42 protein-coding genes and 1 tRNA gene (2 of these 43 only partly in view) are annotated in these 57,671 nt (G+C 41.8%); 19 read left to right on the top strand and 24 right to left on the bottom strand.

Features of this window, described 5'->3' with window-relative positions; genetic code table 11:
- On the bottom strand, positions 1-2,176 hold the 5' portion of the coding sequence (locus AC570I_RS00725) for a SusC/RagA family TonB-linked outer membrane protein (RefSeq protein ID WP_497403461.1). It extends 950 nt beyond the left edge of the window; the window shows 2,176 of its 3,126 coding nt (coding positions 1-2,176); it begins with the start codon at positions 2,174-2,176; its stop codon lies beyond the left edge, outside the window.
- 491 nt (positions 2,177-2,667) lie between these two features.
- Between AC570I_RS00725 and AC570I_RS00720 the strand changes: the two genes are divergently transcribed.
- A complete protein-coding gene (locus tag AC570I_RS00720; protein WP_497403459.1) occupies positions 2,668-3,552 on the top strand; it encodes a helix-turn-helix domain-containing protein in 885 nt (294 codons plus the stop codon).
- 73 nt (positions 3,553-3,625) lie between these two features.
- Here AC570I_RS00720 and AC570I_RS00715 read toward each other — a convergent pair whose 3' ends face one another.
- On the bottom strand, positions 3,626-5,173 hold the full coding sequence (locus AC570I_RS00715) for a glycoside hydrolase (protein WP_497403456.1): 1,548 nt from the start codon (positions 5,171-5,173) through the stop codon (positions 3,626-3,628).
- 253 nt (positions 5,174-5,426) lie between these two features.
- On the opposite strand from AC570I_RS00715, the gene AC570I_RS00710 reads away from it, so the two are divergent.
- Positions 5,427-5,861, top strand: a complete 435-nt coding sequence (locus tag AC570I_RS00710; protein ID WP_316797776.1) for a DoxX family protein — start codon at positions 5,427-5,429, stop codon at positions 5,859-5,861.
- 133 nt (positions 5,862-5,994) lie between these two features.
- Positions 5,995-6,079 (top strand) — tRNA-Ser (locus AC570I_RS00705).
- Positions 6,080-6,234: 155 nt separating this feature from the next.
- Here AC570I_RS00705 and AC570I_RS00700 read toward each other — a convergent pair.
- Positions 6,235-8,718, bottom strand: coding sequence for a mechanosensitive ion channel domain-containing protein (locus tag AC570I_RS00700; RefSeq protein ID WP_497403453.1), 2,484 nt, complete (start codon positions 8,716-8,718; stop codon positions 6,235-6,237).
- Positions 8,719-8,980: 262 nt separating this feature from the next.
- On the opposite strand from AC570I_RS00700, the gene AC570I_RS00695 reads away from it, so the two are divergent.
- Positions 8,981-9,484, top strand: coding sequence for an RNA polymerase sigma factor (locus tag AC570I_RS00695; RefSeq protein ID WP_047798322.1), 504 nt, complete (start codon positions 8,981-8,983; stop codon positions 9,482-9,484).
- Positions 9,485-9,613: 129 nt separating this feature from the next.
- On the opposite strand, the gene AC570I_RS00690 is transcribed toward AC570I_RS00695, so the two are convergent.
- The 4 genes from AC570I_RS00690 to AC570I_RS00675 form a co-directional block, all read right to left on the bottom strand.
- Entirely contained in the window at positions 9,614-10,687 is a 1,074-nt protein-coding gene (locus AC570I_RS00690) for a PAS domain-containing sensor histidine kinase (RefSeq protein ID WP_497403451.1), read from the bottom strand.
- A 27-nt stretch (positions 10,688-10,714) separates the two neighbouring features.
- Entirely contained in the window at positions 10,715-11,362 is a 648-nt protein-coding gene (locus tag AC570I_RS00685; RefSeq protein WP_497403448.1) for a response regulator, read from the bottom strand.
- 181 nt (positions 11,363-11,543) lie between these two features.
- Entirely contained in the window at positions 11,544-12,485 is a 942-nt protein-coding gene (locus AC570I_RS00680; protein ID WP_497403446.1) for a manganese catalase family protein, read from the bottom strand.
- A gap of 156 nt (positions 12,486-12,641) precedes the next feature.
- On the bottom strand, positions 12,642-13,247 hold the full coding sequence (locus tag AC570I_RS00675; protein WP_497403444.1) for a hypothetical protein: 606 nt from the start codon (positions 13,245-13,247) through the stop codon (positions 12,642-12,644).
- A gap of 189 nt (positions 13,248-13,436) precedes the next feature.
- Between AC570I_RS00675 and AC570I_RS00670 the strand changes: the two genes are divergently transcribed.
- From AC570I_RS00670 to AC570I_RS00655, 4 genes are all read left to right on the top strand, one after another.
- On the top strand, positions 13,437-14,015 hold the full coding sequence (locus tag AC570I_RS00670) for a YciE/YciF ferroxidase family protein (protein ID WP_497403441.1): 579 nt from the start codon (positions 13,437-13,439) through the stop codon (positions 14,013-14,015).
- Between the two features lie 121 nt (positions 14,016-14,136).
- On the top strand, positions 14,137-15,288 hold the full coding sequence (gene glf, locus AC570I_RS00665; protein WP_497403439.1) for a UDP-galactopyranose mutase: 1,152 nt from the start codon (positions 14,137-14,139) through the stop codon (positions 15,286-15,288).
- Between the two features lie 5 nt (positions 15,289-15,293).
- Positions 15,294-16,439: a glycosyltransferase gene (locus AC570I_RS00660; RefSeq protein WP_497403437.1), complete on the top strand. Its 1,146-nt coding sequence runs from the start codon at positions 15,294-15,296 to the stop codon at positions 16,437-16,439.
- Positions 16,439-17,596, top strand: a complete 1,158-nt coding sequence (locus AC570I_RS00655; RefSeq protein WP_497403435.1) for an amine oxidase — start codon at positions 16,439-16,441, stop codon at positions 17,594-17,596. The genes AC570I_RS00660 and AC570I_RS00655 overlap by 1 nt, the downstream gene beginning before the upstream one ends.
- Before the next feature lie 20 nt (positions 17,597-17,616).
- Here the strand turns inward: AC570I_RS00655 and AC570I_RS00650 are convergent, their stop codons facing one another.
- Positions 17,617-18,249, bottom strand: coding sequence for a hypothetical protein (locus tag AC570I_RS00650; RefSeq protein WP_497403433.1), 633 nt, complete (start codon positions 18,247-18,249; stop codon positions 17,617-17,619).
- Positions 18,250-18,713: 464 nt separating this feature from the next.
- Between AC570I_RS00650 and AC570I_RS00645 the strand changes: the two genes are divergently transcribed.
- On the top strand, positions 18,714-21,998 hold the full coding sequence (locus AC570I_RS00645; RefSeq protein ID WP_497403431.1) for a SusC/RagA family TonB-linked outer membrane protein: 3,285 nt from the start codon (positions 18,714-18,716) through the stop codon (positions 21,996-21,998).
- 11 nt (positions 21,999-22,009) lie between these two features.
- Complete coding sequence (locus AC570I_RS00640; protein WP_497403428.1) at positions 22,010-24,013, top strand: RagB/SusD family nutrient uptake outer membrane protein; 2,004 nt, start codon at positions 22,010-22,012, stop codon at positions 24,011-24,013.
- A 135-nt stretch (positions 24,014-24,148) separates the two neighbouring features.
- Here the strand turns inward: AC570I_RS00640 and AC570I_RS00635 are convergent, their stop codons facing one another.
- The 4 genes from AC570I_RS00635 to AC570I_RS00620 form a co-directional block, all read right to left on the bottom strand.
- Positions 24,149-24,598 carry a hypothetical protein gene (locus tag AC570I_RS00635; RefSeq protein ID WP_497403426.1) on the bottom strand — a complete coding sequence of 150 codons (450 nt, stop codon included), beginning with the start codon at positions 24,596-24,598 and terminating at the stop codon, positions 24,149-24,151.
- Entirely contained in the window at positions 24,591-25,157 is a 567-nt protein-coding gene (locus AC570I_RS00630) for a hypothetical protein (RefSeq protein WP_497403423.1), read from the bottom strand. The genes AC570I_RS00635 and AC570I_RS00630 overlap by 8 nt, the downstream gene beginning before the upstream one ends.
- Positions 25,158-25,552: 395 nt before the next feature.
- Complete coding sequence (gene lacZ, locus AC570I_RS00625) at positions 25,553-28,684, bottom strand: beta-galactosidase, LacZ type (protein WP_497403421.1); 3,132 nt, start codon at positions 28,682-28,684, stop codon at positions 25,553-25,555.
- A gap of 217 nt (positions 28,685-28,901) precedes the next feature.
- The gene (locus AC570I_RS00620) at positions 28,902-29,543 is read right to left on the bottom strand and encodes an arylesterase (RefSeq protein WP_497403419.1); all 642 of its coding nucleotides are present in this window, start codon (positions 29,541-29,543) and stop codon (positions 28,902-28,904) included.
- A gap of 139 nt (positions 29,544-29,682) precedes the next feature.
- On the opposite strand from AC570I_RS00620, the gene AC570I_RS00615 reads away from it, so the two are divergent.
- The 4 genes from AC570I_RS00615 to AC570I_RS00600 all read left to right on the top strand — a co-directional run bounded on the left by AC570I_RS00615 (position 29,683) and on the right by AC570I_RS00600 (position 34,675).
- A complete protein-coding gene (locus AC570I_RS00615) occupies positions 29,683-30,372 on the top strand; it encodes an ABC transporter ATP-binding protein (protein WP_047798342.1) in 690 nt (229 codons plus the stop codon).
- A complete protein-coding gene (locus tag AC570I_RS00610; protein WP_497403416.1) occupies positions 30,350-32,899 on the top strand; it encodes an ABC transporter permease in 2,550 nt (849 codons plus the stop codon). Before AC570I_RS00615 ends, AC570I_RS00610 begins: the two co-directional genes overlap by 23 nt.
- Before the next feature lie 276 nt (positions 32,900-33,175).
- Positions 33,176-33,358 carry a hypothetical protein gene (locus tag AC570I_RS00605; protein WP_497403414.1) on the top strand — a complete coding sequence of 61 codons (183 nt, stop codon included), beginning with the start codon at positions 33,176-33,178 and terminating at the stop codon, positions 33,356-33,358.
- Positions 33,359-33,382: 24 nt separating this feature from the next.
- Entirely contained in the window at positions 33,383-34,675 is a 1,293-nt protein-coding gene (locus AC570I_RS00600; protein ID WP_497403410.1) for a gluconate:H+ symporter, read from the top strand.
- 104 nt (positions 34,676-34,779) lie between these two features.
- Here the strand turns inward: AC570I_RS00600 and AC570I_RS00595 are convergent, their stop codons facing one another.
- Together AC570I_RS00595 and AC570I_RS00590 are read right to left on the bottom strand one after the other, a co-directional pair.
- A complete protein-coding gene (locus tag AC570I_RS00595) occupies positions 34,780-36,636 on the bottom strand; it encodes a M56 family metallopeptidase (protein WP_497403408.1) in 1,857 nt (618 codons plus the stop codon).
- Between the two features lie 26 nt (positions 36,637-36,662).
- Positions 36,663-37,052, bottom strand: coding sequence for a BlaI/MecI/CopY family transcriptional regulator (locus tag AC570I_RS00590; RefSeq protein ID WP_047798346.1), 390 nt, complete (start codon positions 37,050-37,052; stop codon positions 36,663-36,665).
- Between the two features lie 190 nt (positions 37,053-37,242).
- On the opposite strand from AC570I_RS00590, the gene AC570I_RS00585 reads away from it, so the two are divergent.
- Positions 37,243-38,601: a TonB-dependent receptor gene (locus AC570I_RS00585; protein WP_497403405.1), complete on the top strand. Its 1,359-nt coding sequence runs from the start codon at positions 37,243-37,245 to the stop codon at positions 38,599-38,601.
- Between the two features lie 91 nt (positions 38,602-38,692).
- Here AC570I_RS00585 and AC570I_RS00580 read toward each other — a convergent pair whose 3' ends face one another.
- Positions 38,693-39,604, bottom strand: coding sequence for an NAD(P)-dependent oxidoreductase (locus tag AC570I_RS00580; RefSeq protein WP_497403403.1), 912 nt, complete (start codon positions 39,602-39,604; stop codon positions 38,693-38,695).
- Between the two features lie 113 nt (positions 39,605-39,717).
- Here AC570I_RS00580 and AC570I_RS00575 point away from each other — a divergent pair, with 113 nt between their 5' ends.
- Positions 39,718-40,821: a DNA alkylation repair protein gene (locus tag AC570I_RS00575; RefSeq protein ID WP_497403401.1), complete on the top strand. Its 1,104-nt coding sequence runs from the start codon at positions 39,718-39,720 to the stop codon at positions 40,819-40,821.
- On the opposite strand, the gene AC570I_RS00570 is transcribed toward AC570I_RS00575, so the two are convergent.
- The 7 genes from AC570I_RS00570 to AC570I_RS00540 form a co-directional block, all read right to left on the bottom strand.
- Positions 40,811-41,272: an NUDIX hydrolase gene (locus AC570I_RS00570; RefSeq protein WP_497403399.1), complete on the bottom strand. Its 462-nt coding sequence runs from the start codon at positions 41,270-41,272 to the stop codon at positions 40,811-40,813. The two genes, AC570I_RS00575 and AC570I_RS00570, sit on opposite strands and share 11 nt — an antisense overlap.
- A gap of 74 nt (positions 41,273-41,346) precedes the next feature.
- Positions 41,347-43,299 (bottom strand): OmpA family protein, encoded by a 1,953-nt coding sequence (locus AC570I_RS00565; RefSeq protein WP_497403397.1) that lies wholly within the window; start codon positions 43,297-43,299, stop codon positions 41,347-41,349.
- A gap of 289 nt (positions 43,300-43,588) precedes the next feature.
- On the bottom strand, positions 43,589-43,780 hold the full coding sequence (locus tag AC570I_RS00560) for a hypothetical protein (protein WP_047798351.1): 192 nt from the start codon (positions 43,778-43,780) through the stop codon (positions 43,589-43,591).
- A 116-nt stretch (positions 43,781-43,896) separates the two neighbouring features.
- The gene (locus tag AC570I_RS00555; RefSeq protein ID WP_497403394.1) at positions 43,897-45,978 is read right to left on the bottom strand and encodes a glycoside hydrolase domain-containing protein; all 2,082 of its coding nucleotides are present in this window, start codon (positions 45,976-45,978) and stop codon (positions 43,897-43,899) included.
- Positions 45,979-46,163: 185 nt separating this feature from the next.
- The gene (locus AC570I_RS00550) at positions 46,164-46,682 is read right to left on the bottom strand and encodes a DUF2911 domain-containing protein (protein WP_497403391.1); all 519 of its coding nucleotides are present in this window, start codon (positions 46,680-46,682) and stop codon (positions 46,164-46,166) included.
- A 31-nt stretch (positions 46,683-46,713) separates the two neighbouring features.
- On the bottom strand, positions 46,714-48,405 hold the full coding sequence (locus tag AC570I_RS00545) for a sodium:solute symporter family protein (protein ID WP_497403388.1): 1,692 nt from the start codon (positions 48,403-48,405) through the stop codon (positions 46,714-46,716).
- 101 nt (positions 48,406-48,506) lie between these two features.
- Positions 48,507-50,951 (bottom strand): PIG-L family deacetylase, encoded by a 2,445-nt coding sequence (locus AC570I_RS00540; RefSeq protein WP_497403386.1) that lies wholly within the window; start codon positions 50,949-50,951, stop codon positions 48,507-48,509.
- A gap of 143 nt (positions 50,952-51,094) precedes the next feature.
- Here AC570I_RS00540 and AC570I_RS00535 point away from each other — a divergent pair, with 143 nt between their 5' ends.
- Together AC570I_RS00535 and AC570I_RS00530 are read left to right on the top strand one after the other, a co-directional pair.
- A complete protein-coding gene (locus tag AC570I_RS00535) occupies positions 51,095-52,432 on the top strand; it encodes a sigma-54-dependent transcriptional regulator (protein WP_497403383.1) in 1,338 nt (445 codons plus the stop codon).
- Positions 52,433-52,503: 71 nt separating this feature from the next.
- On the top strand, positions 52,504-54,081 hold the full coding sequence (locus AC570I_RS00530) for a M1 family metallopeptidase (RefSeq protein ID WP_497403381.1): 1,578 nt from the start codon (positions 52,504-52,506) through the stop codon (positions 54,079-54,081).
- A gap of 41 nt (positions 54,082-54,122) precedes the next feature.
- Here AC570I_RS00530 and AC570I_RS00525 read toward each other — a convergent pair whose 3' ends face one another.
- Complete coding sequence (locus tag AC570I_RS00525) at positions 54,123-54,575, bottom strand: hypothetical protein (protein WP_497403378.1); 453 nt, start codon at positions 54,573-54,575, stop codon at positions 54,123-54,125.
- A gap of 46 nt (positions 54,576-54,621) precedes the next feature.
- On the opposite strand from AC570I_RS00525, the gene AC570I_RS00520 reads away from it, so the two are divergent.
- On the top strand, positions 54,622-56,256 hold the full coding sequence (locus tag AC570I_RS00520; RefSeq protein WP_497403376.1) for an ABC transporter substrate-binding protein: 1,635 nt from the start codon (positions 54,622-54,624) through the stop codon (positions 56,254-56,256).
- Here the strand turns inward: AC570I_RS00520 and AC570I_RS00515 are convergent.
- On the bottom strand, positions 56,253-57,671 hold the 3' portion of the coding sequence (locus AC570I_RS00515; RefSeq protein WP_497403372.1) for a S9 family peptidase. The gene runs 666 nt beyond the window's last position; the window shows 1,419 of its 2,085 coding nt (coding positions 667-2,085); the start codon falls outside the window, past its right edge — the gene reads right to left on this strand; the stop codon is at positions 56,253-56,255. The two genes, AC570I_RS00520 and AC570I_RS00515, sit on opposite strands and share 4 nt — an antisense overlap.

Genomic DNA, 57,671 nt, shown 5'->3' with positions numbered 1-57,671 from the left:
CGATCTCGTTACTGATAATTTTCTCCGGAACTAAATTAGTAAATGGTGTTTGTGTATTATAATCAACACCGCCAATTCCTTCGTTGGTTCCAGCCCCACCAATGGTGTTTCCAGGTTTTACAAGATTATATGGTACTTCATTACCTACCTGAGAGGTTGATGCCCTTAATTTCAAGAAGCGAATGGCTTCAGGCATCGTGATCATCTGGCTGATGATAGCAGACAAACCTGCTGAATAGTAAAAATAAGAATCATTACCTGTTGAAGCCAGTGTAGAGGCGTAATCGTTACGTCCGGAAAGATCCAGATAGATCATGTCTTTGTAGCCAAGGGATGCGTTGGCAAAGAGACCCTGCTTTTGAACCCTGCTGTATGTTTGATTTACGATTACGTTATAAGGCAGGTTGGCAAAACTGAAAAAATTAGGGTACTGCAGTGCTACCGTACCATTATTAAAAGTCATACCATCATTAAAGGTATAATCCTGAATACTTGCTCCTACTACACTGCTTAAACTGAACTTACCAAAGTTATTGTCGTAACTTACGATAGCATCACCATATAATGCTTTATCATTATATTTGGTATAGTTCCAGGTACCATTTGAACTCACACTAACCGGATTTCCACCTGCGGCATAACGGTAGTCTAACAGTCTGTCGTTGTAATCAATATTACCACGCACATCGAATTTGAAATGTGGGGCAAAGGCATAAGAGGCTTTTGCAGTTGCAATTACCCGGCTACTGGTGGTTAGTTTTGGGTCTTTATTTAATTCCCAATAAGGATTGTTTTGTTTCTCTTCGGTAGAGTACCAGTTTTGCTTATATAGATTTCGGGGTTTATCAAAAATCTCGTAATTGTTTTTGTAATAGTCGAAATCTCTTTCACGTGCGAACAGATACAAGCCTGTTAAAGGGTTATTGTAGTAACCTGCCCCAGGGCGGTTTTTAGATTTTTCGTAAGAAAAACGAACGTTTCCACTCAGTGTAAGTTTATCATCAAATAATTTAGTCTCCTGACTTAAGGTTACATTGTGTTTGTTGTAAGTACTGGTTGGCACAACCCCTGTTGCGTTGTTGTTTCCGTAAGAAAAGTAAGTGGTAGTTCTTTCATTTCCGCCAGATACTGAGAGTGAATTAATCGTGTTTACACCGGTTTGAAAAAAATCTTCGATGTAATTGCGCTGATAGGTTCCTTTCACTTTTGACCAGCTATAGTCGCTGCCGCCTGTAGCGCCATAATCATATTGAAACTCAGGTAGCGTTGCTACATTGCTGAAGTTAAGGGTAGAGTTTAAGGCTATCGTTACTTTTCCAGCCTGCCCTTTTTTGGTATTGATGAGGATTACACCGTTAGCACCCTGACTACCGTATAAAATAGCACCATTGGCGCCTCTTAAAACCGTTACGGATTCGAAATCATCCTGATTTAAAGCAGAAAGACCATCACCACCATCCGTGCCACCGTATGAGCCTGGTTGTCCGCCTTTATTATTTACTACAGGAACACCATCAATTACGAATAAAGCTTCACTGCTTCCGGCAATTGATTTAGATCCCCTAAGTACGGTTTTGGTTGAACCACCCACACCAGAGTTACTGATGCCAATATCGACACCGGCAGCTTTACCGCTCAATGCTTCCATGAAGTTTGGCGCTCCGGCTTTGGTTAGCTCGGTACCTGCCAGTTGCTGTGCTGCGTAAGTTAATGCGCGCTTTTCGCGTTTCACACCTAAGGCAGTTACCACTACCTCGTTCAGGTTACCTTCGCCAGAAGGCAATAGTTTGACGGTTATATTCGTTTGCGTACTGATATTAATTTCCTGAGAGGCCATTCCGATATAAGATATGACTAGTACGGTGGCGTTATCGGGCACATTCAGTGAAAACTTACCCTCGGAATTGGTTAAGGTTTTTGCACTGGTGCCTTTGGCCACTACTGTAGCTCCTGGAAGCGGATTTCCAACCTCATCGGTAACCAGACCAGTGATGGGTTTGAAGACTGACCGAAGCCTTGTACCCGGGGTGTTTACTAACCCGGATGGGTTTGGAATAATGCTTATATTTCTGCCAATACCCCCTGCCCGGGCATTATTTTGTAAACTTAGCGCAGCGGCACTGAGAAGTGCGAGCTTGATTACGCTTTTGGTGGTGCTGGAAAATGCTTTTTTCATGGCACACCTTGTGGAATAGAGTTTCCTCATTTTCATACCTGTATTAGTTTAGTTGTAGTTAAGATATTTGTTAGTTTGTTCAGGAACCTGGACTAAATAAGTGCCATACAAACTGGTCATTCATTTATTGTACGCCTTTAGCGCCGATGATATTCACATATTGCTGACGGATAGCGGTTTGTAGTTAAACGATTTATGATTGTTTGGCGGATATACTCCATTAATTGCACTTAAATACAAGTATAACAACTTATTTTACTATTTATAAAATAGGGCTAGACACTCACCGATCAACACACAATTTGCTATTATTGCCAATCTAACTTCCTTTAAATTTTGAAAAACTTGAGAGAGACGAAATTTATAACTGTTTAGTCAAACATATATGAAAATACGCAACAATGTTTGTAAGAAAAAGATTTTTTATTGTAAAAATCCGACTTGTTATTTTTTTAGTAATTTAAAGTCTTCAATATCCCTATTTATCGCGAATGCAAAACCGTTTAATCAGACATACTTATTCTTTGCTTAACGCTGATCAGGTTCAACTCACCTCAACCTGGCGATACAAGGGCATTATCAGCCCATACGCCCGTTTTTATTATATAGAATCGGGCGAGGGACAACTGCATGATGCGCAGGGAACAGTGAAACTGGAAAAAGGTTATTTATATCTTATACCAAGTTATACCATGTGTGATATGGTATGTACGGATACCATGTCGCAGTATTTTGTTCAGTTTTTTGAAGATTCGGAAATCGGATTTTCCATGTTTGAAGAGATTAAAGCGATTGTCAAAGTTCCGGCATCGGAACTGGATGTGCAGTTGTTCCGTCGTTTGATTGAGATTAATCCGAACCGTGGGATTAATAACTCCTACGACCCGAAAACTTACGAAAATGAGGCCTTTTACCAGTATTGCCAGAAGTTAAATTTAAATCAGGGCCTGGCGGAATTTTATGAAACGCAGGGGATATTGAAGCAATTAAGCTCAAGATTTTTGGCAAGTAAGGAAGCCTTTGCTCACGAATACAATCAGCACTCGAAAATGATTTTTGAGGCTAAATCTTATATATTGAAAAATCTTGACAGCGAGTTATCGGTTGCTGATCTGGCCGGCCGCGCCAATCAAAATACCGATTATTTTTCAAGGCAATTTAAGCTTCAGGTTGGTACACGCCCTTTGCACTACATTAACCATAAACGAATTGAACGGGCGCAGTACCTGATGGCTACCAGCTCCATGAACTATACGCAGATAGCCTGTTCTCTTGGTTTTGATAACTTATCTTATTTTTCGAAAAGCTTTAAAAAAATCACCGGCTTATCGCCGGGAGCTTATAAGAAACAGGTTTACCGGGAGGCCATCCGCTGATTTTTGTACAAGATTGCAGATGGGAGATTCGCTAAAGCGGGTTGATAATGGATGCCCGATTGTGAGATACAGCTTACTCCATGAGGATGGTGGTGATAGACCTTGCTGGTAATGCGATCCCGTGATCTATCCCTTTAAAAGCCTGCAATTTCATGTCATCGCCCTCGGCACCTGTAGTGCGGTAACTTTTTATCGTTTTGTATTTACGTTTGTTATTGAGCAATTTCATGTTGATTTCAGCTCCCTGATCATGCTGATTAATCGCCACGATAACCACTTTACCTTTTTGATCTGTATAGGCTGAAATCAGTAACTTTTCATCTTCCGTTTGGCCGGCATTAATGTCCAGTCGCACCATCCCAGGGCGAATGAAACGGCTAAAATGCCCCAATGCCCAAAGGTTTTTGGTTTGGGTAAAACTGCCATCTTTAAAATCAGGATTACCTTTTAAGGCAATGAGGTAATAGCGGGTGTTTTTTTCGGCGCTGCCCGGCTCATAGGCATTCCAGAATTGCCATGCGGTGGCATTACCTGTGGTGAGGTCGGCATGAATGACTTTGGCAAGAAAAAGGGCACAATCTATCGCTGAGCGATCAGCTTTTATTCCTTCACGAAAACCATCGCCCAGCATAGAATATTCTGTTTGCCAATATTTAAGTTTGTAAGCTGAAGCGGTATCAGCCAGATGTTTTCGGGTAGCATACAAGGTGCTGTCGCCATCTTCGGTAAAATAGCTGTGGCCACCGATCAGTTTCGGCACTTGAGATAAATTCCCCATGTAAACTGCGCTCGTGGGATTAAAGAAAGACTGAATTTGCTGCGCCGCTTTTCCTTTTGAGCCATACAGGTAATTTAGCATGCCTGCTTCGGTAACGAGAATCCGTGTGTTTAACTTTGCTTCGACTAATTCGTTATTTAGCTGCTTAGTGATGTTGAAGATCTGCTTGTTAGTCCACGGGCTTCCCTCCTGGTCTGCTTCCTTAAAATTATGCGACCAATCCCATTGGGGCTCATTTACCGGACTGATATAGTCGAAATGGATTTTTTCTTTTTCAAAATGCCTGATCACTTCAGTTAGAAAACGGGCATAATCGCCATAGGCATCATCGCGAAGGTTGGATTGGTAATCTTTTTCTGTTTTGAAACTAAGGCGGTTTTTGGTAAATTGGACCGGAGGTGAGTTGGAAAAAGCAATGAGCGTTTCTACGCCATAATCTTTAGCTTTTTGAAGGAAGAACCGGTAACCAGCCTGCTTGTCCCAGTTATAAGTTCCATCGTTATTGAGAAAGCCATCGGTTCTTTTTCTGAAATCTTTTATGCCACTGCTATCGGCCTGCTCAAAAGATCCAGCACCAATATTAAAGCGCCATGAAGATAATCCGATGCCCTTTAATTTTCCAGTTCGATCTACCTCCTTACTGAATAATAATTCGGCAATCCGCTGTTTCTTTTCTTCTGGCCAGTATTTGCCTATTCCTTCAGAAAACCAGCATCCGGAGGCACCAATATTTTCGATGGTTTGTGCAGTTCTGGTAAAATCGATTTGAACTGGGATCGGGGATTGAGCGACTGCAGAGTATGAAATGGCTGCGAAAAGCAAAACGAACAGGATCTTTTTCATGTGCTGCAAGTAACAGAATTAAAATGATTTTTTTGTTTAGTGTTTTCACTGACTTTGTTAGGATTTTAACCGAAAGTTAAGCGGAGATAACAGATTTGAAATTGATACTGGAGGCGGGAGACTAGAGATTAGAGTGATAACACTCGAGCGTTGAAACACGAGCGTGGGTGAATGTAACAAATGTTAAAAATGACTGAACTTTAGTTATTTACAATTTTGTTTTCGTAAATTGAATTAACCAAAATATAAAGTTATGAAACTGCTTAGGAAAATTCAGGACTGGGGCGATCGCCATCATCCACAATGGTTAGATTATTTTAGGATGTTACTTGGAGTTGTGTTAATCTGGAAGGGAATCGACTTCTACCGGCACATGGATGTTTTCAGTCAGCTGATGCATGGGAGCATGCTCGGCACGGCAGTAAGCATCAGTGCCCTGGCACATATGATTATACTGGCACACCTGATCGGGGGGCTTGCCATTGCGATTGGTACACACACCAGATTCTTTTGTATTTTGAACTTACCGATTTTGATTGGTGCGGTATTTTTCATCAATATGTCGGCCGGAATTTTCAATCCATACTCAGAGTTCTGGTTGTCATCCCTGGTACTTGCAGCACTTTTATGCTTTGTTGTTGAAGGAAATGGTGTAATTGCTGTTGACCGGGAGGCCATAGTATCGTAAAAGAGGCCAATTATAGGGTATTATTTATTTTTTTTGAAGGCTAACTAAATGGTTAGCAGCAGGTAATCTCTGGCATTAAATAATAAGTAAAAAATGATTTGCAGAATGCCGCCAAATTATTACTTTTGCCCTCGGAGAGCTGGCAGAGTGGTCGAATGCGGCAGTCTTGAAAACTGTTGACTGTAACAGGTCCGGGGGTTCGAATCCCTCGCTCTCCGCTGGAAACAAAAAAGCCTGAAATAGAATATTTCAGGCTTTTTTGTTTATTTCCGCTATTGATGGTTTAGATTATCTGAATATCATCAGGCAGTCGTTTTTCCTCCAAACAAGTACGCCGTCTTTTTTAAAAAAGCTGGCTTTCGTGATACCGGCATCAGATAAAATCTCCTTCGTTTTTCTCTTTGGGCTGGTGCAGGTAAACATCCTGCTGCGGAAATGGAATCTGAATTTCATTGATTTTAAAAGCATTCGTAATGGCTATCACCAAATCACTTCTGGTAGAATTGTTTTCCGACATGTGTTTAGTCCAGAAATAAATTTTGAGATCGATTGTGCTGGAACCAAACTGTTCGAATTGAACTACTGGTGGCGGGGATTTAAGTACGCGTGTTTCCGCCTCGAGCGTTTCCATTAGAATTTGCCTACATTTTTGCAGATCGGTGTGATAAGCCACGCCAATGACAACTGCTACACGTTTCCGATTTCCGGCAAGTGTCCAGTTCATCAGATGAGAATTGAGCAGGTCGCCATTTGGCATGACCAGGTCTCCCCCGTCCCAGGTAGTGATAACGCTGCTACGGAACCCGATGGATTTCATCGTTCCACCTTGTCCGTCAACATCAACGATATCACCAACGTTAACGGGTTTTTCAAACGCGATAATTAAGCCGCTAACCAGATTGTTGACCAAAGTTTGCAAACCAAAACCAATACCAACTCCGAGTGCCCCAATAATAATGGTAATCCGATCCATAGGAATACCAGCGGCGGCAATGGCCAGGAAAAGCCCTGTGGAGAGAATAAATATTCTTACCAGCAATACCCAACTCCCCAAACCTTGTTTTTTTGTGTCCTTATTGCGGCTGGATACCAGATGCTCATCAGATGTAAAAAAAGATACAATTTTAGAAACAATGACCGATAGGGACATAATAGCGAAGAAAAGGAAAAGGGAATTGATACTGAATGTATAATCTCCAATAGTTCGGTCTTTACCTAAGAACGTAACAAGGGGTTGAGACAGGTACTCAAAAAGTGGAAAATTGTGTCCCAATAGAATTATCCAACCCAATACCAGCAAAACATAGAGCAAAAACGGGGCCCTGGATCCCACCCGCCCAAAATTGAGGTAGAACAGTTTTTTATCCTGCACGGTATAAACGTCGAAAGCCAGAACCAATCCCTCGTTAATGAACCGAACTACCCAAAGAAATAATATCGCAATAACAACATTCAAAAAGCCACCAATAAACAGGGTTTTGGCCACATTATATCTACCAATAACATTCAAAACTATTGAAGAAAACTCAAGGATTATCATGAAACCAATTGAGTAGGCAATCCATTTTTCCTTCAATTCGTGCTGACGTTTTTGAAAAAGAATGATTGAACCAGCGATAACCCCTGCCATAGCAACAGCAACTATAAACCAACGCTCTACCCTTGAGGCCTGCAGTACCATATTATCAACTGCAGCCATAAGAAATAAAAATACCATTAACAGCCAAACCCTCATCCAGTATGTGGTAATATATCCTCGAAAAATCAAGCTAAGGCAGATACAGGAGATGACCCAGAAAATAACGTTTAGAATAAAAGGGGGAGAGATGAAAATAAACTGAAAAATACTGATGACCAGCAGCAGTGCCGACAGTAAGGGATACCTAATTACCAGTTGGCCTTCGTAATCCTTATTCAATAACCTTTTTGCTGTATAGATCTGTTTAAGTGACCGCAAATAAATAAACGACAATGCGGTAAGACCAAGCAATATGAATAACTTTATACTGTTATTAATCGTATAAAACTTTAAGGTTAGCATGCCCTTCACCTTTGAAAAGGTTAACACTTCCGAAAAGGGCCTTGAGTATATAGGGCTATCACCCAGGTTTGAAAAATCGCGCTTGAAAGGTGACATTGCCATTCCGCGTTCAATCTGCTCGATTTCATCAACACTTATTTTTAAGCCGTTAATTTCCATATTGTAAGCATTAAGCAGGAGCTGAACGTTACGTCCGGCAAGCTTAAGGGTTGAATCAATGGGATGAATTTCCTTTGCAATGGTAACGAGGCTGCCAAGATATTTTACTAATTCTGCAGAGTCTTTAGGAAAATTAAAAAGTTCTGATGTAGTAAGTAATGAGTCGAGCCTGAAACGATAACCATTTAGCACGGCCTGCCGGGAGTCTAGTCTCGACTTCCGCTCTCCGGCCTCTTTAATTAGTTCACTGATCACTTTTTTAGTGGCAGTTAGATTTCTAAACGTTTGGGCAGTTCCTTTATGTTTAAAAACGCCATCCGCGGCAATTTCATAGTCAGCTTTGATATCACTTAATGTCATTTTAAATTCCAGCGTATCCAGACCGGACTTAATATAACTTTTAGCATTCTGCATGGTCAACCTGGTTTCTTCAAAGATTCTCACCTGCACGGCAAGTGCTTTATCTGCCTCAAATTCCTGCCGGCTATCTAATGCTGATTTCCTGGCGAAATCCTGCATTCTGTCGACAAAGCCTTTTGCTCCATTACCATTAATCTTTGAGGTTTTCGTGGTATCTGCTTGCTGTGCCAGTGAACTGAGTGAACAAAGACATAAACACAGCAGTAAAATAACTTTGGAATTATTAAAGAGGTTCATAATATCAGGACTTAGTTCAATAATACGAAAAAAGGAATTCGGAAACTATAATTAGCGCAAAAAGCGATGCCATGATTCAACGGTTTGGGTGTGATACAGAGCAGCAAGGGCTTTCAAAAGACCGTGGTGCAGCATTATCATCGGGTAAGTAGAAATACGGGGTCAGCTTGCCATCTACCTGTTTTGGAAAATTGTGCTTTTACGGAGTTGATGAGGTGGTATAAGTTTTGTTTTACCTGGCTCACAACCTAAAACAAAACATATGACACAGCAAGAATTCAGCGAGACCATTAGTCTGCATGCGCCATCTCTTAGGTCGCATGCCCTTAATTTCACAAAAAATTCTGAAGATGCAAATGATCTGATGCAGGAAACCCTGCTAAAGGCCACAAGGTTTGCATCCAAGTTTGAGGACGGAACAAATATGAAGGGATGGCTGTTTGTGATTATGAAGAACACCTTTATTAACAATTACAAGAAAAACCAAAAAACCAGGGACAATACAGTGCAGGAAGATGAGATCACTTCAGCAAACCTGCATTACAGCGCTACTACGAATGATTCAGTTGGGAGTTTTGCCATGCAGGATATTAATGTTGCGCTGGCGCAGCTGCCACAGAAATATGCTGTTCCATTTATCCGTTATTTTGAAGGATATAAGTATCATGAAATTGCCGATGAAATGAAGATTCCATTAGGTACAGTAAAAACTTATATTCATGAAGCCCGGATCTTGTTGAAAAAGAATCTGAAACAATATCAATAAGAAAATGAGCTGGAAAGCATTGTTTGAAATGCTTTCCAGTTTTACAGACAAAATGATAGATTAATGCTACAATGCCAAATGTGGCTTATGCGAAAAATACCTCTTTTAATAGGTAAACTACTTAAAATGCTATTGCTCCGGAAGTTCGATAAAAAAGCTTGTCCCCAAGCCCTCCTCACTTAGCACCCATATCCTACCCCCGTGGAGGTCGACGATATCCTTGATGATATTCATGCCCAAACCCCCTGATTCCTCACCTTTTAAACCTTTCCTTAAAACTTCCTTGCTGTGATTAAACAAGTTGTTGCGCATCTCTTTTGGTATACCAATCCCATCATCGCTTACCGAAACAATAACTTTGTCTCCGCGTTGCTCTGCTTGCACCATGATGTTTCCACCTACTCTGGTAAATTTGATGGCATTTGACACCAGGTTATTAATTACCTGCATGAATTTCATACTATCTAAGAAAAGAAAGATTTTATCCTGTGGACTGGAGAAACTGAAATTTCTAACCTTGCTGAGGTGTGAGCGACTGTAGAACCGTACCACGTCTTTAAGTTCCCAGACGAGGTCTGCTCTCTCCTTTTTGATGGCGACAACAGCTGATTTGATAAATTCATGATTAACCATGCTTCTTACCAGTTTCAGGTTACGTTCGCACATTTCGCTAATGAACTGAAGGGAGTTTCTCAGGTCTTTTTCTTCCATTTGCCTGATGTTGCTTTGTATTGAGGAGGCCGTCATACGGATCATGGCAAGCGGTTCCTTCAAATCATGCGATAACACCTCGAGGGTGATATTTTTACGGGCATTAATCTGTTCGATATGGATTTTATTTTCCTGTTCAACTGTAATATCTTCAACAATACCATAAATATGTCCTGCACCATCAGCACAGGAGAGGTTACTTTTGAGGTACCTAACGCCATCGGCCAAACTGATCCTGAACACATACTTTTTAGCGCCTCCGTCGTCAAGCAGCTCCTGATAGCAGTTCGCCACGTGTACTAAATCTTCAACGTGTATTTTCTCTTTGAGCTGATCGACGGTAAGCGTCCCCTCTTCTGTAAGTCCAAAAATCCTGGATAGGGCAGTATTGAAATAATTAAATACCTGTTGTTTGAGATCGTATATAAAATAACCATCTGAAGAAACATTTCCCATCTGGCAGAAAATCTGTTCGTTCTCTTTCGGCATCATATTAATGGAGATTTGTGAATAATTAAACTAATTGAGGATCCCTTTGGTGAACGCAAAGCGCATGAGTACGGCGGTATTTTTAGCGCCAGTTTTATCAATCAGGCTTTGGCGATGTCCTTCAACCGTACGGCGTGAGATAAACAACTTATCGGCCATTTCTGCATTGGTAAGTCCTTCGCCAATAAGCCTGAGGATTTCGATTTCCCTTGAAGAAAATTCGGATGTGCTGATGCCACTTTGCGCGATAAAGGTATTGTCTACCATTCTGTCTACAATTTTGATGGATAAAGCAGCACAAATGTAACGCTCACCAGAGATGATTTTAGAAAGAGCAAAGAATAATTCGTCGGGATCCACGGATTTAGTCAAAAAACCTTGTGCTCCTATTCTGATGGCTGAAAAAATATGGGAGTCGTCTTCAAGCATGGACATAATCAATACCGGAATTTGATAATGTTTTTCTTTGATCATCCTCACCATTGAAATTCCATCCAATACCGGCATTCCGATATCCGAGACAATCAGATCGGCTGTGAGTCCGCGATCAAGTGCTTCTACCACTTCCAAACCGTTACCCGCATCAAATACAACTTTGTATTGATTAGTGGACTCAAGAAGCATCTTCAGTCCTTTTCTCATGACCTTATGATCTTCTGCTAAAATGATGTTTTTCATTATGTTTGGGCGTGATCAGGACAAGACTGTCTTGGATTGTCAAAGTAGTCAGGCACCTTAACAACACTCACTATTCCAGAAAGTTTTAATAAACCATACCATACAACCGGAATCTGGTTGTATTTTGACGATATGATAGAACCCCGGGTATTAATCCCCCGGGGTTAACCTGTAAATACAATTAGAGTTGTTCGTCGTAGTCGCTCCACTGCGCTATTCCATCGGGTTCTGCAGATTTTACCTCAGCACTTTTTTCTTCACTCATCTTTATATTTAGGGCTTCAGTTTCTTCAAGCTCTTCGGCTTTCCGGTCTGGAAGATCTGTCAGCCCTGCAGTTTCGCTAACGAACGTTGCCGGGTCGTCGATAAATTCCCATTCTTTACCCATTCCCGGCATCTCGCCTGTATTCCATGGCCCGGAGAATGAATTTTCGGGTGAGAGGTTGAAATACTGTTGGGTATACCTTGGGTCGGCCTGTAACACACCGGGAGGGAAGTTTGGCTGAATGGTATCCAAAGCGGCTTCGAACATTTTATAATGGGCAACTTCGCGGGTCATCAAAAATGAAAGGGTTTCTTTAACATAAGGGTCGTCGGTGAATTTCATCAGGTGTTCATATACAAGCTTGGCACGAGATTCAGATGCGAGGTTAGACCTTAAATCAACAGTTAAATCACCATTTGAATGGATATATGATGCACACCATGGAATACCCTGGCTGTTTGCCAGCCTTGGCCCGCCACTGCTCAGCATCACAAAATGTGGATTAGCGCTTAATGCTGCATGAATGATATTTTCCTTAGCTGCTTTTCCATCGAGTACCTGCATGATTTCAGAAGAATCTGCTGCGTCTTTTAGTTCGCCATTTACCCCTTTTAACAACATCTGGATGGTTGCGCCGACAATTTCCAAATGAGAAAACTCTTCAGTTGCGATATCCATCAGCATATCATACTTATCGGGATGCGGCTGCTTGGCGCCGAAAGCCTGGGTGAAGTATTGCATGGCGGCCGCAAGCTCGCCATTTTCTCCGCCAAATTGTTCTAATAAAATATTTGCAAAAACTGGGTCCGGCCTGGAAACCCTGGCATTAAACTGCAGGTCTTTTGAATGATGAAACATAAGCTCTTGTTTTGTTAGTTGAATCTTTCTATATTGAGATTTCAGTTATTAACACACTCAAAAAGCCCTGCCGGTTTGCATAATAATTAAAACGGGTATTTACACACGGGGCAAGTATTTTCCAACATCGAAACGCGGCAAGCTGTTGACGTACTACTATTTTAAAATACCTGACGCCAACAGGTGCCATTGTATATATGACATGCCAATTGCGCTTCCTCCATTCACTACCAGATTTCTTGTTTTATCAAGAAAGGCCTGATTTTCGGTATTTGGCACTTCATTACGTCCGTGAACTTCGGCACTCAGCACATTACCGCGCCGAAAAACCATAAACGTAGAAGTGGCCTGATTGGTAAAGAAATGAGCAATTTTAGCACTCACCACACCAGGGGTTTTGCTTGGCCGGGCAACAATAAGTGTAAACTCCACATCTGATTCCGGGCCGGAGAACTCTTCCATGTGTTCGATACATACCCAATCGTATCCTTTACCCGCACTCGTGCCTGGTCCGGGGATGTCGATGCGGATATAATCGCTCTCTTTCGCATTTCTGGCAACCTGGATTCCATTTTTATCGAAGAGCACAAAACAACTCGCTTCAATCCTGGATATGGTATGCCACTGGTTAACATTCTTTAGTCGCAATACTGCTTGTTTGTAGGCCAAAGAAGCCTCAGCTGGCGAATCAAATATCTTTTCCTCTTCTGCATCAGTCTGCTGACCGACTTGCTGACTAGGGATAAGCTCTTCTTTTTCCATGATGGTATTTTAGAGAAAAATCCTGATACCGTAACAATTGTTTTCTCTTTTTAGGAATAAGGTAAAAACAGGTAACCGACATTCGGCGTATAAATACTTACACGTTTCGGCGCCAAATACCTGTTTAACCGTTTGTTTAAACCATTCCATACGGGAAGGGTTTTTAGTGGAAACAAAAATATAAAGCATATGGCAACGACATCAAAAGCAGCCCCTGCAAAGGCCGCAGCAAAAACCACTGTTAAAAAAGCGACAAAAAGTGCTGGAAACATTACACCTTCAGAATTCCATGAATTTTTTATGGATGAATTGAAGGACATTTACTGGGCAGAGAAGCATTTGGTCAAGGCGCTTCCAAAAATGAAGAAAGCAGCAACCAGTCCGGAGCTAGCAGCTGCGTTTGAAAAACATACACAGGAAACTCAAACACATATTGATACCCTAGAGCAGGTATTTGCTTTGCTTGATGAAAAAGCTGCAGCAAAAAAATGCGATGCGATGGCAGGGTTACTGGAAGAAGCGACCGGCATTATAGAAGATACTGATTCAGGTACAATGATTCGTGATGCAGGTCTTATCCTTGCAGCTCAAAAAGTGGAACACTATGAAATTGCAACTTATGGAACCCTTAAGGTATTCGCAGAAAACCTGGATCGTGCTGATGTAGCAGAACTATTGGGACAAACACTTGAAAATGAAAAAGCAACTGACGTTGCCCTTACTGAAATTGCCGTAAATGCGATAAATGCAGAGGCAGCGGCTGAGTAGGAATAAATAAAAATACCAGATGAAGGAAAAGCCCTAATCTGGTATTTAAAGTTACCGGTAGCTTATTTGCCTGCTAAATGAGCAGCAACAAAATCTAATCAAATTATCCCCAACATGAGCTATGCCAACTGAACCAGATAAAGGAAAGAAAATATATGATTACCTGATTGTGGGGAGCGGTTTATTTGGTTCGGTGTTTGCCCATGAGGCCACTAAACGCGGAAAAAAGTGCCTGATTATTGATAAAAGAAATCATGTTGGCGGCAATGTGTTTTGCGAAAATATGGAGGGCATCAACGTGCACAAGTATGGTGCCCACATATTCCACACCAACGATAAGACTGTTTGGGACTACGTAAATTCTTTTGTTGAGTTTAACAGGTATACCAACAGTCCGCTAGCAAACTACAAAGGCAAACTTTATAACCTGCCTTTCAACATGAATACCTTTTATCAGTTATGGGGTGTCAAAACACCCACTGAAGCACAGGAAAAAATAAACAATCAAATTCAGTTAAGTTCGACTGCCTCACCTGCAAACCTGGAAGAACAAGCGCTGTCGCTGGTTGGAACGGATATTTATGAAAAGCTGATTAAGGGCTACACTGAAAAGCAATGGGGCAGGCCAGCAACTGAACTCCCTGCTTTTATCATTAAAAGATTGCCGGTACGTTTCACGTATGACAATAACTATTTCAACGACAAATATCAGGGGATACCAATAGGAGGTTTTAATAAATTAATTGATGGCCTGACTAAAGGGATTGAGGTAAAAACCGAAACAGACTATTTTGCTAACCGCGACCACTGGGACGACATTGCCGAACACACCGTATTTACTGGCAATATTGATCAGTTTTATGGTTATGCATTTGGCCAGCTTGAATATCGGTCGCTACGCTTTGAACATGAAGTTGTTAACATGCCCAATTACCAGGGTAACGCTGTGATAAATTATACAGAAAGGGAAATACCCTATACCAGAATAATAGAACACAAACATTTTGAGTTTGGAACCCAGGCAAAAACTGTGGTGACCAAAGAGTACCCTGAAGACTGGACACCAGAAAAAGAGGCCTATTACCCTATAAACGATGCCCATAACAATGGCATTTTTGCTAGTTACAAAGCGCTCGCAGAAATGGAATCGAATGTAATATTTGGCGGGCGGTTAGCTACCTACCAGTACTATGATATGCACCAGATTGTAGCCTCTGCACTTAAAACTGTATCAGTACATTTTACTACTGATAAAGACCTGATAACCATGTAAAGAATATGAATATAAAACAGTCGTCCCTCCCGCAGAATTTATTATGCTTTTCTCATCTCAGATGGGATTTCGTATTTCAGCGCCCGCAGCACCTGATGAGCCGCTTTGCCAAAGAAACAAACGTTTATGTAATGGAAGAGCCGGTATTCGATGCTACGGAAAGCGCTTACATGGCTTACGATCACCGTGAGCCCAGGCTTACTATTTTGATACCACATTTGGTTTCGGGGCATGATCCGCAGCAGGTAAAAGAAGAAATGAGACTTTTATTGACTGAATTTTTGGGCCGGGTAAACCTGGCGGAATGGACTTTTTGGTATTACACTCCAATGGCGCTTCAGTTTTCTGATCATTTTAAGGCATCTCTTACGGTATTTGACTGTATGGATGAGTTATCTGCTTTTGACTTTGCGCCAAAAGAACTCCTTGAGCTTGAAAAGTCGTTATTAAAAATTGCTGACATTGTTTTTACTGGTGGTTATTCGCTGCATAAAGCAAAGAAAGATCAGCATGAGAACATTCATGTATTTCCGAGCAGTATTGATAAAGCACATTTCCATCTGGCAAGAGCAGTACAAAAAGAGCCGGAAGATCAGGCGGCTATTAATGGCGTTAAACTCGGATTTATCGGCGTGATAGATGAACGCTTCGATGCCACACTTATACATGAAGTAGCGGTTAAACGGCCTGACTGGCAAATTGTTTTACTTGGCCCCGTGGTGAAGGTGTCGATGGATAATTTGCCCAAGGGGCCAAACGTACATTATCTGGGTCAGAAGGCATACGGAGATTTACCTGCTTATCTTTCTGGATGGGACATTGCGCTTATTCCATTCGCGATCAATAATTCCACCCGCTTTATCAGTCCGACTAAAACCCCTGAATACCTGGCAGCCGGACTACGTGTTGTATCTACCCCTATTCGTGATGTGGTTCGCCCATATGGCGTGGAAGGGTTGGTAAGCATTGCTTCGGATGCAGATGAATTTATAGCAGCAGTTGAATATTGCCTCGATGACCGGACAAACGGGAAATGGCTGAAAAAGGCGGATAAGTTTTTGGAGGATAAATCATGGGGAGATACCTTTGAGCAAATGAAGGAAAAAATGATCCTTGCCCGTTTTGAAGCTGATAAATTACTAGCAAGTTAATGACCAGTGAAACACCATTTCGCTCTTTCTGGATGGCAGGTTTTGAGTGTTCTGACCAGTTAAATCATTACGGAAACCGCGTTGACTTACTCATTGAAACCGGCCATATATTACATATTGAACGCGATTATGAGCTGGTTGTCGCCAAAGGACTACGCACGGTTAGGGAGGGGATAAGATGGAGTAAAGTTGAGCAAAGCCCTTATCAATATGACTTTACAACCGTCGGCGTGATGATTGATGCGGCCAGGAAAACGGGGATTCAACAAATATGGGATATTTGTCATTTCGGATTTCCGGATGACCTTACCCCATTACACCCGCACTTCAAAGCCCGGTTTGTTGGGATTTGTGAAGCTTTTGTGCAATTTCACCAGAAATACTTCCCAGGAGAACCATTGATTGTTACCCCTATCAATGAAGTGGGATTTCTCTCCTGGCTTGGCGGCGACCATGCCAGCACAAGCCCCTACGCAAGGGGAATGGGATGGCAGGTAAAATATGCTTTAGTAGATGCCTATATTCAAGGTATTAAGGCGATGAAAGTAATTGCTCCCGGCTTGAAGATTATGACTACCGAGCCCATTGTAAACATAGTACCCTCACTAGATGCCAGTATGGAAATGGTTCTTCAGGCTGCACAACAGCACGATGAGCAATACCAGGCTACGGACATGCTCACAGGAAAGATATGTGAGGAACTGGGCGGAAGCCCGGATTTAATTGATTATATGGGCTTTAATTTTTACTATAATAACCAGTGGGTTGCCAATGATTATACCAACCTGCCCTGGGCAAACCTTGATCCCGACCCGAGATGGAAAGGTTTATCTGAACTCTTTCTGGAAGCGTATTGCCGTTACGATAAGCCCGTTGTATTATCTGAAACCAGTCACCCGGGAGAGCACCGGGCAAACTGGCTGGAGCTTATTGCTAAAGAGTGTATAAAAACCCTGAAGTTGGGTATACCATTGAAAGGCATTTGCCTCTACCCCATTATAGACCGGCCGGATTGGGACCATTTACATTACTGGCACCACTCAGGTTTGTGGGACGCTGACGAGGCCAGCCCCCATGCCAGGATTATCTGCCAGCCTTATGATGAGGAGATTGTCAAGTCGATGCTGATGATTGAGCCTTTTTTATCAGGGGTATAGGTATTGGCGCCAATTATTAATTAACCGGCAATCTGATGCTTTAGGAACCTTATATTTTTACCGTCGAATTTGAAAACCCAAATGGCGGCATATTCTCCGCAAACTTCACCTTCATCGGGATGGGCCTTCAAATATTCCGCATCAGTATTGGTTCCATACTGCAGGATAACTTCATTGCCTCGGACTGTAATGCTGTAAATAAAGTAGCAGCCTTCATTTTTGGCATGCACTTCTTTGCTGGTTTCATTTTTAACTTTTAATTCTTTTAAATCAACTGCTTTAAATAAATTATTGAATTCATCCATTTCAGTAAGGGTATAAATGGAACCGAAGGAATTGAAAAACATGTTTCGGGTAATAGCTCCATGATGTTCTTGCCTTTGTTTATCAAAGAGGGAATCGACCTCGAAAAAGTTTACAGCGGTATCTGCCAGGGGAAAAGTAAAATAACTTAATATTTGTTCCTTATCTTTTTTAGCTATAGCATTCCTGAATTTCCCTAATTCGGTTATCAATATCAGGCGCGGGCTGTTGGCAATGATTTTTTGTTTCCCTTGCACAAGTGAATCTGTTGCTGTTATTTTTTTGTCGTTTTTCTCTTTGCAGCCTAAGAGTAATGAGAATGCTATCAGAAAGATTATATATGTTTTCATATTAAAGGATTTTAAATGGATCAATATACTATCGCTCTGAGGAGGTTTCTTCTGATCTGACTTGCAACCCTCAGTGAACAGATAGCTACCTGAAAGTAAAAGGGCAAAGAGGTTGAGCATGTCAATTTTGTTTTCATAGGTGACGATATTGATTAACAATTTTGCTGCCAATTCCGTTAAACTTTGTGTCGTGCCTTTTCAAAGGTAAACAACCTGGCTGGAGCATGTGATGCACAAAATTTATATTATTCCTCTTCAAACTGATTTTACCCCCTATATTATATTAAAATACCCCTCATTCTAGCAAGTGAAATCCGCTTACTTTATCCTTACCAAACATACTAACCATTTGACAGCTCAATTCTACCCAGACGACCAATGAGATTGCCTAGCAAACTACGGGCAAAACTTATGATGCGGATTAATTCTGTATCTGGACAAACAACAAACAGACATAAATTACTATGACAAATTTTTACTTGACTTCTCAGAAAAAAAAGGGAAAGGCAGTTTACAATTGCCTGATCCTGCTTTTTGTGAGCTTAATTTTAATACATGGACCTGCCTTTGGGCAAACGAAGTCCATCAACGGAACAGTGTATGACACTAAAACTGGCGTAACCTTAATCGGGGTAGCTGTTAAAGTTCAAAACTCAAATGTTGCTACGAGCACCAATGAACAGGGAAAATACCAAATACAGGCTAAGGAAGGTGACATCCTGGTTATCAGTTACGTAGGTTATCGTTCTCAGAATATTAGTGTAGGGAAAGAAACCCAATATAATATTAGACTAGAAGAAAGCACCCAGGATTTAGAAGGTGTAGTTGTTGTAGGCTACGGTACGATGAAGAAAAAAGATTTAACAGGTTCTGTTTTTCAGATTGTACCCGACAAAATTGCGAATGATAACCCCAAAACCGTACAGGATATTTTACGCGGTACTCCTGGACTTAGTGTAGGCTATGACGCTTCTGCGAAAGGGGGCGGTTCCATGCAACTAAGAGGACAACGCTCGGTATATACAGCTGGAAGCCATAACGAACCTCTTATTGTACTGGATGGAATGGTATTTTATGGTGAGCTGTCCGAAATAAATCCTGATGATATTGGTCAGATTGATGTGTTGAAAGATGCCTCGGCAGCGGCAGTATATGGTTCGAGAGCAGCAAGCGGCGTAATTATCATCAGTACCAAGAAAGGTAAACAGGGAAAACCAACAATTAATTTTAATTCGAACTTTGGTACCACTACCAAAAGTGAGTATAGGGAAGTATTTAGTCCCGAAGATTATATGACCTATCGCGAAGATTGGTACCGCACTACCACCTATGGATTGAATACCACAACCAATAATTACGAAGCTTATCGAACTACCGCTACTTTGAGCAAACCAGGCTTCTACGAAAATCCTTCAAACCTGAGCAGATACGGGGTAAACTTAGCGCAATGGCGAGCATATTCAACGAATGCAACAGGGGAATCAGATGCCAGTATTTACGCTAAAAGATTGGGGCTGGAAGGAGGTGTTCTAAAAGACTATCTTGCGGGAAATACCTTTGATTGGTATGACCATACATTTCGGACAGGATTTAACCAGGATTATAACACCAGCATATCAGGAGCTGGTGAAAAAATGAACTATTACATGTCAATGGGTTATCTTAAAAACGAGGGGGCTGTGAATTACAATAACTACCGGGCCATCCGTTCTAACCTGAAACTTGAGGGTAAAGTAAATAGCTGGCTTGAAATTGGTGCAAATGTAAATTTCCAGGATCGAAGCGACGGTGATCTGACGCCCGAATTAGGGACAGATTACTGGCTTTCCAACCAAATCAGGAATGCTCCTTATAGTCACTACACCAATGCGGATGGCAGCCTGGCACAATATCCAATGGGCGATGGCTCTATCTTAAGAGGAACCAATTACGATTTCGACAGACAATATTTAGAACTGGAAAAAGGCTACACGGTATTGAATACAATATTTAATGCAAAAGTTAAATTACCGTTTGGCATCAATTATTCCTTTAATGCATCGCCACGCCTCCAATGGTTTTACAACCGTTATTTCATGTCGGCAGATCTTCCCGGATCTTCGCCTACCAGTCGCGGAGTGGACCGCGGTACATCGAAGAATTTCGACTGGTCATTAAACAATACCTTGAACTGGGAACACACCTTTAACCAAAAACACCGTTTAAATATTACGCTTGTACAGGAAGCAGAAGAACGCAGATTCTGGTCAGAATCTATTTCTGCACGCAACATCTTACCATCAGATGCCTTAGGATTTCACAACGTATCAAATGCGACCTTAGCAAACAGTGCTATTTCGAGTTATGATTCGCATCAAACAGGCAATGGCTTACTTGCAAGGGCATTTTATTCGTTTGATGATCGTTACATGATCACTGCATCCGTGCGTAGGGATGGTTATTCCGCGTTCGGCGCCAGTAACCCTTATGCCACCTTTCCGGCAACTGCAGTTGCCTGGACCTTCACCAACGAGAAATTCTTTAAATGGAAAAATATATTGAGTACCGGTAAGTTACGGGCCTCATTTGGTGAAAATGGTAACCGTTCGCTATCAGATCCGTATATTTCGCTCGCTAACTTAGGGTCTGGTCTTGGTGCCACAATGGGATATCTTGTAGGAAGTGGAATGGAAGAAGTTAAGTACCTGCTGATCGACCGGATGGCCAATCCATTTCTACAGTGGGAGAAAACCCAATCAATAAATTTCGGTTTGGATTTAGGATTTATGAATGATCGCATTACCGGTACATTTGAATACTATTCCATGAAAACGCACGACATGATTATGTCGCAACGTCTGCCAGGTTTTACAGGTTTCACGAGCATTACAACTAATCTGGGCGAGGTACAGAACCGCGGCTTTGACTTATCTATCAACTCATTGAACATCAGTAACGATAATTTTGAATGGAGAAGCAGCCTGAGCTTTTCTTACAATAAAAACAAGATTGTTCATCTCTATTATCAATACGAAGACGTTTTGGATGCGGCAGGAAATGTAGTGGGTAAAAGAGAGATGAACGACACCTCAAACGGCTGGTTTATCGGGCAACCAATCAGTGCCATCTGGAACTATCGTGTAGACGGTATCTGGCAAAGCAACGAAGCTACTGAAGCTGCCCGGTACGGCCAGCGACCTGGAGATCCTAAAGTAGCGAATCTTTATACAGCTAATGACAAAGTGAATGCTGATGGTAGCAGGACACCAGTTTATGACGATAATGATAAAGAGTTTTTAGGTCAGACAGCTCCTCCAATCAACTGGCAGTTACGAAACGACTTTACCTTTTTCAAGAACTTCACCGTTGGAGTGAATATTTATTCTTACATGGGCCATAAAAGCTTATCAGGAAATTACCTGAATAGCGACAATTCAGGATCGTTAGTTACCTATAACTTCAACACATTTGCAAAAGAATACTGGACTATTGATAACCCAACTAACCGTTATGCCAGATTGGATGCACAAGCTCCAACAGGTGCCAGTGCCAACATGCTTTACGATCGTTCATTTATCCGATTGGAAAATGTTTCACTGGGTTACACCTTCCCTAGCCGATGGACCAACAAATTAAATATTCAGAAAATTAAGGTGTTCAGCACGCTTAGAAATGTTGCCGTATGGCAAAAAGACTGGGAATATGGCGATCCTGAAACAGGTGGACTGGCAACCGGTGTTTTTTCTCTTGGCTTAAATGTAACACTGTAAAAAAATCTGTCATGAAATTATTTAAACAAATTAATAAACAAACTCTATTAGCGGCTTCGCTAATAATCACCCTTGGATTCGCCGGCGGGTGCAAAAGAAGCTTCCTTGATCCTGATCCGTTGTCTATATATGAACCAACAGCAACCTTCAGCACCGAGTCGGGGCTAAAGGCGGCACTTGCTATTAGCGATCGCCACATCCGTTCTTACTGGACAAATACGTCGTCGAATACTAACTCTGTAGTGATCGGCACAGAATATATGTTTTCTGACCTTGCTGTGTATGGTAAAACGGATCTGGATGTTAACAATGTAAACTTCAATTTTGCTGATGGATTAAAACCTACCAGTGGGGCAGCCGGACCTGGCGGTAATGATGGGAATTACATTAACCATTACTGGGATGAGACCTATAGTGGTATCAAATATGCAAATACGGTGATCACCTATGTGGATAAGGTTGCCGGACTGGATGAGTCATTAAAAAATGCCTACAAAGGAAGGGCTTACTTTCATCGCGCTTTCAGGTACCTTGCGCTGGTATTTCAGTACGGTGATGTTCCATTGGTTACCAAAATAATTGAAGTACCTAAACAAAACTATCGCAGTACAAAAAAAGCGGCCATTCTTGAAATGATTACTCAGGATATGGAATTTGCTGTACAGTGGGTTCCGGAGCAGAAAGACATGATCTACACAGGAATGGTAAACAAAGGTGCATGTCGCATGCTTTTAATTAAATGCTATCTCGCTACCGGGCAGTTTCAGAAAGCTAAGAACCAGGCTGATATTTTGATTAATCAATCGGGGTATTCGCTTGTAAACAACTCTTTGGGAACTTTTTATCCTGGTGGCGAACCGTTAACCTGGCCGATTACACGCAACGTGATTTGGGATCTTCACCGTTGCGAAAACAAATTAATTTCCGGCAATACAGAGGTCATCATGGGGATGCCAAATCGTGGTGCTCAATCTAATATCGCTTTCGCAACAATGCGTATTTTTAGCCCATTGTATAATGCCTCTACGTTAAAAGACCCGGATGGAAGAAATGCAATGGATCTTTATGCCCGTAATAGCGCCAGCTACCGTTCGGATCTGGACTATGGCCGAGCACTTGGGCGCGGAATCGGAACTATTCGACCAACTGGCTTTGCGCAAAATGGATTGTGGTACGTGAATGGTGCAGAAGATACAAATGACCTTAGGCACAGTACCGCTTCAGGCAACTGGGTTAAAATGGAAAACCTAAAATACGTTACGTCTAATAGTACATATCGTGGCCAAAAAATAACGCTTAAGCATCCAACAACCGGTGCTTTCCTTTGTACTGATACTATTCGTAGTTACTTCCAGTGGCCACATTACAAGCTTTTTATAACGGACGTAGTAAATGAAGCTAACCTGACCAGTAATGCTTATACCGGTGCCAGTACCGGGAGTGTTGGCGACTGGTATCTCTATCGACTGGCTGAAGCCTACCTATTAAGGGCTGAAGCGAAATTCTATTTAGGGGATGCAACCGGCGCAGCTTCGGATGTTAATATAATCAGGACCAGGGCCAAATGTACCCGCTTATACACCACCGTAACCATTGGTGATATTATGGATGAACGGGCGCGTGAATTGTATCTGGAAGAATGGAGACACATGGAATTGAGCAGGGTTTCTTATTGTTTAGCCTTGAGTGGAAAACCTGATGAATGGGGAAACACGTACAGCACCGAAACCTACGATAAGAATGCCGGAACAGATTTATCAGGTGGCAGTTATTGGTATAAACGGGTTGTGCTGAAAGGCAAAATATATAACCAGGGAGGCATTAACTCCAACAATAAAACGTTCAATTACAAAATGGATAAATGTAATCTTTACTGGCCAATCCCGAATGCAGCCATTACAGCAAATAACCGTGGAATTCTAAGTCAGAACTTTGGATACACAGGTTATAATGGATCAACGGCAAAATGGCAAACCTGGCAGGAAGCCGTAGCGGACGAAGATAAAATCGATTAATTTCCGGTATAACTCAATAGTCATTAACAGGCTGTTCAGGAGGTGTTTCCATGCGATGTGATATCTAATGGTAAACAATCTTTTGAACAGCCTGTTTTTTTTTGCTTAATCTATAAGAAAAGCTTTTGAGGAAATTTATCCTTTCCTCCCCTTTCTAAATACCATTTTCCGTAACAAGGCAAAGCCGTTGGTAAGCCGTTGTTTTTTTGTTACAATGGGTATACTTAAAATGGCCAGAAGGGAGATACAGGCCGATGTACCTAAAGCCCCTCCGTAACCCTTAAAATAGCGACTCGCATTCAAAAATATAATGCAAAATAATACACCGGCAGCTGCAACTAACCAATAATTGTTAACTAGCCGGCCTGACACCATTCCGATGAAAGATGAGCCTATAAATACCAAGGGAATATTTTCGCTTAAAAACGGATCTATTCCTGGCGGGCAAAAATGGAAAAATGTCGCGATCATGAGTGAAAGGCTAGCCGAAGCGCGCACAGGCCCTTGTTTCAGCCCCTCATTTACATAAAATGTAGTGACTGCTCCAGCCAACCCAACCAGGGCCAGGATGAAATTGTTAAGCATAAGTTGAAATAAGGTAATAAAATAGCGAAGCCATGACTACCCCAGCGAAAGCAAGTGTGCCCAACTTGCCGCCTAGGCCGGAGAACAGGCTTTTCGAAACAATAATCAGTACTGCAGTGAAAAAGCTGGCAGTAAGTACAAATGCAATGCTTGGCGCTACACCTGTACTCGACATGCCAATGAAAGCACCACAGTAGATTGCTGCTGGCAATTGCTTTAGATATTCTGATTTACGGTTAATCAGCGGAATCAGTGAGGCAACAGTTCCTAGCGTGGCTGCTGAAATTACCGGCCCCAGTTTTAGATAGTGATTCAGGTAAAAAGAGACCACCGCTCCTATTGGAATCCAGGCCACAACCAATATATGCTCATACTGATGCTCGTGGTGATGAAGCTGCACCCTTAAGTACGTAACGAAAATTAAAGGACATAGGATGAATAAAGATAATACCAGCCACCAGGAGTGTGCATGTTCCCAAAAGATTGGAAACAAAAAAACCAGGTGAATAATTAATAAAAACAGGATCGAAATCTTCCTCACATATCTGCTTATTCTCATGAACTCCGGGAAAAAATTTTATGTGGACAAAAGTAATACAAAAACATTATTTGTTTGTAAGTAGGAGTGGACCAGTAATGACACTAAATTACTGAAACAATACAGTAAGCTGACTTTATAATATTTACAAAATAAAGTCTATATTTACATACGTCGTCCCAACGCTTTTGATTTGCTTATTATTCACCCTATAGTAAGAAATTATGAATACCGAAACTGATGCGCTAATTTTAGCTCAATGTCCCAAATGTAAAAGCAAAGAAACCAGAAGAGTAAACCGCGGTTCGCTATTAAAAAACCTGCTTCCCTTTTTACCCGCAAAACGTTTTAAATGTTATAGCTGCTACACCAAGTTTTATAAGTGGGGCTAGGCTCATCCGTAAAAGCAAAATACTTTATCCGATTGGTGCAATGAAAAAGGTGAAGCTATAGTTTGCGGCGGGGATTAAGTATTTCTTCATGGCCGTAGATCTCCAGCTATCAATACCACCTACTCCCATTTGTTTCAAGTCAATATTCAATTGAGTTTGGGGTCTGGGAGTTAAATCTGCAGCATGGCGCTGATGCCTTTTTTCACCGTCATCTAAATCAGCATCAAAATAGTGCAACGCACTTATACTGAGTGCCTGAGGAGCAGTCACAGCAATACCTTTACCACTGCTATCCATTAGTTTAAACCACCTTACATCTGTTTTATTGCCCGTTTCCTGGGGAGTTACATAGGGAAAATATTGTGCTGATACGGTTTGATGGTAAAGTGCAACATCAGCAGAAAAATTCCGGTCCTGGTAATTTTCATGAGGTCCCCTGCCATAATATTCTATTTGTTCAAATCCGGCCGGTAAAATCCATTGCATGCCAAAACGGGGCAACATTTCCTTTACTTTCGCCGTATCCAGCTGAATCTGCGCATCAACCTTTATCTCTCCGGCACCATTAATCAGGTAACTGAGCGACAAGGAAGAAGATGGCATATTCAAATCGTATTTGCTGGTTACCAACACATTTTCGCCCTGCTTCACCGCTTTGAATGCGGTTAGCTTTGCTTTACTCCATGCGTCTTTCCAGGCCTTAAGCTTAACCTGCAGATTGGCACCAAAGTCGTTGTCATTGGGCGCACGCCAGAAATTAGGTTTAAATCCGAAGCCAGCATCCAGAAATGCCTTTCCATTAATTTCGTATCCTGTTAGCTGCCCGCTTTGTTTATCAAAGGTTATATTCGCCCGTTGTGACCAGATGACAAGCTGCGATTGCTGCTCCGTAAATTTTACGTCTGCTCCTTTTGCCAGCGCCTGCTGATATGGAAAGTTTCCACCCAGAAAGAGTTGTTCACTGGCGATGATATAACCTGCCGGCAACAACTGGTCTTGTTTTTTTAATCTGTAGGTGAGGCTGAGGTATTGTTCCCCCTCATTACCTGACTTGATATTTATTCCGTAATCCCGGTTCCCTTGTGCCGGAATTTCGAGCTGGTCGATAACGCCTTTTTGCACTGAAGTTCCGTTAGTGGTTATTTCCCATTCCAGTTGTACGTTTTCCAGGCCAGTAAAAAACTTCTCATTATAAATATTGATCACACCTGGTGATTTTAAGGTAGTATGGATATCCTGATACACCTTTTTCACTTCCCAGGCATGTGGATATGGGGTTCGGTTTGCATAGAATATCCCTTTTGCTGCATAATTCCAGTCGGTAATGGCTTCTTTGGGTTCATAATCTCCTCCATAGGTATAAACTGTATCGCCTTTGGCATTTACCCGTTGAAAACACTGATCGACAAAATCCCAGATGAAGCCTCCCTGGAAAACCTTTTTATTTTTCCTGATGATATCCCAGTAATCGGTAAAGTTACCGAGGGAATTGCCCATAGCATGCGCGTATTCGCACATGATAAATGGACGCTGTGGTGATGGATTTGCCTTTGCATAAGCAATCATCCCATCCGGAGTGGGGTACATCGGGCAAATGATGTCAGAATTCCATTCGTAACTAAATGTGCGATAATCTGCCACGGCACGTTCATACTGTATTGGCCTCGACTGATCTCTTTTTTTCATCCACAAATAGCAGCTGTAAAAATTGTACCCATTACCCGCTTCATTGCCCATACTCCAGGTAACAATAGAGGCGTGATTTTTATCCCGCTCCATCATTCTTTGTACACGCATTAAATGAGCCGATACCCAGGTTGGCCGGTTGGCCATGGTTTTAGTGATGTCGTAACCCATACCGTGCGATTCGATATTGGCTTCTCCAATAACATACAATCCATATTGATCGCAGAGATCCAGCCAGGTTTCGCTGTTAGGATAATGACTGGTCCTTACGGCGTTGATGTTGAATTTTTTAATGAGCCGGATATCTCGAAGCATGGCAGCTTTGGAGATGACGTGGCCGCTAATGGGATCTGTTTCATGCCGGTTAATTCCCTTAAGTAAAACCGGCTGGCCATTTACCATGAAAAGGCCATTCTTAATTTCTACTTTCCGCAGCCCGACCTGTTGGGGGATTATTTCTGTAATCGTCCCTGCACTGTTTTTTAATTTAATGGTTAGCTCATAAAGCGAAGGACTTTCAGCACTCCATAAACTCGGTTTGGCGACATTAATTTCGCAGGAAATATGCTGCTGATCAACTTTTATTTCTTTCTGCGCTACTGGTTGTCCCTTAAATTTTAAATCAAGCTGAACAGTGTAGCCTTTGGCTGGCTGACTGAATTTCAGCAACACATCAATTTTTGCACGCTGAAATGTGCTATCGATTTCCGGCGTAATTTCAATATCGTTGATGTGGATATTATTTCTGGCAAGTAAATAACAATCTCTGGTAATGCCGCTCAAACGCCACATATCCTGATCCTCCAGGTAGTTGCCATCACACCAGCGCATTACTTTCAAAACAATCAGATTTTTGCCAGTCCTGAGGTGCTTAGAAATGTCAAATTCAGAAGGAAGCTTGCTATCTTCTCCATAGCCCACATACTTTCCGTTTACCCAAACCGAAAGATTTGATTTCGCGGCGCCAATATGCAGGATGATCCTTTTATTCTTCCATAAGGCTGGAATATTTACCTCACGCCGGTACACCGCTGTTGGGTTAAAATCCATAGGAACAATTGGTGGCTTTACCTTTTTGTCCATCAGGTAGGCGAACTCGAAACCATCGGTGGTGTATATTGGAAAGCCATAACCATTCAGTTCCCAGTTGGCAGGCACCGGGAAGTTTTTCCAGCCCTGATCATTTAATCCGGCGGAATAAAAATCCTTTGGAAGTGACGATGGCTTATCTACCCAGAAGAATTTCCAGGTGCCGTTTAAGTTCAGGTAATTTGAGGATTGCTGCCATTGCCTTGTGCTAAGCGCCAGATTATTCTCGTAAACAAAATAAGAGGCATGCATGGGTAAACGATTCTCCTCATTCACTTCCTCATTTAACCAGGGTGGAACCTGAGCAAATAAGGTACACATGGATAAAATATGGCAAATGATGGTGAGTAGAAGGGCGGAAATCGTTTTGTGAAATGGCATAAAATAATGTGATCTGGCTTGCTGCTGTAATGTATAGCTCTAATCGGTAAAGAAAAGAATTTAATACCAAAATGGCTTCCATTTAATTAGCCACAACATGCATCATATTGATAAGGGGTGCTTCAAACCTCTAACAAAAAAGAAGCCTTACATCTACGAAAGGCTTCTTTTTTAATCATTGGCTCCTCTGCTTAACTTAAGAAGGGGGATTTATAAATTAAAGCTGATCTTTAAGTACTACCCATACATTTTCTGCTAAAATCTTATCTCCTTCCGCGGTAGGGTGTATGCCATCGGCCTGATTGAGTTTAGGAACGCCACCTACCTTATCTAGCAGAAATGGTACCAGGGCCATGTTATTCTTACGGGCAAGCTCAGGAAATATATTCTTAAAATCATTCGCATATTTAGCACCAAAATTTGGAGGCATTTGCATGCCTGCCATCACCAGCTTCACATCTGGATATTTGGCCTTAACCCGATCAATGATATCCTGAAGATTTTTAATGGTTTGTGCCACAGGCAGCCCCCTTAAGCCATCATTGGCACCCAGCTCTAATACAAAAACATCAACAGGTTGCTTTAATAGCCAGTCGATTCTTGATTTGCCACCAGCCGATGTTTCTCCGCTTAAACCGCCATTAATTACATTATAGGGTAAGTTTAACGAATCAATTCTGTTCTGAATCAGTGCAGGATAGGCTTCTGTAGGATCAAGTCCTAATCCGGCAGTTAAACTGGTGCCGAAAAACAGGATATTTTTAGTTTTGCCGGTTGCCTTCGGCGCAGATTGGTCAACTGAATCTAAAGTTTTTTCATCATTGCCGTTGCTCTTTCTGTTTCCACATGCGGCAAACATAAAAACCAAAACAAATAGGCACGCAAAGCGTTTTCGTAACATCATAACTAATTCTATCTCTAATAAAAAACCAGTAACTTAACAGGCAAAGCTAGGTTATGTTTGGCATCAATATCACTCAAATCCCAATACAAGAAATTTGGAAACCATATTAAACATTCGAAATGTAAGCAAAATTTACCAAAGCGCGGGCCAATCGCTCACGGTTCTGGATAACATAAATTTTAATATAGAAAAAGGATCTACTGTAGCCATCACCGGGCCTTCAGGCAGTGGAAAAACAACATTACTGGGATTGTGTGCCGGCCTCGATCAGGCGAGCACGGGTTCGGTTGAACTTCATGGAATTGCCCTGGAAGCTCTTAATGAAGATGAACGGGCAGCGGTAAGAAACCAATATGTAGGCTTTATTTTTCAAAACTTTCAGCTTTTGCCTACCCTAACTGCTTTAGAAAACGTTATGGTTCCCCTGGAACTCAGAGGTGCAAAAAACATTCGCGACCATGCAATGGATTTGCTTGATAAAGTTGGCTTGGCCGGAAGATCCCATCACTATCCCGTGCAACTTTCCGGAGGTGAACAGCAACGGGTTTCGCTGGCACGTGCCTTTTCCAGCAAGCCGGCTATTCTTTTTGCTGATGAGCCCACAGGAAACCTGGATGCTGAAACCAGTGAAAAAGTGATCAGGTTACTTTTCGACCTGAACAAAGATGCAGGAACAACCCTGGTAATTGTAACTCACGACCTTGACCTGGCCGCGAGAACGGGAAGAATTATAAAAATTAAGGGCGGAACAGTCCTGTCAGATGAAAAAACCAATGATGCCTGATTCAGTTTCAACACCGAAAATAAGATTGTCGTGGCTCCTGAAAATGGCGTGGCGGGATAGCAGAAAGAACAGATCGAGACTGCTGTTGTTTATTTCATCAATTGTTTTAGGGATTGCAGCGCTTGTGGCTGTTTACTCCTTTAAAGATAACTTGCAACGCGATATCGATGGCCAGGCAAAGGAACTTACCGGAGCAGATTTGGTACTGGAAAGCAGAAAAGGGGTGAGCAAAGCCATGCAAGCCATGCTGGATAGCCTTGGTGATGAACGTTCGCAGGAGAAAACATTCGCCTCCATGATTTATTTTCAGCAAGGCGGCGGGAGCCGGCTGGTACAAATGAAAGCACTGGAAGGCAGATACCCTTATTATGGAAGTATTGAAACAGTTCCTGCTGAAGCCGCAGCTCACTTTCAGGAAGGGAGAAATGCGCTGGTAGATCAAACGCTGATGTTGCAGTATAATGCGAAAGTCGGCGATTCGGTAAAAGTAGGTGATCTTAATTTTAAAATTACAGGCTCTATCACCAAGGCACCGGGGCAAACCGGTATTGCCTCGAGTGTAGCTCCTACAGTATATATTCCTCTAACCTATCTCGAAAAAACGAACCTGATCAAAACCGGCAGCAGGCTCAACAATAAATTTTACTTCAGATACGATAATCCATCCGGCGTTGATACCTGGGTAAAACAGAATGAGCAAAAGCTCGAAAAAGAAGGGTTCGATGCTGATACTGTTGAATCGCGGAAAGAACAGACAGGTAGGTCGTTCAAAGACGTAAATCGCTTTCTGGCGTTAGCGGGTTTTATTGCCTTGTTGCTTGGATGCGTAGGGGTAGGTAGCGCCATTCACGTTTACATCCAGGAAAAACTAAGTGCAGTTGCCACATTAAGGTGTCTTGGTTTAAAATCCAGACATGCTTTTTTCATCTATCTGATACAGGTTTTCTTCATTGGGCTGATCGCCGCTGTATTAGGCGCTATTATCGGTACGGGGATACAGTTTCTTCTGCCTCTGGTGCTTAAAGATTTCCTTCCGGTAGAAATTACCATGCAGGTTTCATGGCCGGCAGTTGCCCAGGGTATTCTATTGGGACTCATTATATCCGTGTTATTCGCTCTACCATCATTGTTAGGGGTTAGGAAGATATCTCCGCTGAATGCCATTCGATTGTCTTTCGAAAAATCAGCATCGAGGCGCGACCCCTTGATCTGGTTTGTTTATTTGCTGATGCTACTATTCATAGTTGGTTTCACTCACCTTCAAATGAAAACGTGGATACAAACCCTGATCTTTACAGCCAGCCTGGGAATCGCTTTTCTTTTACTCATTTTACTCTCTAAACTCCTGATGTATCTGGTAAAGAAAATATTGCCGGATTCTGCTAGTTATCTGTGGAGACAGGGATTTGCAAACCTTTACCGACCGAATAATCAAACTTTGATGCTAACGGTTTCCATCGGATTATCGACAGCTTTTATATGTACTTTATTTTTTGTGCAGGGCATTTTAATGAGCAGGGTAACCCTTTCTTCAGGGAGCAATCAACCCAATATGGTAATGTTCGACATTCAGAACACGCAGAAAAACCGGTTGGATAGCCTCACAAAAGCCTATAAACTTCCGTTAATGAATCAGGTACCGGTGATCACCATGCGCATCGAAGAGATAAACGGTAAAAAGGCCAACGCAGATACCAACAACCGGAGGGCTTATCGAAATGAGATCCGGGCTACCTATCAGGACTCATTGACCGCAGCAGAAAAAATTGTGGAAGGAAAATGGATTGGAAAAATTAAGCCCAATGAAACGATATACATCTCTCTTGATCAGCGTTATGCTCAGCAAATTCATGTTGATATCGACGATAAGATTTTATTTAACGTTCAGGGAATGATGATTTCTACAGTGGTAGGCAGTTTGAGGGAAGTGAACTGGAGCAGGATGCAAACGAATTTCAGGGTCGTGTTTCCAGCAGGTGTTTTAGAGGAAGCCCCACAATTCCATGTGCTGATGACCAGAATTCCATCCAGCGAGCTATCTGCGAAATTTCAGGGTGAGGTGGTAACGAAATTTCCGAATGTATCAGTAATTGATCTGGATCTGGTATTAAAGCTGTTGGATGATATTTTAGGTAAAATAGGCTTTGTGATTCAGTTTATGGCTGGTTTCAGCATGATAACCGGCTGGATTGTATTGGTATCATCGGTGCTGACCAGCAAAAATCAACGGATTAAAGAAAGTATTCTGCTGCGCACAATGGGTGCACACCGCAAGCAGATTCTGGCTATAAATGCGATAGAGTATTTCTTTCTTGGCACCTTCGCTGCCGGAGCGGGATTAATTCTCGCCCTGGGGGGAAGCTGGGCGTTAGCTAAATTCAGCTTTGATGCCGCTTTTTATCCGCCACTTATACCAACAATTCTGCTTTTTGGATCTGTGGTGCTGTTGGTAGTGATTACCGGTGTGCTGAGCACCAGAAGTATTCTAAATCAACCACCATTAAAAATTTTGAGAACTGAAGGGTAGTTTCAGATGGTAGTCCGATATTTCGATAGCCCGTTGGTGTATTACTGATTGCCTTAGGATGATCTGTGCATATTATTATTATGTTAAATTTTAAGCCAGGGGAACTTTTTCGGAGAAAAGACTGTTTATACTATTAAAGACGAAACATGAATATTAAGCTCAGAAACACTTTATTATTAGCGACGCTCTTCTTTATCGTAGTAACTTATATGGGATTAACTACCTTGTAAGCACATCGCTGTTAGGTCTTTCAAAATTTAAATTTACATTTACCTTATGATTAGACTGAACAGCGACACCCCCAATGATGTACTTAGCGAGGTAAAAATTGGTGACCTGGTAACTGACACTTTTAGTAAAACCGGCATTGTTGAAAGCATTGAAACGGACGATGACGGACTATACAGAATTTTCGAATTTCATTTGGTAACAGGCAGAACTATAACGATAAAAAAGTAAATTGCATTCTTAACCAGATAGCTGATGTCGTTATTGATCTTGTTAGCGGGCATACTTTTACTTTTCATTATGATCTTGAAAAAGATCAATCCCATGATTTCATTGCTCACTGTAGCAATATTAACCGGACTGTGTTTGGGAATGCCTATAGTGAAAGTAATGGGTTCAGTGGCGAATGGCATTGGCAGTACCCTGGGAAGCATGATTATGGTGCTGGCACTTGGTGCCATGATGGGTAAGTTGATAGAAGACAGTGGTTCCGCAAAAAAGATTGTCTTCATCCTGATCAGGACATTTGGTGAAAAAAATATTCAATGGGCTGTTTTATTAACGGGCCTGTTAGTGGGTATTCCCCTTTTTTATAATGCAGGCTTTGTGGTTTTAATACCTCTGGTGTTTGCCATATCTGCCGCTACGGGATTATCGAAACTTTACATAGGCTTGCCAATGGCAACAGCCCTTTCGGTAACACATGGATTTTTACCGCCCCATCCTGGTCCGGTTGCGCTGGCCGGAATATTCCATGCTGATATCGGGAGAACATTAATTTACGGGCTAACCTTGAGTATTCCCATCGCAATTATTGCGGGAATTTATTTTCCCAGGCTTTCGTTGAATCGAAATCAAACGGCAACCGCGGTGAGCTTCGAAATTTCTGAAGATGAACATCTGCCATCTGCACCAAAAAGTTTTCTTACTGCCCTTCTTCCCATACTGCTCATCGTAATCGGCACGGTAGGAAATGGAATAGCAGCAGACTTTTCCGGCAAGGCAGTTTTTGCTTTTTTAGCAGATCCTACCATTGCATTGCTCGTTTCAGTTATGGCTACCTTACTCATTCAAAACGGCCCGGTTGAAAAAGCAATGGAATCCTGTGTTGAGGGTGTGAAAAGTATTGCCATGATCATGCTGATTATTGCTGCGGGTGGTGCTTTTAAGCAGATCTTAATTGACAGCGGCATCGGTGAAACTGTTAAGCAGCTTAGTGGCGGATTAAACCTCTCCCCGCTGCTACTGGCCTGGCTGATTACTGCTTCATTACGTGTTACATTGGGCTCTGCCACTGTAGCAGCGCTTACTGCATCAGGAATGGTATTACCGCTGATTGGTTTAGGCGCCCCTGCTGAATTAATGGTGCTGGCTGTAGGTGCGGGCAGCCTGATGTTCTCTCACGTGAATGATACAGGATTCTGGATGTTTAAAGAATATTTCGGATTGTCAATGAAGGATACTTTCCGTACCTGGACTGCAATGGAAAGCATTGTTTCGGTGCTGGGCTTAGCGGGTGTTTTGATACTCAATCAATTTATTGTCTAAACAACAGGAGATAAGCTATAGTATGCTGAATAAAAACCACGCTATGAATTGTGCTGTAGGCATTCATACATAGCGTGGTTAGGATCGCTGATATAAAAGTACACTTATTGACCAGAAGAAGATTTTTCTATCAGGTAGTTATACATCAAACTATGGCCGTCATTTTTCAGGTACTTGCTTTTATATTTTTTCTGTACTTCTGCACTTTGTTTAATTCCGTTTACGATAAGCTCATCTTTGTTTAGCTTATAGGACAAGTTATTCGTGTTTTTTATGATCTGATCTTTCAATAACTGCTTATTGATCTCAGTCGTATAATCGTGTCCATCTCCGTTGGTCACACTTTTCGAGGTAACCACATGCTCCACATTTGTTTTGCCTGTTCTTTTTCCAGGTGAAGGAGGAGCGGGTGGTACAGGTGGAGTGATTGAAACCGGGCCAGTAATAGGTGTAGGCGGAGTTGGAGGCGTAGGAGGCGTTGGAGGAACAACCCCAACTGCTCCCCTCACCGGTTTTGGAGGTCTGGGTGCTTTAGGCATTCTGGGCGCCTTATCAGGCGTGGGCTCTTGCAACTGGTCTTGAGCGATCCATTTGGCATCTTCTTCAGCCAGCTTACTGTCGATAGCCGCCTGCCTTGCATCAATTTTAGCTTGTTTCGCATCTATGCCAGCCTGTTTCGCATCAATCCGGGCCTGCTTTGCATCTTTAATAGCTTGTTTAGCATCGATGGCTGCCTGCCTGGCGTCTGCGGCAGCAACTGACTTCTGAGTTGCATCTGTAATTTTTTGCCCGATTTCCTTTTCCAGAATATCGGCTGATTTATTGTCTCTCGCAGGTATTTTTTTTGAAGTATCCTGCTGCAGCACCTGGCTTATTGCCCGGTCATTTCGGTTGAAAACCGCAGCATTGCTTACGCTTTTAAAGGCTACCGTAAATATCACTGTACATACCAGTGCGACGGTTAATATTGTCTTTTCCATTTTGTTTAATGTTGAATTGGTTTTTAATAACGTTCTGCTTGCCCTGTTCAGCAAGGTGCCTTTTTTGCCCGTTATCCCCATTGCATAAGCAGGTGCACACTGCTCAAACTCCTGGCAGGATATCAAAGCCTTAACATAGTTTTTCCGGTCGCTAATACAGGCAATGGCCAAATCATCACAACAATGTTCACGCTCGGTTTTGATTAATTGCGATAGCCAAAGTACCGCAGGATTGAAGAAGAATATAATTTCAATAAAACTCTGAAGCAGGTTGACCAGGAAATCCCGTCTTTTAATATGGGCAAGTTCATGAGATAAAATGGCTTCTACTTCGGCGCTCGACAGGCTATTAAACAAACCAAGGGGAATTAGAATAAGGGGTTTGAAATGTCCGAAAGCCATAGGCACTTTCGCGATACCGGATTGAAGCAATGTTACCTGCTTCTTTAAGCCAATTTTATCCGAAAGTACTATCAAATGTTCTTCCCATATCAATCCTGCTGGGTAAACCTGATGTTTTCTTAAGCGATCAATACCATTTAAGCCGGCAAACAGTTGAACGCTTCTGGCGCAAATGATCAGAAACCAGACGAGTACAATTTGCAGGGAATAGGCATTCAGGATATTCAGCAACCCTTCTGCTCCCCAAAACGCCATATATTCGGGCGAGCTTACTAAACTGTCATTATTAAGCACCTTAAGATTAATCCCAATCTCTTTCCCATCCAGTTTCTGGTAGGATAGGGATCCGCCCTGCTTTTGAAGTTCCAGACAAAAAGTGACAGCCATAGCCACTACAAACAAAAATAAAGAAGCAACAAGAAAATTGTACCGCATATTTGCACTTGTTTTCCGGGTAGCAAACATAATAACAGCACCTAAAAGTGCCAGAATTACCCCCTCCCATAGAGAGTGAAATAAGGTTGCACCTAGAGCATGTATCCAGCTTTCAGGCATCAGGTTCATGAGCTTAAATTCCATAATGGTGTTTCTTTAGCAATTTGTAACTACTCCATGCTATCCAATAGCCGCTTCATCTCTTCGATTTCTTCCTTTGAAGTTTTTTCATTTCCCAAAAGCTGCATCACCAGCTGCGATGCGGATCCTTTATACAATGTGTTTACAAAGCGATCCAGCAATTGCACCTTTGTCTTCTCTTCTGCTTCCACGGGAATGTAAATGTGCTTCATTTGGCTTTCATCACGCTTTAAGATTCCCTTTTCAGTTAGGATTTGCATCTGCTTTAAGGTTGAAGTATAATTTACCTCCCTATTCTCATTCAATTTGTCGTTTACAAAACGAACGGTAGAGGGACCGAATTCCCAGAGCACCTGCAGGATTTCTAATTCGGCTTTGGTAGGTTCCGGTAAATTAATGTCAGACTTATTATTCTTCATAAACTAAAGGTACGATGTTTTTCGTACGATACAAATATTATGTTATTTATTTTTATAAAATTCTTTAACAAACTGATTTACAGATATTTTTTCGTTAATGAAAGAAAAATCATATAAACAATTAAGGCAATCATATAACGCCATTTCTTTGTGCTTCACTAATTTTGCACAACACAAATGATCATTACCTATGAAATTGAAGATTCTTTTTTCCGTTTTGCTATTTGCCACAGGCATTACGCGTGCGCAGCACAATATGCATATGGGCAAGTTAAATGACAGCACCAGAAAGGATTCTACTGAAGTGAACCATAACGGGCACAAGATGGGGCAAATGAATACCGAAGTGCCTATGAGTCATGCCTACTCTTTAAACCTACCAATGCAAAGAAACGGCTCCGGAACTTCCTGGCTGCCTGATGCCGCTCCAATGTATGGCACCATGCACCATTCCAAAAAGTGGATGTACATGATGCATGGTAGTGTTGCACTCAGATATACCAAACAAGACCTTGCAGAAAAAGGCAGCAGAGGGGGAGAGAAATTGGATGCACCTAACTGGTTCATGTTTATGGGACAGCAAAAGGTTGGTGCAAAAGGACTGTTCCATTTCAGCAGCATGCTTTCCCTCGACAGGCTTACGGAGGGAGGTGCCGGCTATCCTTTGCTATTTCAAACAGGTGAAAGCTGGAAGGGGCAGCCGTTGGTAGACCGGCAACATCCGCATGATTTAATTTCAGAACTATCTGTAGCTTATACCTACTCCTTTTCAAAAAAATCAGATCTTACATTATATCTGGGTTATCCTGGCGAACCTGCGCTTGGATCTGTAGCTTTCATGCACCGCCCGTCGGCCTTGTCCAATCCCGATGCGCCTATCTCCCACCACTGGAATGATGGAACACATATTACTTTCGGTGTAGCCACCATTGGATACCGGTATGATAAATTGAAGCTTGAAGCATCTTCGTTTACGGGCAGAGAGCCGGATGAGAACCGCTTCGATTTTGATCAACCCCTTTTTGATTCGTACAGTGCACGGTTGTCCTATAACCCGACTAAGAATTGGGCGTTACAGATATCACAGGGGTGGATTAAAAGCCCTGAAAGCCTGCATGAAACCGAAAATGTAAAGAGAACAATTGCCTCTGCAATTTATGCCTTACCACTGGGTAAAAAGGAAAACCTGAATGCAACCTTGCTTTGGGGACTAAATAAAACTAAAGGCCATGCTGGGGAAAACGCGGTACTGGCTGAAGCCACCTATAGGTTGAACAAGCTGGCTGTTTATTCCCGGTATGAATGGGTTCAGAAGTCGGCAGAGGAGCTGAATGTCAACACAGATATTTTCGGAAATGGTTCATTTGGTGTCAATGCCTTCAGCTTAGGTATCAACTATGATATTCTTAACTTAGGAAAATTCCGAACAGCACTAGGCGGACAGCTGTCTTTTTATAATACCAACGCGGCATTAAACTCACTTTATGGTAAAAATCCAGTTAGTGGCCAGGTATTTATCAGAATTTATCCCGGATTAATGGGGATGTAAGCCTTGGCTCTATATCATATAAATAGATCTATAACCTATCCGCTCAGATATTTTATAGATCTACCCATGATGGATAGTGAGCCCGATCTGGCTATTTCAAAGCTTTAATAATCGCAATCAAATCTTCATTACCATAACTTTCCTCTGCCTGCTCAAAAGATGCCAATGCGGTTTTTGCCAAAGGCGATTCCAGACCATCATCTTTAGCTAAACGCAAATCCTTTACAATATTTTTTAGTGTAAAGGCCGGCTGGAAGTTATCATTCAGTATTGCATCCCCTTTAATTTTGGTAAATACATTACTTATTGCTGCATTGTTAATCAGATTCAGTAAATCTTCAGAACGCACACCATTTTGATTCGCAAACAAAATCGTTTCAGCTAAACCCTGTGTATATAAAGCAAGTAAAGAGTTGATGGCCAGCTTAGCGTAATTCCCGGCACCGACGGCCCCTACTAAAACAGCCATTTTACCCATCGTTTCAAGGATCGGCTTAACACTGTCAAATACGGTTTGATCACCTCCTACCATAATGGCAAGCTGACTGGTTTCGGCTTGCTTGACACTGCCTGAAACGGGAGCATCGAGATATTCAAAACCAATAGCCTTACATTTTTCACTCATCTCTTTTGAAATCGCTGGAGAAACGGTGCTCATGTTAATGATCGTTCTTCCGGACGTACTGGCATTTAACAAACCATTTTCACCTTCAAAAACTGCCCTGATGGCCTGATCATCTGTAACCATCACAATCACTACATCCGTTTTCTCAATCAACGATTGTGGCGAGTGGGCAACAGTCGCCCCGGATGCTTCAAGTTCCGAAGCCTTACCTTCACTCCTGTTATAAACGGTAAGCTGATATCCTGCTTTTAAAAGTTGTGTGGCCATTGGAACTCCCATGGTGCCTAAACCAATCCATCCTATATTCATTTTGATGCTGCTTTTAGTGATTAGCAAATTTGGGAAAGAAAATGCTAAAACCTGTAAGGTATGCATCATTTTTAACAGAATAAGTACATATCATTAAAACGGTACCTGACACTGAACAATGTTCAAAACAATAATTAAAAATAAAACCACTATCGTTTAACTTTGATCGTAAATCCCAGATCATGGCCAGCTTATTAAAAGACCTTTATTCCCATTCTTTCTACGATAAATTAAGCGATGCGCTTTCGAAAACATTGCCGGGATTTGATCAGCAGAAATTCATTGCTAAAATTTTTACTCCTGATTTTGAGTCGAAGGAGTTAAAAGAGCGAATGAAACACACCACTGCTGTAATGCATCAGTTTTTGAAAGACGACTATGGGGAGAATATTCAGCTGATTAAAAAAACGATTGAGCAGCTGAAGCTGAATGGCGTTGGGGCTGACGGCTTAGCTTACATGTTTCTTCCTGATTACCTGGAAACCTATGGTATAGATTTCTTTGAAGAATCTGCAGAAGCCCTGGAATTCGTGACCCAGTTTGTAAGCTGCGAATTCGCGGTGAGGCCATTTATTTTAAAATACCAGGATCAAATGATCTGTAGAATGGAGGAATGGTCGTTGCATTCAAGCCACAAAGTGCGGCGGCTGGCCAGCGAGGGTAGCAGGCCGCGCCTTCCCTGGGCGATGGGCATTCCCTACCTGAAAAAAGACCCTTCATCAATTCTACCGATACTGGAGAATTTAAAACAGGATGATTCTGAATATGTGCGAAGAAGTGTTGCCAACAGCTTGAACGATATTGCAAAAGATCATCCTCAGGTTATTGTTGACATTGCAAAGAAGTGGTCAGGATTAAGTAGCCATACCGACGCGATAATTAAACATGGCAGCAGAACATTATTGAAACAGGGCCATCCAGCTATACTGAAACATTATGGTTTAGATGATGACGGCATACTGCTTAGTAATTTCAAACTTCTGACCCCAGTTGTTAAAATTGGCGAACGTCTTCATTTTTCTTTTACGATAAAAAATGAAAATCCGGGCGAAAGAAAAGTCAGGCTGGAATATGCTGTGTATTACAAAAAGCAAAATGGTCAGAATACCAAAAAGGTATATAAAATATCCGAGCGGCAATACCTGCCGGGATCGGGGATCAACATCACCAGGGCACAAAAATTTGTACTCATTACTACCCGGAAGTTTCATCCCGGGGATCATCAGGTTTCCATTATTATTAACGGATCTGAAAAGCATAAATTAAGTTTCGAACTTATTGCCTAGCCCTGATTGCAACAAGTTGATCCAATAGCGGAACCTGCCTGTCTTTGATGGCCTTGCAGGCATTTTCGTAATTAAACCACTCCCCGCGATCCACTTCAACGAAATCCTGAAACTTTCCTGATTTTGGGGGCCATTCCATTTCAAAGGTATTACTCTTTACGGTAGACGTGTCTATATCACCCTCCAATGCCCAGCACAATACTTTCTTTCCTCCTTTTTGAATGATGTAATCCAGCTCAATAAAATCACCATTAACCTTTGTTCCCACTTCCTCTTCAAACTCCCTGATTGCTGCTTCCAGAGGTTCCTCATCTTTATCCAGTTCCCCTTTGGGAACAGACCATACACCAAATTCTTTTTTTGCGAAAATTGGTCCACCCGGATGGATGAGAAAAAACTCCAGTTCTTTATTCGTTTCGCGGAACAGTAAGATACCAGCACTTACCCTCATATTACATTCATGTTATATTGTACATCATTGAGACATCCTGATAACAAATAAGCGGGGAAACTGTTCGCTGGCAATTACTGCTTTACAATCTTAAATTCAGTACGCCTGTTTAGCTGATGTTCGGCAGCGCTGCATTTTATTCCATTAGCACAGTCGTTCAGCAATCTGCGCTCTCCATAACCCATCGCAGTAATTCTATTCTTATCAATCCCCCTCTCTACAATGTATTTTACAGCGGCATTTGCCCTGCTTTGAGATAACCACTGGTTATACTGGTCATTGCCACGACTATCGGTATGTGAGCCCAGCTCGATCCATATTGTAGGATTTTCCTGCATCATTTTCACGAGCTTATTTAACTCAATGGCGGCATCAGGCCTGATGTTAAATTTATCGAAATCGTAATAAATGTTTTCCAAACGAATTGGCTTATCCAAAACGATTTTTTCGAGATAAAGATCCTTATGTATTTCCGTTGAAGCGGCTAATTCTACCGTCGATATTTTAGTTGCATCACTTCTAAAACCTGTTTTATCGGCGACTAGATTATAATTGGATATTGCGTCCAGGTTAAATCTAAAGGTTCCGTTTTCATCTGTCTGTATTTTTAAAGTCCGTCCGTCTGTTTTAGTAAGTGTTGCAATGGCATCCCCTAAAGGCTGGCGACTGAGTTTATCGAAAACCCTTCCACTGAGTTTGAAGGCAAACACCTGCTGCTCTTCAAAGCGATAGATATCGTCGCTTCCCAATCCTCCGTTTCGGTTAGAACTGAGATAGCCACTTTTGGGGCCCGATTTGATATATGCAAAATCATCCTGTGGTGAGTTGCCTGGATAGCCCAGATTCTTTGCTGCCGAAAATTTACCTTCAATAAGTTGTGATTCAAATATATCGAGTCCCCCCATCCCGATTCTTCCGTCGGTACTGAAATAAAAATAATTATTATAAAAATAGGGGGTCCGTTCGTTTCCTTCCGTATTGATATCCATCAGGTTTACCGGAAGCTCCCATTCGCCGGCATTCGTTTTTTTGCTCAGGTAAATGTCTGTACCGCCTTTACCTCCCTTCATGTTCGATACAAAATATAAACTATTTCCATCCGGGCTAATAAATGGATCGCCTAGGGAGTATTCGTTTACCCGGTTGAATTTAAAAGGTACTGGTGCCGACCACTTTCCCGAGGCATTCTGTTTGCTCGAGAATATCTCTACGTTTACCGTGGCCAGCTTACCGTTGACATAAACAGGTTTCTGAGGGATTTTGGTTACCGTAAAATACATTTCCAGTCCATCTGCCGTAAAACTTGCGGGTCCTAAATGGTAGGCCGTATTGGCATCTACAGGAAATAACTGAAGGTTCCCCGCGCTGTTTACTGAATAAAGCTTGAGGTAGGCATTCCCTGTCCAGCCATACACTGTTTTATCAGGTCGTTTGGCTCCATCAAAAACCAGGAATGGTATTTGCGACATTGAGCCATTGGCAACATTTCCCCGATCGGAAGCAAATGTTAAAGTATTGTTGTGCAGAAAGGCACCCCAATCTGATTGGGGAGAATTTAGCTTTCCCTGGTTTGAAACAATGGTTCTTGTTGGATTCTGCATCCAAATCAGTGATGAATCGCAGCTCAAAAGCCAGGTGTTGTTTTGGGTAGCAGCGGAATCTTTATTCAGTTCTTTATACTTTCTATAAGCCTGTTTGGCCTCAGCATATTTCGCATTTTGCTGGAGTGCCCGGGCATAGTGCAGTACATTTTCAGGATGAGTATCTGGCATGCCGGCAGTAATAGCATACCAGCTTTCGGTTTGTGTATAGTTGCCTGTAAACGCGTAACATTCACCAAGCCGCTCAGCCGCATACAGAGTTGGTTTCTTTTTATATGCCTGCTCATAAAAATCAATTGCTTTCTTAAAGTTGTACAACTGGTATTGCGCATCAGCTTCTTTAAGCATGTACTGTGCATGGCTTCTGCTTAATTGTACCGCAACAAAGATTACCGTAATCAAGAGCAGCTTTAGATATTTGATCATTAATCAATGATTTATGTTTGTCCGAAAGCCTTATAGTGTAGCAATAAGGCACATCTGTTTGGTTCAAACATAAATTCAAAAATCAATCCAATCGGGCAATCAACTTACGAACCACATCTTCAGCATATTATGTAGAATAAAATCCACTTAAAAATAAAAAACGGGGATTTAATTACTCTTTCACTGACGTCGGGACAAAAAAATACCCATCAGACTTTATGCATCTATGGGTATGAAAATTAATTTGAAGGTATTTGAAAAAGCAAACACCTGAATACAAAAGTTTTTATTACAACAAACCGTACAAACCGCTTGCGTAGCTTCTCAATGAAGATGATACCGTCTTCATTTTTTCTGGTGAAGGACCATTCACCTTATACGCTTCCGGATGTAGCTCTAATGGCTGTTCCTGACGCTCCTCCACACTACTTTTATTGGTAAGTGCTGCATTTTGCTCTTCGCTTATTTTTAATGGTGCCATGACGTAAATGTTTTATATATCCACAACATGGCATTTTAAATTTTGTTTTAGCGCTAAAGTGAAAAAAATCAATTTTAGTAAAAACACCTGTACGTTTTACCAGAAGTATTAAACACTTATTCCATGGCAGATATCCAGTTCTCAGTGCTGCTGCGTTTTATTGGTGTAGCTGAGGCAACAATCTTGAGCACACCGCCCGCATTGATATCATCCTGCGTAATATAGTTTTTGTGGTATTCCTTTCCATTTAAGTATACCGCTTTAATGTATTTGTTATTAAGGCTGAAGTTTTCGGTTTCGATCTTAAAGCGCTTTCCATTCGGTAATGTATAAGACAAGGACGGAAAAAGGGGAACATTCAGGTAATACACCGGCCACCCTACGCATGCAGGAGAAAAGCCACTTGCGGTAAAAACATACCAGGCACTCATGGCACCGGCATCATCATCCATTGTTCTCAGATATGCCTGCGGTTCGTTTTTATAAATCTTTCCAATGAATGAACCAATGCCACGGCTGTTATCATTAAAGTAGTTCTGTATCACAGTATCTGCGGCCAGCTGGTGCATCCAGTATTGCGATTTATATCCTGCTTTAGTAACATTATACATTAAAGGAACCTGCAAATCCGGCTCATTGGCATGATTGTATAAATCTCGCTCAAAAAACTCATCTAATTTCGCCAGGTAAGCTTGTTCTCCCCCATCTAATTCAATCAAGCCCTTAAAATCGTAAGGAACAAACCACCTGTATTGCCAGATGGTTCCCTGGTACAATCCACGCGCTTGCATCCGGTCAACATCATTTTTATTCAGGTCTTTGAAATCCTTGTTCCAGTACTTTTTATATTCGAGGGCTTTGTTTTTATAGTAATCCGACTTGTCTTTATTCTTCAGAACTTTAAAGATTTCAGAAAGTGCCCAATTATCGTAACTCGATTCGAGGGCTTTATCGGGCGATTTATAATCAAGCCCTTCAATTTCTTTTACCAGAGAATCGGTAATGGAAGCAAAATCCACAGGGAAACCTTTGCGGTAAGCATCAAGCAGGACAACAATGGCGTGTTCCGAACGTACCGTATTTGAGGGTTCTTTCTGCGTAGCATAATCTTTTTTTCCGGAATTGTAAAGATCGGCAATAGAGGTAACCATACCAGCAAAACGATCCTGTGCAATCAACGAGAGCAGGGGCAGCTGGGTGCGATAATTGTCCCAGATTGCCCATCCGTTATAACGGATTTGTTTATCTTTTTTCAACTCCCCTTTTGTGTTTCTGTACTCACCACTTTCCTCAGAGATGACGTAAGGTGATTGCATGGTACGATATAGCAGGGAATAAAACAATTTAGCACTATTCATGTTCCCGCTCACTGCAATTTTAGAAAGGCTGGTATTCCAGTCTGCACTGCTTTGCAATTTAAGCTGTGGCAACGCATTGTGATTAATAGATTTTTTCGCAGCTTCGGCACTTACCGAGGAAAGCGCGACATTGATCTCAGCTTTGCTATCACCTGATTTTAATTTTATGATGAGTTTATGATCAGATATCTTTTCCCAGGTTGCACTTCCGGTCACTTCCAAATCATAGTAAATTCTGTATTTCCCGGCACCGCAGGTGGTTCTCGACTCAATCCAGCCGCTCACGTTCCCCCCATTCACAACATGCTCTTCAGCAACGAAAGCGCCATTAAAGGCATAGCCCAGATCCAGATAAATTCCTTTTTCACCGGCTGGGAATTGATAAAGGTGTTTCCCGGCATTTTTTAAAACCGCAAAACTGGCTTTAATCTTATTTTCAAACCCAACTTCATAATATCCTGGCGAAGCCATTTCGGTAGATTTGATTAAAACAGACTGAGTCGGATCATGGCCTAAGAATGGCTTGATGAAAATATTTCCACCCGAGCCCTGGCAGCCGACGCCTTCAAAACGGTTATGAGTGAAACCTTCGAATTTCTTTGCCAGATACTCGTAGCCGGTATGGGTTTTGGGATAGGTTTGAGGACCAATGCTGAGCATGCTGAACGGGTAAGATGCCGCAGGCGACATTTGTCCGTGATCGCCGGAAGACCCCAGGAAAACATTGACCAGATCAACCGGCCGTTTATCTCTGATGGAAAATGTAGTAGTGTTCGATTGCGCTAAAACGTTTAAGTTTAAAAGTAATGATAGGGCAATGATGCTGATGGAAAATTTCATTGTATTTGTGTGATCGATATTGTAGTGGCCTAAATTACCAATTTAAGGTTAAGTAAAAGTTATGTTTTACCTTCTTTCCAAATGCGCTTATCAAACCGTCATGAAATAAAAAAGACCATTCCGTTTTGGGAATGGTCTTTTTTTTGAAAATAGCTTATCGCTTATTATTGAACATATTTTGTCGCTTATTTTATAGCAACCGGAACAGAAACTTTATCCCAGTCTAAAGAGAACCCAGATTTAGTGATTTTGTAAACCAGGCGCTCCTGTGTAGCTTTTAAAGCCTTTGTTTTTACCTCTACACGCAATACATCTTTAGCTTCTTCGTATTTGTATGCGCCCCATTGTTTTGGTTCCTTGTTAAAAATTGCTGTCCATACACCACTTTCCTTTGGAATCAGAAAAAAGCTGTATTTACCTGCAGCAAGTGGCTTACCTTCTACTACAATATCTTTGTCTGTTTCGAAGGTAGTAGCCTCGTTTGCACCTGCGCGCCAAACTTTATCATAAGCCTCTAAACCACCCCAGATTTTGCGGCCTTTTACTGCAGGACTGCTGTAGTTAATGGTGATGGTAGCTCCTTTTACCTTTCCCGTTGCCGTTGCAGCTGGGCTCGGCTTTGGCTGTGCAGCATCCTGAGCCATCGCACTTACAGAAATGGTAAATGCGGTAAAAAGCATGGTAATCGATTTAATCATTTTCATAGTCATATTATCTGTATTTGTTGTTTTGAGTTTACGAAATTAATGCTTTGGGACGATAAAATAATAATCCTAAAGTCGAAAAAAGAATTACCGCACCGGCACCTATTACATTTAGCCACAGGAACGACACTACATCAAACTCATAAACGGCAATTACAACAATTTCTGATAGTACTGCTGAAATAAAAACCAGGGGACCGTCTATCTTCTTATAATAAAATGCGACAAGAAAAATTCCGAGTATCGGTCCGTAAAACAGCGAGCCGAGTACGTTCACTGCCTCTATAAGTGAACCCATCTGTGTGGCAAACATCGCAACTGCGATTGAAAATATCCCCCAGCCTAAAGTATGAAGTCTGCTGTATCTCAATTCGGTTTCATCATCTACACCATTTTTTCTGAAAATGAGATGAACATCTTTCAATGAACATGCTGCCAGCGAATTTAAAGCCGCTGATATTGACCCCCAGCTGGCGAGAAAGATGACGGCAAACAGTAAACCAATCATCCCAATGGGGAGGTTATTTTTTACGAAATACAAAAAGATGTAGTTGGTATCGGTTTTTTCCGCATTAAGTGCAGAATCATTGATTGCTTGTTCAACTTTTCCATGTAAATCCCTGATGCTTTGCTGGGTAATCTTAAAGTCCTGTATGGCTTGGTTTAGTGTAGTCGACTGATTTTTATGTTGGGCCAGGATAGCTTTGGATTGGGTGTTAAACGCAGCCTCCAGTTTGCCGTGTTCTCTCTCAAAACCCTGCGCCTTTTCGGGCTGTGTCTCTTTCAGCAAGCTGTAGGCGCGTTCATTAAAATAAACGGGCGCTGGTTTCAATGAAAAGAAAACAAATAAAAGCGCACCAATTAATAAGATTGCAAACTGCATCGGTATTTTTACCAGTCCATTGAGCAATAAACCCATTTTTGCATTCGTATTATCCTTTGCTGTGATGTACCGGCCTACCTGACTCTGATCTGTTCCAAAGTATGACAGCGCCAGAAAAAAACCACCAATCATCCCGCTCCATATATTGTATTTATCTTTCCAATCAAACTCAGTAGTAATCACATTGAGTTTACCTGACTTACCTGCCAGGTAAAGTGCATCTGAAAAATTAACACCTTCAGGCATGCGCTGTACCAATAAGAAGCCTGCAAAAGCCATGGTTGCCAAAATAATCACAAACTGAAGTTTTTGAGTATGGGCGATGGCTTTCGCTCCGCCAACATAAGTATAGATGAGCAGTATTCCGCCGGTGAGTACATTGGTTAAATAAATGTTCCAGTTTAATACACTGGAGAGAATGATACTTGGCGCATAAATACTGATTCCGGTTGAAAGGCCCCGCGAGAAAAGAAAGAGAAGGGAAGTTAACACCCTCGTCTTCTTATCAAAGCGTTGTTCCAGATACTCGTAAGCAGTATATACATTTAAACGCTGAAAAATCGGGATGAAAGTGATGCAGATGACGATCATCGCTAATGGCAGTCCGAAATAATACTGCACAAACCGCATCCCATCAGTATATGCCTGACCCGGAGCGGAAAGAAAGGTGATTGCGCTGGCCTGGGTGGCCATAATACCTAAAAGTACAATGTACCAGGGCATTTTATTATCTGCCTTTAAATAAGAGGCATTGCTTTTTTGTCCGCGCCCAATATATACCCCGTAAACCACAACGGCAAGTAAGGTAAACAGCAAAACTGCCCAGTCGAAGTTGCTCATGCCCAGAATTTAGTAAACAGAAAATAGAACAGCACCTGAAGGATTAACGCCAGTGCCAGCAAGATGTACCAGGTGTTCCAGTTTCTCAGTTGGTTTTTCATTTATTTTCCCGCTGATATGAAATTGAAAAACAACCTTGCTGCTCCAATGTTCCCGGCTGGCAGCTGCCTGAAAAACGCCAGCGGACTATATATAAAATTGCCTTTTCCGTACTTTGCATAAAGGGTTGAACCTTTTAAGGGCTCTTCTCCGGTATCATTCATCTCAAACAAAGCCTCATATTTTGGATCCCACTGATCGGGAAAGTAGGCACCACGTTCCTGTACCCAGTCTTTAAAATCATCCGCAGTGATTTTGTTCGGGTAGTTTAAGAGTTTATGGTCAGGGATCAAAAATTTAACAGCAGCGTGCTCTTCGGTAACCCGTTTGCCACCGATATTGAAAGGGTAAACACCAAAATTCTGCAGCGCCATATCCTGGGTGGTGTTGTATTGCATTACTACTGTACCGCCGTTTTCTACATAAGCATTTAGTGCTCCCTGCCAGTTCCTGATTCTTTTCTCCGTGTTGATTACGCGAACGCCGGTAACAATGGCGTCATATCCGGCGAGCTTTGCCGGGCTTAAAATATCTGCTTCACTTAATACATCAACCTGTAAACCGGCCTGTCTTAAAAACTCAGGGATCAAATCACCAGCTCCCTGTATATAGCCAATCCGTTTGGCCAGCACTTTAATGTCCCCTTTCAATAACCAGGTTGTGGCGGGAACAAAATACTGCAGGGAAGGCAAATGAGGATATTGGATGAGTACCTGTCCTTTGCTAAATTCATTTGTTTCTGATGAGAATATGGCCTCAACTTTATTCTGACTGGTTTTAATCTTCGTAAGATCTTCAGCCGCAATAAGAAAATCTTTTACTGTTACTGTATTTTCTGCCAGGTTTATCCCTGTGAAGGTTTTAACTACTGTATTTCCAATCTTGAAACTAAGTTTACCGTAATTAATATTTTTATTCGCTTTCAGGCGAAGGCTAACGGTTAGCCCTTCTTTCTCTTTTGCAAAGTAAACGGGCTCTGTAAAACTTAAGTCCATTGCCGGGATAATTCGTAATTGTTCAACTACATCCCCTTTAACAGGATCTAATTTCTTGAAAGATAATGGAAGCTGAACTGTAAATCTGTCGCTTCCTATTTTGAGGATTAGTGCTACATTCAATTCTGGTGCCCGCTCTGGCATTCCGACTAATGTATCGTTGGGTACGCTGAAAGTCGCCGCATTTTTAGCTGGTGCCGAAAGCCAGTATGGTTCTGTTGGGGTTGCCACTGCAGGGATCTGTATCTTTCTTTCTAAAGTGATCAATGAATCACCGGCGACTCTTTTATTTAGCACATCTGTTTGGTTAATCCAGTTCACCTGTTCCAGAATAACCGGATCTGAAGATCTTGATATTACATTGAGGCGGAAATTATAACTATTGCCTGCAACTGCTTCTGCCTGACTGGTTACCACCTCTCCCATAAATCCGGTACAACTTAAAATAATCTGATCTATTGCAGTAATTTTATCTTTTCGAAGATTTACATCCTGTATTTCCGTAAGCTTTTTACGGAGCATCAATAAACCATGCAGGCTTTTATCCGGGTGGTTATAATCAAATGATAATAATATAATATCAATCAGTTCATCTATATCACCAATTCCTTTATCCGACCAGTTTAAGGGAATTTTATCGAAAAGAGATTCTTTCGCGGGCTGGCCTGCCACATGGGTGAAATATTCTGTTCTCAAACCCGCTACAGATTGCGTTCCTGCGCCCTGACTTTTATGTAAACTTCTGCTTAATCCGGCCAGTTCGCCATAGCCCATGCCAAGTTGCGCATCATACTGTCCTACATTTATTTTAAGCTGGTTTTCCGCCGTCGTGTTTACAGCGCCAAAACGAAATGTATTCCACAACAATCTTTTAGGTTGCCATACGTTTACATATTTCAATTGTGCAGGGAACATGTTTTTATCAGCTGCAGCTGCGAAAGCTTTTTCTGCCACCACAGCAGATGCAGCATGCTGGCCATGCCCGGCGGCAGCAGTTGGCGGAAATCTGCAGATGATCACATCCGGACGGAACTTGCGGATGACCCATACTACATCCGCTGTGATGCTGTCAGCATCCCATTGTTTAAAAGTATCAGTTGTATTTTTGGAGAAACCAAAATCAATAGCCCTTGTAAAAAATTGCGTAGCGCCATCCAGCTTTCTGGCTTCCAGTAATTCATGCGTACGGATTAATCCTAAGGCAGCGCCCTGTTCAGCGCCCAATAAATTCTGCCCACCATCTCCTCTGGTTAAAGACAGATATCCCGTTTCCACATTCTGATCATTAATTAACCAGGAAAGCAAACCCGTATTCTCATCATCGGGATGAGCTGCCAGATAGAGCACTTTAGGAAGATGTTTTAAGGTTTTGATTTCCCTGTAAATTTCTGAAGATTTTGATGGACGGAGCTGTTGCGCCGTACAATAGAAACTCCAAAACCCTATTAGCATTGCCAAGGTTAACTTTTTAAACATAATATTTGCTTTGTACAGCAAATATGCTCAAAATGCTTTTATTTCCTGAGCTAAGAAACGAAAAAGGTACAAACAAAGAACAGCGATTTATCCTTAATATTGCAACATAAATTACCCCTATGAACGGTACAGTACTCATCATTGACGATGAAAAGAAAATTAGCAGTCTGCTTTCCAGAATTATCGGATTAGAAGGTTTTACAACTTTGCAGGCAGAAACCGGAAAAGAAGGTTTAAAGCTTTTAAAAAACAATGATATTGATATCGTAATCAGCGATGTGAAACTGCCGGATGTAAATGGCGTTGCTTTGGTTAAGGATATTAAAATAGCTAAGCCTTATGTAGAAGTCATTAACCTGACCGCATATGGCACCATTGCAGATGGAGTTCTCGCGATCAAAAACGGGGGATTTGATTATCTGGTAAAGGGCGATGACAATGATAAAATTATTCCGCTGCTTTACAAAGCGATGGAAAAGGCAATCCTGCAGAAACACAAATTCAACACCCAAGACCAACCTGCCCAAAAACATCAGTTTAATACCATTATAGGCAAATCAAAAGCGTTGAGGGAAGCCATAGAACTGGCAAAAAAGGTAAGTCAAACTGATACCACTGTGCTGCTTCTGGGCGAAACAGGAACAGGAAAGGAGGTGTTCGCCCAGGCGATCCATTATGAAAGTGCGCGGGCAGCTAAGGCCTTTGTTGCTTTAAACTGCAGCGGCTTTAGTCCTGAACTGTTGGAGAGTGAGCTTTTTGGATATAAAGCCGGTGCCTTTACAGGTGCGAATAAAGATAAAAAAGGATTGCTCGAAGAAGCCAATGGTGGAACCCTGTTTCTGGATGAAATCGGTGAAATGAACCTGGACCTACAGGCTAAATTACTTCGGGTGTTGGAAAACCAGAGTTTTATCAAGGTTGGCGATACCATTACAAACAAAGTGAATGTCCGCATCCTTGCGGCAACCAACAAAGATTTGAAGGCTGATGCCATTGCCGGAAAATTCAGGCCTGATCTGTATTACAGACTTTCAGTATTTACCATCGTACTACCTCCGCTGCGTGAGCGCCAATCCGATATCGCTGCTTTGGCAACACATTATCTAAAGGCTTTTTCTGGGAAAATAAACAAACCGGAAATAAAAATCGATCAAAAAATGCTTGATATTTTTCAAAAATATAGCTGGAAGGGAAATATAAGAGAGCTCAAAAACATCATCGAACGACTGGTTATTTTATCAGATGGCGACATCTTAAGTATTTCCGCACTCCCACCAGATTTTTTTGAACTGGCTCCCTTAGAAAACAATTATAATCTCCAGCAGGTAGAAAAACAACATATTCAAAAAGTATTGCACCATACCAAAGGGAACAAAACAGAGACATCGAGATTACTGGGAATTGGGTTAACTACATTATACAGAAAAATTGAAGAGTACCAGATCAATGAAATTTAGTTTAAAAAGCCACGTTCCTAAATAAACAAGATCAATTTTATCACAATTTATTATCTTCAAAGAAAAAACATATGCATAAATCTATTCTAACCACACTGCTCTTCCTCTTCTCCCTTTCGGCTTTTGCTCAACAAAGCTATTTTCAACAACACTTAACCTATAATATTGATGTTACTTTAAACGATAAGGATAAATCACTGAAAGGCTTCGAAACCATTACTTATAAAAATAATTCCTCAACCCCGCTTGATTTTATCTGGTTTCATATTTGGCCGAACGCCTACAAAAATGAATCCACAGCGTTGTTTCAGCAAATCACAAGTGATACTTCCCGAAAGGAAAAACTTAAAAACATAACCTATGGCAGTATAGACGGCCTGAACTTCAAAGTTGATGGTAAAGTGGCCAAAACCGAAGCGCATCCAAATCCACAATACATCGATATTGTGAAGGTTTTACTTCCATCCACATTGAAACCAGGAGATTCCATCAGTATATCCACAGATTTCAACGTTAAATTACCAAGCTATTTTTCCCGATCAGGTTATGCTGAAACCGAATTCATGGTTACCCAGTGGTATCCTAAACCGGCAGTTTTCGACAAAGATGGCTGGCATGAATTCCCTTACCTGGACATGGGTGAATTTTACAGTGAATATGCGAATTATAAAGTAAACATTACCTTGCCATCGGCTTATGTAGTGGGCGCAACCGGCACCCTGCAAAATACAGATGAATTATCAGCCTACAAAGCCATTGGTGCAAAAAACACCGCAGACCAGAACAAGCCAACGATCTATAGTCCCATCAGCAAATCGGCAACTAAAACGTTGACCTACTCCATTAACAATGTTCCTGATTTTGCCTGGTTTGCAGATAAAGACCTGGTGATTCAATACGATACGGTAAAATTAGCATCAGGCAAAGTGGTGGATGCTTTCAGCTATTACCACAATAAGAAAAATACGCTTTGGGCAAACAGCATCGGTTATATTAAAGATGCCACCAAAAAATACAGTAGCTGGATTGGAGAATATGAATATCCGGTAGTTCAAGCCATTGAGGGTCCGAAAAACAATGCAAGTGGTGGCATGGAATATCCGACAATTACATTAATTACCAGCCCTGATGCAAAGAAGGAGACGCTGGACGGGGTTATTACCCATGAAGTGGGACACAACTGGTTTATGAGCATGCTTGGAAGCAATGAGCGGATGCACACCTGGCAGGATGAGGGTTTTAATACTTTCTTCCAGTTCAGGTACGAAGCTGAAAAATACAAATCGAATTCTATTTTCGGGGATGCCATTCCGGCCAAGATTAAAGAGCTGCCTACTGATAAGTTCTTAGCCAGCGTATATGGCGCCTTATCTAATGTGCCTATGCAATCGGCCATTGAGACCCCTGCAGCTGACTTTAAAACTTCAGAAGAATATGGATTGATTTCTTATGCCAAAACAGCGCTATGGCTCTATCTTTTGGAATCTCAGATTGGCCAGGAAAAGTTTGACAAAGCTTTTCAGGCCTATTTTGCGGAATGGAAAAACCGGCATCCAACCCCGGCTGATTTCAAGGCCTCAATGGAAAAATCCCTGAGTACTAATCTGGATAAATACTTTAACCTTTTAAACCAGCAGGGCAAGTTTTAGATCATTTACCCATGTTAAAAATACGGAGTCTTAGCAAATGGCTAAGCTCCAAACCTAATCCACTTATCTCCTTCGTGGCCAAAAATAAAGGAGCCGGGATGCAGCATTTCAGCAATATCCTCAATCAATGCCACTGCATTTTCGGCAGTGCGTACACGGTTGACATCGTCATTCAATAAGATAATCCGATTGTTTTTAACCGCCTGCCATTCTGCGTTGAGTACTGCGGGTACTTCCCTCATTAAATCGGTCAGCGTTTTTCCAGGTTCGTAATAGATGACAAATGCAGCACCCAGAATATCTGCTTCCAGCATCCCACCTGCTAAAGCAATTTCTTCCGCCAGCAAATAGTTTAGATTGTTTGCTGCATCCAGACAAGCAACAGGCATTTTGTCCATAAACTTAATTTTGTGTTCTACCAAATCCAAACGTTCCTGAAGTTCTTCCTGCTGAGCGGCATCAAGGCCAATAAATAAATCGTTTAAAAAAGACATCTGCATTAAATTTATTAATTTGTGCAAAAATAACATTCCTCCCCTCATGCAAGGCTCATTTAAATATATATTTTGGATTTTTTGCTCTAGCATCATCTTTTCGTGTAGGGAAAACACAACGGATAATGGCAAAAAGGTATTCAACATCAACCTCGATCAGGGCTTAACCTCCATAGATCCGGCTTTTGCGCGCAATCAAAATGCGATCTGGATGACTAATCAGATTTTCAATGGCCTGGTTCAGGTTAATGATTCTTTACAAACTATTCCGTGCATTGCAAAAAGCTGGCAGATTTCTGAAGATGCCCAGACTTACACATTCAACCTTCGTAATGACGTTTATTTTCATGATGACCCCATCTTTAAAAATGGAAAAGGGAGAAAAGTAACAGCAAGGGATTTCGCATATAGTTTTTACCGGCTCATCGATCCAAAAGTTGCTTCCTCAGGTGGATGGATCTTTAGCGACAAGGTGAAGGATGAGCATAGTTTCATTGCCATTAATGATTCTACGTTCCAGATCAAACTGGTGAAACCCTTTCCCCCTTTCATGAGCTTGCTTACCACCCAATATTGTTCGGTAGTACCAAAAGAAGTGGTTGAACATTATGGAAAAGATTTTAGAAGTCACCCTGTAGGTACCGGTCCTTTCAGATTTAAATATTGGAAAGAGGGCGAAATCCTGGTACTATTAAAGAACGATCATTACTTTGAGCAGGATGATAAGGGCGTTCACCTGCCTTATCTGGATGCTGTAAAAGCCACGTTCATCACCGATAAGCAAAGTGGTTTTATGAGCTTTCTGAAAAAGGATCTTGATTTTTATTATAACGTGGATGGAAGTTACCGTGATGATATTTTGACTAAAAGCGGTAAAATGAGTGCTAAGTACAAAGGGAAGTTCAGCCTTACAAAAAGTCCTTACCTGTGCACCGAATATGTTGGAATTCTGGTCGACACCAATTTAGCGATTGTAAAAAACTCACCACTGAAAATTAAGAAGATTCGTCAGGCAATAAACTATGCCATTGATCGTGATAAGCTAATCAAATACCTGAGAAATGGAATTGGAATTGCTGCAACATCAGGTTTTGTACCTAAGGGCATGCCTGGATTTGACAGTACAAAAGTCCATGGGTATACCTATGATCAAAAGAAAGCCGCTCATTTATTAACAGAAGCAGGCTTTCCGGAAGGCAAAGGATTGCCAGAAATAACTTTAAACACTACAACTACCTACAAAGACCTGATTGAATTTATCCAGGGTGAACTTACAGCCGTTGGTATCAAAGTTAAAATTGATGTGAGCCCAAGTTCAAGCCTCAGAGAGCTGATGGCAAAAAACCATGTAAACTTCTTTCGTGGTTCCTGGCTTGCAGATTATGCTGACGGTGAAAACTTCCTGTCCATGTTTTATTCAAAAAATAAGGTACCCAACGGGCCAAATTATTTCGCGTTTTATAACAAGGAATTTGACCGGTTATTTGAACAAAGTTACTACGAAGCCGACAATGAAAAACGTTTTGAACTTTACCGTAAGATGGATCAGATGGTGATGGATTTTTCGCCGGTAGTGCCCCTGTTTTATGATCAATCTGTAGTGATGCTTCAAAATAATATCAGCGGTTATGCTTATAATCCGTTGAGTTTAATGATTTTGAAAAGAATCAAAAAAGGTTAATTGCCAAAGAGTTTACGTTTCAGAAATTCTGCTGTTGCCTCACTTACCTTCACCCCGTTTGAAAACTTCATCCAGTGATGGGTATCGTCAGGAATCACCAGAGATTCAAATTCAAAGTTTTTATCCTCAAACCTCTTTGCCAGGTCCACACTTTGGCTGAAGGAAACATTGCGGTCGTCATCTGCATGAATAATCAGTGTTGGGGAGGTCCAGGTTTTGAGATAACTTACCGGTGAAGATCCCTGTGCAATTTTAGCGGCAAGGGTGGCATCAGGTGCTGGCGCTTTGGCCTCAGCTGTATTCGCACTGAATCTGTTATTTACCCCATGAATATCAACCCCGGCAGCAAACAGCTTCGAATCTCTTCCTAAAGCCAAAGCCGTGAGATAACCGCCATATGATCCACCATATATCCCTACGCGTTTAGGATCAACATGGGCCTGAGCGGACAGCCACTCTCCCGCCGCTTTAATATCCTGATATTCCGATGCACCCTGAGCACCTGCATTTAGCGGTTTGTGAAAGTCGTAACCATAGCCTAAGCCTAACCTGTAGTTGACCGACAGAACTGTAAAGCCCAGGCTTACCAGATATTGATTAAGTCCGTAGTCAATGGAATAGTAGTCCATAGGACTCCAGCCCAGATACATCTGCCTTTGCGGTCCGCCGTGAACATATAAAATTGCTGGATGACTTTTAAGTGGGTTTTTAGGAGAGAACAACTGACCATAAACCAGCTGCCCATCGGCTGCCCGGAAGCTGACATGCTCTGGAATAACCATATGTTTGAGCGGAAAATCAGCAGGGATCAATTCTTCCCCGATGAGCCTGATTTTCCCTCCATCCTGCAAAACGGCAGGTAACAAGGGCCTTTGGGCCGTGGCACTCAAACAATAAACCTGCTCTCCATCGCCGGCAATTACCGGATAGGCTTCAATACCTAAGCCCCCACTCAGCGGCTTCATATCGCCCTTGTCAACTGAAACTTTATAAATATGCCTCCTGTCCAAATCATCTTTGTCCTTTCCTGTATTTGCGGCGAAAATAATTGTCTTTTTATCCTGCGTGAGCTTTACATTTTCGACAACGAAATTACCGGGAGTAAGCAGCAGCCTGTTTCTCCCTTTGCTATCCATTGAATATAGATGAGGCCAGCCATCTTCATAGGAACTGAAGATGATACGCCCAGCTGCCCAGGCTAAATTTGCGCCACCTTCAATTGATGGATAAGAACCTTTGATCGTTGTGGGGGCTTTCCAAATCTGCTTACCTTCACCCGTAATGACATTCGCAGTCCAGATTGCCCAGGGCTGATGTTTCTTCGCCAAAATGGAATCGGTCTCCATTCCCAAGCCCTGGGTTCTGATGAAAGTAATTTCTGAACCGTCGGGCGACCAGGCAGGGGAGTGATCCCT

The organism is Pedobacter sp. A2324, assembly GCF_059693705.1.
This window is presented reverse-complemented; position numbering and strand designations above follow the sequence as displayed.

Bases quoted from the DNA above. Each gene is read 5' to 3' on its own strand.
- AC570I_RS00720 (WP_497403459.1), top strand. From the start codon at position 2,668: ATGCAAAACCGTTTAATCAGACATACTTATTCTTTGCTTAACGCTGAT.
- AC570I_RS00715 (WP_497403456.1), bottom strand. From the start codon at position 5,173: ATGAAAAAGATCCTGTTCGTTTTGCTTTTCGCAGCCATTTCATACTCT.
- AC570I_RS00710 (WP_316797776.1), top strand. From the start codon at position 5,427: ATGAAACTGCTTAGGAAAATTCAGGACTGGGGCGATCGCCATCATCCA.
- AC570I_RS00700 (WP_497403453.1), bottom strand. From the start codon at position 8,718: ATGAACCTCTTTAATAATTCCAAAGTTATTTTACTGCTGTGTTTATGT.
- AC570I_RS00695 (WP_047798322.1), top strand. From the start codon at position 8,981: ATGACACAGCAAGAATTCAGCGAGACCATTAGTCTGCATGCGCCATCT.
- AC570I_RS00690 (WP_497403451.1), bottom strand. From the start codon at position 10,687: ATGATGCCGAAAGAGAACGAACAGATTTTCTGCCAGATGGGAAATGTT.
- AC570I_RS00685 (WP_497403448.1), bottom strand. From the start codon at position 11,362: ATGAAAAACATCATTTTAGCAGAAGATCATAAGGTCATGAGAAAAGGA.
- AC570I_RS00680 (WP_497403446.1), bottom strand. From the start codon at position 12,485: ATGTTTCATCATTCAAAAGACCTGCAGTTTAATGCCAGGGTTTCCAGG.
- AC570I_RS00675 (WP_497403444.1), bottom strand. From the start codon at position 13,247: ATGGAAAAAGAAGAGCTTATCCCTAGTCAGCAAGTCGGTCAGCAGACT.
- AC570I_RS00670 (WP_497403441.1), top strand. From the start codon at position 13,437: ATGGCAACGACATCAAAAGCAGCCCCTGCAAAGGCCGCAGCAAAAACC.
- glf (WP_497403439.1), top strand. From the start codon at position 14,137: ATGCCAACTGAACCAGATAAAGGAAAGAAAATATATGATTACCTGATT.
- AC570I_RS00660 (WP_497403437.1), top strand. From the start codon at position 15,294: ATGAATATAAAACAGTCGTCCCTCCCGCAGAATTTATTATGCTTTTCT.
- AC570I_RS00655 (WP_497403435.1), top strand. From the start codon at position 16,439: ATGACCAGTGAAACACCATTTCGCTCTTTCTGGATGGCAGGTTTTGAG.
- AC570I_RS00650 (WP_497403433.1), bottom strand. From the start codon at position 18,249: ATGAAAACATATATAATCTTTCTGATAGCATTCTCATTACTCTTAGGC.
- AC570I_RS00645 (WP_497403431.1), top strand. From the start codon at position 18,714: ATGACAAATTTTTACTTGACTTCTCAGAAAAAAAAGGGAAAGGCAGTT.
- AC570I_RS00640 (WP_497403428.1), top strand. From the start codon at position 22,010: ATGAAATTATTTAAACAAATTAATAAACAAACTCTATTAGCGGCTTCG.
- AC570I_RS00635 (WP_497403426.1), bottom strand. From the start codon at position 24,598: ATGCTTAACAATTTCATCCTGGCCCTGGTTGGGTTGGCTGGAGCAGTC.
- AC570I_RS00630 (WP_497403423.1), bottom strand. From the start codon at position 25,157: ATGAGAATAAGCAGATATGTGAGGAAGATTTCGATCCTGTTTTTATTA.
- lacZ (WP_497403421.1), bottom strand. From the start codon at position 28,684: ATGCCATTTCACAAAACGATTTCCGCCCTTCTACTCACCATCATTTGC.
- AC570I_RS00620 (WP_497403419.1), bottom strand. From the start codon at position 29,543: ATGTTTGCCGCATGTGGAAACAGAAAGAGCAACGGCAATGATGAAAAA.
- AC570I_RS00610 (WP_497403416.1), top strand. From the start codon at position 30,350: ATGAAAAAACCAATGATGCCTGATTCAGTTTCAACACCGAAAATAAGA.
- AC570I_RS00605 (WP_497403414.1), top strand. From the start codon at position 33,176: ATGATTAGACTGAACAGCGACACCCCCAATGATGTACTTAGCGAGGTA.
- AC570I_RS00600 (WP_497403410.1), top strand. From the start codon at position 33,383: ATGTCGTTATTGATCTTGTTAGCGGGCATACTTTTACTTTTCATTATG.
- AC570I_RS00595 (WP_497403408.1), bottom strand. From the start codon at position 36,636: ATGGAATTTAAGCTCATGAACCTGATGCCTGAAAGCTGGATACATGCT.
- AC570I_RS00590 (WP_047798346.1), bottom strand. From the start codon at position 37,052: ATGAAGAATAATAAGTCTGACATTAATTTACCGGAACCTACCAAAGCC.
- AC570I_RS00585 (WP_497403405.1), top strand. From the start codon at position 37,243: ATGAAATTGAAGATTCTTTTTTCCGTTTTGCTATTTGCCACAGGCATT.
- AC570I_RS00580 (WP_497403403.1), bottom strand. From the start codon at position 39,604: ATGATGCATACCTTACAGGTTTTAGCATTTTCTTTCCCAAATTTGCTA.
- AC570I_RS00575 (WP_497403401.1), top strand. From the start codon at position 39,718: ATGGCCAGCTTATTAAAAGACCTTTATTCCCATTCTTTCTACGATAAA.
- AC570I_RS00570 (WP_497403399.1), bottom strand. From the start codon at position 41,272: ATGAGGGTAAGTGCTGGTATCTTACTGTTCCGCGAAACGAATAAAGAA.
- AC570I_RS00565 (WP_497403397.1), bottom strand. From the start codon at position 43,299: ATGATCAAATATCTAAAGCTGCTCTTGATTACGGTAATCTTTGTTGCG.
- AC570I_RS00560 (WP_047798351.1), bottom strand. From the start codon at position 43,780: ATGGCACCATTAAAAATAAGCGAAGAGCAAAATGCAGCACTTACCAAT.
- AC570I_RS00555 (WP_497403394.1), bottom strand. From the start codon at position 45,978: ATGAAATTTTCCATCAGCATCATTGCCCTATCATTACTTTTAAACTTA.
- AC570I_RS00550 (WP_497403391.1), bottom strand. From the start codon at position 46,682: ATGAAAATGATTAAATCGATTACCATGCTTTTTACCGCATTTACCATT.
- AC570I_RS00545 (WP_497403388.1), bottom strand. From the start codon at position 48,405: ATGAGCAACTTCGACTGGGCAGTTTTGCTGTTTACCTTACTTGCCGTT.
- AC570I_RS00540 (WP_497403386.1), bottom strand. From the start codon at position 50,951: ATGCTAATAGGGTTTTGGAGTTTCTATTGTACGGCGCAACAGCTCCGT.
- AC570I_RS00535 (WP_497403383.1), top strand. From the start codon at position 51,095: ATGAACGGTACAGTACTCATCATTGACGATGAAAAGAAAATTAGCAGT.
- AC570I_RS00530 (WP_497403381.1), top strand. From the start codon at position 52,504: ATGCATAAATCTATTCTAACCACACTGCTCTTCCTCTTCTCCCTTTCG.
- AC570I_RS00525 (WP_497403378.1), bottom strand. From the start codon at position 54,575: ATGTCTTTTTTAAACGATTTATTTATTGGCCTTGATGCCGCTCAGCAG.
- AC570I_RS00520 (WP_497403376.1), top strand. From the start codon at position 54,622: ATGCAAGGCTCATTTAAATATATATTTTGGATTTTTTGCTCTAGCATC.